Origin of the sequence: Streptomyces sp. NPDC007983 (assembly GCF_042958345.1) — a bacterium.
Classification (GTDB): Bacteria; Actinomycetota; Actinomycetes; order Streptomycetales; family Streptomycetaceae; genus Streptomyces.
This window is the reverse complement of sequence record NZ_JBIBJI010000014.1, coordinates 114254-171924: the sequence shown is the minus strand read 5'-3', so window position 1 is coordinate 171924 and position 57671 is coordinate 114254. Positions and strand designations below refer to the sequence as shown.

At 71.5% G+C, this 57671-nt stretch carries 46 protein-coding genes, 2 tRNA genes and 1 pseudogene (2 of these 49 running past the window's edge); 7 read left to right on the top strand and 42 right to left on the bottom strand.

Annotation, left to right across the window (positions count from 1 at the left end; translation table 11 throughout):
* The 3 genes from ACFZCY_RS33220 to lepA all read right to left on the bottom strand — a co-directional run.
* Positions 1 to 257 carry the start of a SpoIIE family protein phosphatase gene (locus tag ACFZCY_RS33220; protein WP_391181638.1) on the bottom strand. It extends 1690 nt beyond the left edge of the window, so only the first 257 of its 1947 coding nucleotides appear in the window; the start codon lies at positions 255 to 257; its stop codon lies beyond the left edge, outside the window.
* A 178-nt stretch (positions 258 to 435) separates the two neighbouring features.
* Positions 436 to 2325, bottom strand: a complete 1890-nt coding sequence (locus tag ACFZCY_RS33215; RefSeq protein WP_391181634.1) for an AMP-binding protein — start codon at positions 2323 to 2325, stop codon at positions 436 to 438.
* A 193-nt stretch (positions 2326 to 2518) separates the two neighbouring features.
* Positions 2519 to 4396 carry a translation elongation factor 4 gene (lepA, locus tag ACFZCY_RS33210; RefSeq protein ID WP_391181631.1) on the bottom strand — a complete coding sequence of 626 codons (1878 nt, stop codon included), beginning with the start codon at positions 4394 to 4396 and terminating at the stop codon, positions 2519 to 2521.
* A 194-nt stretch (positions 4397 to 4590) separates the two neighbouring features.
* Between lepA and rpsT the strand changes: the two genes are divergently transcribed.
* Positions 4591 to 4857, top strand: coding sequence for a 30S ribosomal protein S20 (gene rpsT, locus ACFZCY_RS33205; RefSeq protein ID WP_391181628.1), 267 nt, complete (start codon positions 4591 to 4593; stop codon positions 4855 to 4857).
* A 217-nt stretch (positions 4858 to 5074) separates the two neighbouring features.
* Entirely contained in the window at positions 5075 to 5977 is a 903-nt protein-coding gene (locus ACFZCY_RS33200) for a hypothetical protein (RefSeq protein ID WP_391181625.1), read from the top strand.
* 25 nt (positions 5978 to 6002) lie between these two features.
* On the opposite strand, the gene holA is transcribed toward ACFZCY_RS33200, so the two are convergent.
* The gene (gene holA / locus ACFZCY_RS33195) at positions 6003 to 6992 is read right to left on the bottom strand and encodes a DNA polymerase III subunit delta (RefSeq protein WP_391181622.1); all 990 of its coding nucleotides are present in this window, start codon (positions 6990 to 6992) and stop codon (positions 6003 to 6005) included.
* A 157-nt stretch (positions 6993 to 7149) separates the two neighbouring features.
* Between holA and ACFZCY_RS33190 the strand changes: the two genes are divergently transcribed.
* Positions 7150 to 7395, top strand: a complete 246-nt coding sequence (locus ACFZCY_RS33190; protein WP_391181782.1) for a hypothetical protein — start codon at positions 7150 to 7152, stop codon at positions 7393 to 7395.
* 35 nt (positions 7396 to 7430) lie between these two features.
* Here the strand turns inward: ACFZCY_RS33190 and ACFZCY_RS33185 are convergent, their stop codons facing one another.
* The 16 genes and pseudogenes from ACFZCY_RS33185 to ACFZCY_RS33110 form a co-directional block, all read right to left on the bottom strand.
* Positions 7431 to 8099 carry a class I SAM-dependent methyltransferase gene (locus tag ACFZCY_RS33185; RefSeq protein WP_391181779.1) on the bottom strand — a complete coding sequence of 223 codons (669 nt, stop codon included), beginning with the start codon at positions 8097 to 8099 and terminating at the stop codon, positions 7431 to 7433.
* A 74-nt stretch (positions 8100 to 8173) separates the two neighbouring features.
* Positions 8174 to 10675, bottom strand: a pseudogene (locus ACFZCY_RS33180) (ComEC/Rec2 family competence protein); the annotation flags it as partial.
* On the bottom strand, positions 10672 to 11508 hold the full coding sequence (locus tag ACFZCY_RS33175) for a helix-hairpin-helix domain-containing protein (RefSeq protein ID WP_391181619.1): 837 nt from the start codon (positions 11506 to 11508) through the stop codon (positions 10672 to 10674). The pseudogene ACFZCY_RS33180 and the gene ACFZCY_RS33175, both read right to left, overlap by 4 nt.
* A 550-nt stretch (positions 11509 to 12058) precedes the next feature.
* A complete protein-coding gene (locus tag ACFZCY_RS33170; protein ID WP_391181616.1) occupies positions 12059 to 12904 on the bottom strand; it encodes a DegV family protein in 846 nt (281 codons plus the stop codon).
* A gap of 81 nt (positions 12905 to 12985) precedes the next feature.
* Positions 12986 to 13723 (bottom strand): hypothetical protein, encoded by a 738-nt coding sequence (locus ACFZCY_RS33165; RefSeq protein WP_391181613.1) that lies wholly within the window; start codon positions 13721 to 13723, stop codon positions 12986 to 12988.
* 163 nt (positions 13724 to 13886) lie between these two features.
* Positions 13887 to 16763: a leucine--tRNA ligase gene (gene leuS / locus ACFZCY_RS33160; protein ID WP_391181610.1), complete on the bottom strand. Its 2877-nt coding sequence runs from the start codon at positions 16761 to 16763 to the stop codon at positions 13887 to 13889.
* A 279-nt stretch (positions 16764 to 17042) separates the two neighbouring features.
* A tRNA-Ala gene (locus tag ACFZCY_RS33155) sits at positions 17043 to 17115 on the bottom strand.
* Positions 17116 to 17227: 112 nt separating this feature from the next.
* The gene (locus tag ACFZCY_RS33150; protein WP_009717962.1) at positions 17228 to 17461 is read right to left on the bottom strand and encodes a hypothetical protein; all 234 of its coding nucleotides are present in this window, start codon (positions 17459 to 17461) and stop codon (positions 17228 to 17230) included.
* 5 nt (positions 17462 to 17466) lie between these two features.
* A complete protein-coding gene (locus tag ACFZCY_RS33145; RefSeq protein ID WP_179934253.1) occupies positions 17467 to 17625 on the bottom strand; it encodes a hypothetical protein in 159 nt (52 codons plus the stop codon).
* A 326-nt stretch (positions 17626 to 17951) separates the two neighbouring features.
* Positions 17952 to 18024 (bottom strand) — tRNA-Ala (locus ACFZCY_RS33140).
* Positions 18025 to 18151: 127 nt separating this feature from the next.
* Entirely contained in the window at positions 18152 to 18793 is a 642-nt protein-coding gene (locus ACFZCY_RS33135; RefSeq protein ID WP_391181606.1) for a histidine phosphatase family protein, read from the bottom strand.
* Positions 18794 to 18801: 8 nt separating this feature from the next.
* Positions 18802 to 19242 (bottom strand): ribosome silencing factor, encoded by a 441-nt coding sequence (gene rsfS / locus ACFZCY_RS33130; protein ID WP_391181603.1) that lies wholly within the window; start codon positions 19240 to 19242, stop codon positions 18802 to 18804.
* A 139-nt stretch (positions 19243 to 19381) separates the two neighbouring features.
* Positions 19382 to 21148, bottom strand: coding sequence for a LytR C-terminal domain-containing protein (locus tag ACFZCY_RS33125; RefSeq protein WP_391181599.1), 1767 nt, complete (start codon positions 21146 to 21148; stop codon positions 19382 to 19384).
* A 10-nt stretch (positions 21149 to 21158) separates the two neighbouring features.
* Positions 21159 to 21770 carry a nicotinate-nucleotide adenylyltransferase gene (gene nadD, locus ACFZCY_RS33120; RefSeq protein ID WP_391181596.1) on the bottom strand — a complete coding sequence of 204 codons (612 nt, stop codon included), beginning with the start codon at positions 21768 to 21770 and terminating at the stop codon, positions 21159 to 21161.
* Positions 21771 to 21829: 59 nt separating this feature from the next.
* Positions 21830 to 21997 carry a hypothetical protein gene (locus ACFZCY_RS33115; RefSeq protein WP_391181593.1) on the bottom strand — a complete coding sequence of 56 codons (168 nt, stop codon included), beginning with the start codon at positions 21995 to 21997 and terminating at the stop codon, positions 21830 to 21832.
* A 101-nt stretch (positions 21998 to 22098) separates the two neighbouring features.
* Positions 22099 to 22248, bottom strand: a complete 150-nt coding sequence (locus tag ACFZCY_RS33110; RefSeq protein WP_167542520.1) for a hypothetical protein — start codon at positions 22246 to 22248, stop codon at positions 22099 to 22101.
* A gap of 117 nt (positions 22249 to 22365) precedes the next feature.
* On the opposite strand from ACFZCY_RS33110, the gene ACFZCY_RS33105 reads away from it, so the two are divergent.
* Positions 22366 to 23538, top strand: coding sequence for a M48 family metalloprotease (locus ACFZCY_RS33105; protein ID WP_391181590.1), 1173 nt, complete (start codon positions 22366 to 22368; stop codon positions 23536 to 23538).
* Between the two features lie 44 nt (positions 23539 to 23582).
* Here ACFZCY_RS33105 and ACFZCY_RS33100 read toward each other — a convergent pair whose 3' ends face one another.
* The 5 genes from ACFZCY_RS33100 to proB form a co-directional block, all read right to left on the bottom strand.
* Positions 23583 to 24653, bottom strand: coding sequence for a hypothetical protein (locus ACFZCY_RS33100; RefSeq protein WP_391181587.1), 1071 nt, complete (start codon positions 24651 to 24653; stop codon positions 23583 to 23585).
* A gap of 149 nt (positions 24654 to 24802) precedes the next feature.
* Positions 24803 to 25432, bottom strand: coding sequence for a hypothetical protein (locus ACFZCY_RS33095; protein ID WP_391181585.1), 630 nt, complete (start codon positions 25430 to 25432; stop codon positions 24803 to 24805).
* 105 nt (positions 25433 to 25537) lie between these two features.
* Positions 25538 to 26842 carry a glutamate-5-semialdehyde dehydrogenase gene (locus ACFZCY_RS33090; RefSeq protein ID WP_391181582.1) on the bottom strand — a complete coding sequence of 435 codons (1305 nt, stop codon included), beginning with the start codon at positions 26840 to 26842 and terminating at the stop codon, positions 25538 to 25540.
* Positions 26843 to 26933: 91 nt separating this feature from the next.
* Positions 26934 to 27422, bottom strand: coding sequence for a hypothetical protein (locus ACFZCY_RS33085; RefSeq protein WP_361481247.1), 489 nt, complete (start codon positions 27420 to 27422; stop codon positions 26934 to 26936).
* 297 nt (positions 27423 to 27719) lie between these two features.
* Complete coding sequence (gene proB / locus ACFZCY_RS33080) at positions 27720 to 28886, bottom strand: glutamate 5-kinase (protein ID WP_391181775.1); 1167 nt, start codon at positions 28884 to 28886, stop codon at positions 27720 to 27722.
* Positions 28887 to 29224: 338 nt separating this feature from the next.
* Here proB and ACFZCY_RS33075 point away from each other — a divergent pair, with 338 nt between their 5' ends.
* Positions 29225 to 31312 carry a hypothetical protein gene (locus ACFZCY_RS33075; RefSeq protein ID WP_391181578.1) on the top strand — a complete coding sequence of 696 codons (2088 nt, stop codon included), beginning with the start codon at positions 29225 to 29227 and terminating at the stop codon, positions 31310 to 31312.
* Between the two features lie 130 nt (positions 31313 to 31442).
* On the opposite strand, the gene obgE is transcribed toward ACFZCY_RS33075, so the two are convergent.
* The 17 genes from obgE to ACFZCY_RS32990 form a co-directional block, all read right to left on the bottom strand.
* Positions 31443 to 32876 (bottom strand): GTPase ObgE, encoded by a 1434-nt coding sequence (obgE, locus tag ACFZCY_RS33070; RefSeq protein ID WP_391181575.1) that lies wholly within the window; start codon positions 32874 to 32876, stop codon positions 31443 to 31445.
* Positions 32877 to 33014: 138 nt separating this feature from the next.
* Positions 33015 to 33272 (bottom strand): 50S ribosomal protein L27, encoded by a 258-nt coding sequence (gene rpmA, locus ACFZCY_RS33065; protein ID WP_009717948.1) that lies wholly within the window; start codon positions 33270 to 33272, stop codon positions 33015 to 33017.
* Positions 33273 to 33286: 14 nt separating this feature from the next.
* Positions 33287 to 33607 carry a 50S ribosomal protein L21 gene (gene rplU, locus ACFZCY_RS33060; RefSeq protein WP_009717947.1) on the bottom strand — a complete coding sequence of 107 codons (321 nt, stop codon included), beginning with the start codon at positions 33605 to 33607 and terminating at the stop codon, positions 33287 to 33289.
* A gap of 251 nt (positions 33608 to 33858) precedes the next feature.
* A complete protein-coding gene (locus ACFZCY_RS33055) occupies positions 33859 to 37977 on the bottom strand; it encodes an Rne/Rng family ribonuclease (RefSeq protein ID WP_391181571.1) in 4119 nt (1372 codons plus the stop codon).
* A 223-nt stretch (positions 37978 to 38200) separates the two neighbouring features.
* Positions 38201 to 38980, bottom strand: coding sequence for a TIGR03936 family radical SAM-associated protein (locus ACFZCY_RS33050; RefSeq protein ID WP_391181568.1), 780 nt, complete (start codon positions 38978 to 38980; stop codon positions 38201 to 38203).
* Positions 38981 to 39130: 150 nt separating this feature from the next.
* The gene (locus tag ACFZCY_RS33045; RefSeq protein WP_391181566.1) at positions 39131 to 41059 is read right to left on the bottom strand and encodes a TIGR03960 family B12-binding radical SAM protein; all 1929 of its coding nucleotides are present in this window, start codon (positions 41057 to 41059) and stop codon (positions 39131 to 39133) included.
* Between the two features lie 195 nt (positions 41060 to 41254).
* A complete protein-coding gene (locus ACFZCY_RS33040; RefSeq protein ID WP_391181563.1) occupies positions 41255 to 42841 on the bottom strand; it encodes a CHAD domain-containing protein in 1587 nt (528 codons plus the stop codon).
* 51 nt (positions 42842 to 42892) lie between these two features.
* Positions 42893 to 44026 carry a rod shape-determining protein RodA gene (gene rodA / locus ACFZCY_RS33035; RefSeq protein ID WP_391181772.1) on the bottom strand — a complete coding sequence of 378 codons (1134 nt, stop codon included), beginning with the start codon at positions 44024 to 44026 and terminating at the stop codon, positions 42893 to 42895.
* 65 nt (positions 44027 to 44091) lie between these two features.
* Positions 44092 to 46239 (bottom strand): penicillin-binding protein 2, encoded by a 2148-nt coding sequence (gene mrdA, locus ACFZCY_RS33030; RefSeq protein ID WP_391181560.1) that lies wholly within the window; start codon positions 46237 to 46239, stop codon positions 44092 to 44094.
* Positions 46240 to 46321: 82 nt separating this feature from the next.
* Positions 46322 to 47068, bottom strand: a complete 747-nt coding sequence (gene mreD, locus ACFZCY_RS33025; RefSeq protein WP_391181769.1) for a rod shape-determining protein MreD — start codon at positions 47066 to 47068, stop codon at positions 46322 to 46324.
* Positions 47069 to 47074: 6 nt separating this feature from the next.
* A complete protein-coding gene (gene mreC / locus ACFZCY_RS33020; protein ID WP_391181558.1) occupies positions 47075 to 48016 on the bottom strand; it encodes a rod shape-determining protein MreC in 942 nt (313 codons plus the stop codon).
* A 153-nt stretch (positions 48017 to 48169) separates the two neighbouring features.
* Positions 48170 to 49189 carry a rod shape-determining protein gene (locus tag ACFZCY_RS33015; protein WP_039941926.1) on the bottom strand — a complete coding sequence of 340 codons (1020 nt, stop codon included), beginning with the start codon at positions 49187 to 49189 and terminating at the stop codon, positions 48170 to 48172.
* A gap of 310 nt (positions 49190 to 49499) precedes the next feature.
* Entirely contained in the window at positions 49500 to 49913 is a 414-nt protein-coding gene (ndk, locus tag ACFZCY_RS33010; protein WP_179934270.1) for a nucleoside-diphosphate kinase, read from the bottom strand.
* Between the two features lie 75 nt (positions 49914 to 49988).
* The gene (locus tag ACFZCY_RS33005; RefSeq protein WP_009717936.1) at positions 49989 to 50342 is read right to left on the bottom strand and encodes a DUF4233 domain-containing protein; all 354 of its coding nucleotides are present in this window, start codon (positions 50340 to 50342) and stop codon (positions 49989 to 49991) included.
* Position 50343: 1 nt separating this feature from the next.
* Positions 50344 to 51864: a glutamate ligase domain-containing protein gene (locus ACFZCY_RS33000; protein ID WP_391181554.1), complete on the bottom strand. Its 1521-nt coding sequence runs from the start codon at positions 51862 to 51864 to the stop codon at positions 50344 to 50346.
* A gap of 88 nt (positions 51865 to 51952) precedes the next feature.
* Positions 51953 to 53416, bottom strand: a complete 1464-nt coding sequence (locus ACFZCY_RS32995; protein ID WP_391181551.1) for a penicillin-binding transpeptidase domain-containing protein — start codon at positions 53414 to 53416, stop codon at positions 51953 to 51955.
* Between the two features lie 191 nt (positions 53417 to 53607).
* The gene (locus ACFZCY_RS32990; protein WP_391181549.1) at positions 53608 to 56241 is read right to left on the bottom strand and encodes a valine--tRNA ligase; all 2634 of its coding nucleotides are present in this window, start codon (positions 56239 to 56241) and stop codon (positions 53608 to 53610) included.
* Between the two features lie 120 nt (positions 56242 to 56361).
* Between ACFZCY_RS32990 and ACFZCY_RS32985 the strand changes: the two genes are divergently transcribed.
* Positions 56362 to 57309, top strand: coding sequence for a hypothetical protein (locus ACFZCY_RS32985; RefSeq protein ID WP_391181547.1), 948 nt, complete (start codon positions 56362 to 56364; stop codon positions 57307 to 57309).
* Between the two features lie 31 nt (positions 57310 to 57340).
* Positions 57341 to 57671: the 5' portion of a hypothetical protein gene (locus tag ACFZCY_RS32980; RefSeq protein ID WP_391181545.1), read on the top strand. 683 nt of this gene lie beyond the right edge of the window; 331 of the gene's 1014 nt are visible here — the first part of the coding sequence; it begins with the start codon at positions 57341 to 57343; its stop codon lies off the right edge, out of view.

Genomic DNA, 57671 nt, shown 5'->3' with positions numbered 1-57671 from the left:
AGGACGGCCTCGTCCGCGACCCGGTCGGTGATCCGGTCCGCGGCCGGTACGTCGAGCGCGATCCACTCGGCGAGCGCGGCACGCACGAACCGGCGTGCCGCGGAGGCCGCGAGCGGGCTGCAGGGCAGGCTCGCGCGGGCCGAGGCGCTGGTACGGACGGGGCCGAATCCCCCGACCGGCAGAGCCACCCCGCCTGCGGATGCAGACGGGGTGGAAGATGACGTCCCCACTGTGCGGCTCCTGAGAAGCTCCGTCATATGCGCCGTGTCCGGCACGGACAGAGTGACAGACGGACCGCACTTATATGCACCGAGTCACGCAAGTTAACTGTGTTGAGGGGAAAAATCGTGCGTACGCCAGGCCGGTTCCGGTAAGGGACTCCCGGGCCGGATTCGGGGTGGGACCTCCGTCAGAGGCTGCCGTCGGGGACGCTCATCAGGCCTCGCGGGTACCGGCGTACATGTCCTCGATCAGGGCCTTGTACTCCCGTTCCACCACCGGACGCTTCATCTTCAGACTCGGCGTCAGCTCGCCGTGCTCCACGTCCAGATCACGCGGCAGCAGCCGGAACTTCTTGATCGTCTGCCACCGTTGCAGCCCCTCGTTGAGCCGCCGCACATAGCCGTCGATCAACTCCCGCACCGCCTCGGTGTCCACGACCTCGGCGTAGGACTTCCCCGCCAGACCGTTCTCCTCCGCCCAGCCCATGATGGTCGGTTCGTCGAGGGCGATCAGCGCGGTGCAGTAGTTGCGGTCGGAGCCGTGCACCAGGATGTTGGAGACGAACGGGCACACCGCCTTGAACTGGCCCTCGACCTCCGCCGGGGCGACGTACTTCCCGCCCGAGGTCTTGATCAGGTCCTTCTTGCGGTCGGTGATCCGCAGATAGCCGTCGGGCGACAGCTCCCCGATGTCGCCGGTGTGGAACCAGCCGTCGGACTCCAGCACCTGCGCGGTCAGCTCGGGCAGCCCGTGGTAGCCCTGCATGATGCCGGGGCCGCGCAGCAGCACCTCGCCGTCGTCGGCGAACCGCACCTCCAGGCCGGGGAACGCCTTGCCGACCGTACCGGTGCGGTAGTCCGGCGGGTTGAGGAAGCTGGCGGCGCTGGACTCGGTGAGCCCGTACCCCTCCAGGATGTTGATCCCGGCGCCCGCGAAGAAGTAGCCGATGTCGGGGGCCAGCGCGGCCGACCCGGACACGGCGGCGCGCAGCCGCCCGCCGAACGCCTCGCGCAGCTTGGCGTAGACGAGCTTGTCGGCGGCGGCGTGCTGGGCCTTGAGGCCGAACGGCACGGACGGGGTGCCGGTGCGGCGGAAGTTGTCCTGGGAGATCTTGGCGTAGTCGCGGGCGACCCCGGCCGCCCACTGGAAGATCTTGTACTTGGCGGCGCCGCCCTCGCGGGCCTTCTGCGCCACCCCGTTGTAGACCTTCTCGAAGATCCGCGGCACCCCGCACATGTAGGTGGGCCGGACCACCGGAAGATTCTCGATGATCTTGTCGACCCGGCCGTCCACCGCGGTGGTGTGTCCGACGTAGATCTGCCCCGCCGTCAGCACCTTTCCGAAGACATGCGCGAGCGGCAGCCACAGGTACTGCATGTCGTCGGGGTAGAGCAGGCCCTCCTGGGTACCGATCGCGATGGCCATGTAGGACCAGGAGTCATGCGCCAGCCGTACGCCCTTGGGGCGGCCGGTCGTACCGGAGGTGTAGATGAGCGTCGCCAGCTGATCGGCGCGCAGTGCGTCGGTCCGCTCCCGTACGGCGTCGGGCCGCTCGTCCAGATGCGCCGCACCGCGCTTCTCCAGCTCGGCGAGGGACATCACCCAGCCCTCCGGGTCGTCCCCGGCGGGCGTCGCGTCCTCGGCCTCGATCACCACCACATGGGCGAGATCGGGCAGCTCGTCGCGCTTCTCGCGGACCTTGGCGAGCTGGGCGCCGTCCTCGGCGATCAGGACCCGGCTGCCGGAGTCGGCGAGGATGAAGGCGGTCTCCTCGGCGTTGGTGCTCGGGTAGACCGTGGTGGTCGCCGCGCCCGCGCACAGCACGCCGAGATCGCCGAGGATCCATTCGACGCGGGTCGAGGAGGCGAGCGCCACCCGCTCCTCGGGGCGGACGCCGAGGGCGATCAGTCCGGCGGCGATGGCGAAGACCCGGTCCGCGCTTTCGCGCCAGGTCAGCGGGCGCCACTCGTCGGGACCCCGGCCGGAGGCGGGCGGCACGGGATAGCGGTACGCCTCCCGGTCCGGTGTCGCCTCGACGCGCTGGAGGAAGTGCGTCGCCAGGGACGGCGGCCGGTTCTGGAGCAGATTCTGGGTGTCGGTCACGGCATCCTCCGGGGCCCGCCTCAGTGCTTGGTGACTCGCGAGTAACCTTCGCGTGGCGATCAGCGTAAGGGCCGAAACCGTACTGCGTAAGGGGTTCCGGGCCACGTAGTTCAAATGAGGGGCGCGTTCAGACATCGAGCGTCACACGACAACGGGCCCGGCGCCTCCTGCGCACCGGGCCCGCCGATCAAACTTACTTCTTCCCCTTGCTGTCGCCGCCCTCGTCGGAGGACAGCACCGCGATGAAGGCCTCCTGCGGCACCTCCACGCTGCCGACCATCTTCATCCGCTTCTTGCCCTCCTTCTGCTTCTCCAGCAGCTTCCGCTTACGGGAGATGTCACCGCCGTAGCACTTGGCGAGGACGTCCTTGCGGATGGCCCGGACGGTCTCGCGGGCGATGACCCGGGAGCCGATGGCGGCCTGGATCGGCACCTCGAAGCTCTGCCGCGGGATCAGCTCGCGCAGCTTGGCGACCAGCCGCACGCCGTACGCGTACGCCTTGTCCTTGTGGGTGATCGCGGAGAAGGCGTCGACCTTGTCGCCGTGCAGCAGGATGTCGACCTTGACCAGGTCGGAGGCCTGCTCGCCGGTGGGCTCGTAGTCGAGCGAGGCATAGCCGCGGGTCTTGGACTTCAGCTGGTCGAAGAAGTCGAAGACGACCTCGGCGAGCGGGAGCGTGTAGCGGATCTCGACCCGGTCCTCGGAGAGGTAGTCCATGCCGAGCAGCACGCCCCGGCGGTTCTGGCACAGCTCCATGATCGCGCCGATGAACTCGCTGGGGGCGAGGATCGTGCCCCGGACGACCGGCTCGTGCACCTTGTCGACCTTGCCCACGGGGAACTCGCTGGGGTTGGTCACCGTGTGCACGGCGCCGTCCTCCATGTCCACCCGGTAGATCACGTTGGGCGCGGTGGCGATCAGGTCGAGGTTGAACTCGCGCTCCAGGCGCTCACGGATGACCTCCAGGTGCAGCAGCCCGAGGAAGCCGACCCGGAAGCCGAAGCCGAGGGCGGCGGAGGTCTCCGGCTCGTAGACCAGCGCGGCGTCGTTGAGCTGGAGCTTGTCCAGGGCCTCGCGCAGCACCGGATAGTCCGAGCCGTCCAGCGGATACAGGCCCGAGAACACCATCGGCTTGGGGTCCTTGTAGCCGCCCAGCGGCTCCTCGGCACCCTTGGTGAACTGGGTGATCGTATCGCCGACCTTGGACTGGCGGACGTCCTTCACACCGGTGATCAGATAGCCCACCTCGCCCACGGACAGCCCGTCGCAGACCGTCATCTCGGGTGAGTTGGTGCCGATCTCCAGCAGCTCGTGGGCGGCGCCGGTGGACATCATCCTGATGCGCTCACGCTTGCTGAGCGTGCCGTCCACGACCTTCACGTACGTCACGACACCGCGGTACGCGTCATAGACGGAGTCGAAGATCATCGCGCGGGCGGGCGCGTCCTTGACCCCGACCGGCGGCGGGACCAGCCGCACCACCGTGTCCAGCAGCTCGTCCACGCCCTCGCCGGTCTTGGCGGAGACCTTGAGCACGTCGGAGGTGTCGCAGCCGATCAGATGCGCCAGCTCGGCGGCGTACTTCTCGGGCTGGGCGGCCGGGAGGTCGATCTTGTTGAGGACCGGGATGATCGTGAGGTCGTGCTCCATCGCCAGATAGAGGTTGGCGAGGGTCTGGGCCTCGATGCCCTGGGCCGCGTCGACCAGCAGGATGCATCCCTCGCAGGCCGCCAGCGACCGCGAGACCTCATAGGTGAAGTCCACGTGGCCAGGGGTGTCGATCATGTTGAGCACATGGGTGACCGGCTCCGGCTTCCCCTGCTCCTCGGTCAGCGCCCAGGGCAGCCGGACCGCCTGGGACTTGATCGTGATGCCGCGCTCACGCTCGATGTCCATGCGGTCGAGGTACTGCGCGCGCATCTGTCGCTGCTCGACCACACCGGTCAGCTGAAGCATGCGGTCGGCAAGCGTCGACTTGCCGTGGTCGATGTGCGCGATGATGCAGAAGTTACGGATCAGAGCCGGGTCGGTACGGCTCGGCTCCGGCACATTGGTAGGGGTCGCGGGCACGCAGCGTCCTGTGTCTAGGCGGGACTCGGTGTTCTCAGTTTCTCCATGGTCCCATGAACGGCGACCGCTTCCGGGTTTGGGAGGCCACCAGCGCTGCTGGTAATCTGGCGGACTGTGTCTTACGCGACCCTCTCGCGCGGGGCACGAACGCACGACAGACAGCGAAAACCAACGAACCTGCGAAGGCTCTTTACGTGGCGAACATCAAGTCCCAGATCAAGCGGAACAAGACGAACGAGAAGGCGCGCCAGCGCAACAAGGCCGTCAAGTCCGAGCTGAAGACCGCCATCCGCCGGACCCGCGAGGCCGTGGCCGCCGGTGACGCCGAGAAGGCCACCGCCGCCGCCCGGACCGCCGCGCGCAAGCTCGACAAGGCCGTCAGCAAGGGTGTGCTCCACAAGAACAACGCCGCCAACAAGAAGTCGGCGCTCGCGCAGCAGCTCGCCGCCCTCAAGGGCTGACGCTTCCGGGCCGCCCGTACGGGTGACCCACCGGGGCGATCCGTCGCCCCCACCCCACCGTGGGGAACATCCGAGCCCTCTACCTCGGATCACGGACAGCCTTCGTAGTACGCCACGCTACGTTCAATGCCCCCGGGCCCACTCCGGGGGCATTGCTGTATCCGGATCCCCCTGCGCAGCGGGGGGATTTCGGTGTTTCTTCGGGTATGTTCACGTCATGTCGATACCGGGGGAGACACCCAATCCGTACGGGCCGCCGCAGCCACCTCAGCCGCCGCTCCCGCCACAGCAGAACCCTCAGCCCCAGCCGCCGTCCGGCTCCTACGGGCAGCCGCCGCAGCCGCCGCCGCACGCCCCGGCGTACGCGCAGCCGACGATGCCGGGCGTACAGGTGGGCGGTGGTTACGGGGCGTACGGCGCGCCCGCTCCGGTACCGCCCGGCGGCGGTGGCGGGAACGGGAGCGGAGGCGGGAAGGGCTGGCTGTGGGCGCTCGGCGGGGCCGTGGCCGCCTCGGCGGTCTGGGCGGGCGTCGTGTTCGCGACCGGAGGGTTCGGCGGCGAGCCGAAGGCCGACCTCGCGGGCTACGGCTACACCGGCAATCTGTGCTCCTCGACCGATCTCAAGGCCATCGAGGACGCCGGGTACGAGCAGAAGGACTCCAGCGGATCGACGAATCCGCGGCACAGCTCCACCCGGGACCCGGCCCTGGACTCGATGACCTGCCAAATCGACTTCGAGCCGAGCGACGCGTCGAGCGGCGACTACTCCTCGGCGTGGCTCTCCACGACGGCCGGTCTGCACCGGAAGTCCGACCCGGAGCCCGAGTTCGAGGCCCAGTACCGGCAGTACGAGGACCAGAAGACCTCCAGCTACACCTACAAGGTGAGCGAGGTGGACGGCCTCGGCGACGAGGCGTACGTCGTCACCCAGCAGAGCACCAGCAGCAGCGACACCGGGGCGTATGTGATCCTCGGCGTGCGGGAGGGCTGGACGACCTACCAGTCGACGTGGTCGGAGTACGTATCCAGCTCATCGAGCGCCGACGCCATGTCGTCGTCGGAGGCCACCGAGATGCTCGAGAAGAGCGCCCGGGCGACCCTGGCGAAGTTGAAGGAGTAGGGCCGGGGACCGCTGGCCGGAAACGCTAGGAACGGCCCGCGCGGGCGGCACGGGCGATGGTGACGACGGCCTTCTCCAGGGCGTATTCCGGGTCGTCGCCGCCGCCCTTGACGCCCGCGTCGGCCTCGGCGACCGCGCGCAGCGCGATCGACACCCCGTCCGCCGACCAGCCGCGCATCTGCTGCCGCACCCGGTCGATCTTCCAGGGCGGCATGCCCAGCTCACGGGCCAGATCACCGGGGCGGGCTCCGCGCGGGGCGGAGGCGAGCTTGCCGATGGCGCGGACGCCCTGGGCCAGGGCGCTGGTGATCAGCACCGGAGCCACTCCGGTGGCCATGGCCCAGCGCAGCGCCTCCAGCGCCTCGGCCGCCCGCCCCTCGACGGCGCGGTCGGCGACGGTGAAGCTGGACGCCTCGGCGCGGCCCGTGTAGTAGCGGCCGACGACGGCCTCGTCGATCGTGCCCTCGACATCGGCGGCGAGCTGGGACACCGCGCTGGCGAGCTCGCGCAGATCGCTTCCGATGGCGTCCACCAGCGCCTGGCATGCCTCCGGCGTCGCGGACCGGCCGCTGGTGCGGAACTCCGACCGGACGAACGCCAGCCGGTCGGCGGGCTTGGTCATCTTCGGGCACGCCACCTCGCGCGCCCCGGCCTTGCGGGCGGCGTCCAGCAGCCCCTTGCCCTTGGCCTGACCGGCGTGCAGCAGGACCAGGGTGATCTCCTCGGCGGGGGCGCCGAGATAGCCCTTCACGTCCTTGATCGTGTCGGCCGACAGATCCTGTGCGCTGCGCACCACCACGACCTTGCGCTCCGCGAAGAGCGAGGGGCTGGTCAGCTCGGCGAGGGTGCCGGGCTGCAGCGCGTCGGGCGTGAGGTCGCGCACATCGGTGTCGGGGTCGGCCGCGCGCGCGGCCGCCACGACCTGCTGCACGGCGCGGTCGAGCAGCAGGTCCTCCTGGCCCACGGCGAGGGTCACCGGGGCGAGGGGGTCGTCGGTCGTCGTCTTCCTGGCCATCGCGGTCCAGCATCCCACGGACCGCCGACAACCCGGTCTCCCGACGGCCCGGCCTCCCGACGGCCCGGCCTCCCGACGGCCCGGCCTCCCGACGGCCCGGTCTCCCGACGGCCCGGCCTCGCGCATGGCCGACAATGTTCCGGTGATGGATGGAGGACTGAACGGCGTACGCCATGTGCTGGTGCTGCCCGACCGCGACGCGGCGGAGGAGGTCGCCGAGGCGCTTCCCGGGCGCTTCGGCGTCGCGGAGGAGCCCCAGCTGGTGCGGGACGCCCTGGCAGGTGAGGACGACGCCGAGGACGCCCAGTGGCTGGTGGTCGTGGAGGACCCGGCCGCGCGGCTGGACGGGGCCGCGCTGGACGCCTTCGCCGAGGAGTACGAGGGCTGGCTGGAGACCGACTGAAGCCGGCCGTGGCCGCACCCGTCCACCCCCGCCCGCTACCCGGTGACCAGCGCCAGCGCGAAGCCGTCGTACCCCTTCTCGCCGACCGTCTGCACCGCCGTCGCCGTCAGCCGCGGCTCCCGCGCGATCAGCTCCGTGAAGCGCCGTACGCCCTGGACGCGGGGATCCGTGCTGGCGGGGTCGGCCACCTCCCCGTCCCGCACCACGTTGTCCCCGATGATGAGGCTGCCGGGCCGGGTGAGCCGCAGCGCCCAGGCCAGGTAGTCGGGGTTGCCGGGCTTGTCGGCGTCGATGAAGACCACATCGAAGGGGCCGTGCCCCTCCTCGGACAGCCGGGGCAGCGACTCCAGCGCCTTGCCGGTGCGGATCTCGACGACGCCGCCCAGACCCGCCCGCTCCACATTGGCCCGCGCCACCTCCGCACACCGGGGGTCGGCCTCCAGGGAGACCAGCCGCCCGCCCTCGGGCAGCGCCCGGGCCAGCCAGATCGTGCTGTACCCACCGAGGGTGCCGATCTCCAGGACGGTGCGCGCGCCCTGGATCCGGGCCAGCAGATGCAGCAGCTTCCCCTGATTGGGCGCCACCTGATGCGGCGGCAGCCCGGCGGCCGCGCTGTGCTCCACGGCGGCGTCCAGGGCCGGATCCGACGGCGCCAGAAGGCCGTTGAAGTAGTCATCGACCTTGCTCCACTGTGCGAGCGACATGAGTGAGCTTCCCTTCGGAACCGACTGAGTGCGCCCCTGGAACCTACTGGCACTCGGCGCACCGGGCGTCTCCTCTTTCCACCGACCGCCGCCCCCAGCCGTGGGCCGGTCACCGCGATCGGCCCGTCCCGGTCGGTCCGCAGCACGGCGGCGCCCCGGGCCCTCAGGACCGCGACGGTGCGGGGTGACGGATGCCCGTACGGGTTGTCCGCGCCGCAGGAGATGAGGGCGAGACGCGGGTGCAGCCGGTGGATCAGCCGCGGGTCCTGGTAGGCCGAGCCATGGTGCGCGACCTTGAGCACATCCACCGGGGGCAGGGCCGGATGCGCCGTCAGCAGGGCCTGCTGGGCGGGCGGTTCGAGGTCGCCGAGGAGCAGCAGGGTCAGGCCCGCCGTACGGACCAGAAGGGTCACACTCGCGTCGTTCGGCCCCTCGTCGGGCGGGGTGGCGCCCGGGATGCCGGGCCCGGGCCACAGCACCTCCCAGGACAGCTGGCCCAACCGGCGCCGCTCCCCCGGCCAGGCCGTCACCACGGGCACCCGCGCCGCCGCGGCCCCGCGCCGCACGGCCGAGGCCTGGCCGGGCGGCTCCGCCAGGCCGGTCGTCTCGATCGCCCCCACCGAGCGGCCGCGCAGCACCCCGGGCAGCCCCGCCACATGGTCGGCGTGGAAGTGGGTCAGGACGAGCAGCGGGATGCGGACCACACCCAGCGTCCGAAGACAGCGGTCCACGGCCCGTGGCTCGGGCCCGGCGTCCACGACGACGGCCGTGCCGGGCCCGGCGGCCAGGACCAGGGCGTCTCCCTGGCCCACATCGCAGGCCACCATCCGCCAGCCGGGCGGGGGCCAGCCGGTGATGACCCGGGTCAGCGGCACCGGGCGGACCACCGCGAGCAGCAGGAGCAGCGCACAGACCACCCAGAGCCACCGGTGGCGCAGCAGGCGGCGCCCCAGGAGGACGGCGACCAGGGTGACCGCCGCCAGCAGCAGCCCGCCGGGCCAGCCGCCCGGCCAGCCCGCCTCCGCGCCGGGAAGCCCCGCGCCGGTCCGGGCCACCCCGGCGATCCACTCGGCAGGCCAGCCCGCGGGCCAGGCGATCCACCGGGCGACCGGAAGAGCGAGCGGGGCCACCGCGAGCGCTGCGGAGCCGAGGACCATGGCGGGTCCGACCGCCAGCTCGGCGAGCAGATTGCAGGGGGTGGCCACCAGGCTCACCCGCGCGGCCATCATCACCATCACCGGGGCGCACACCGCCTGCGCCGCCGCGGCGGCCGCCAGCATCTCCGCCGGACGGGGCGGCACCCCACGGCGCCGCAGGGCGGCGCTCCACCCCGGTGCGAAGGTGAGCAGCGCGCCGGTGGCCAGGACGGAGAGCAGGAACCCATAGCTCCGGGCCAGCCACGGGTCGTACAGCAGCAGCGCGAGGGCCGCGGCGGCCAGGGCCGGGAGCAGGGAGCGACGGCGCCCGGTGCCGATGGCCAGCAGCGTGATCAGCCCGCAGGCCGCCGCCCGGAGCACGCTGGGGTCGGGACGGCAGACGATCACGAAGGCGAGCGTGAGCCCGCCACCGAGCAGGGCCGTCGTGCGGAGCCGCATACCGAGCGCCGCGGCCAGCCCGCGCCGCTCGGCGCGCGCGGCGAGGTGCGGAGGGCCGGTCAGCAGCGCCAGCAGCAGGGTGAGGTTGCTGCCGGAGACGGCCAGCAGATGCGTCATGTCCGTGGCCCGGAACGCCTCGTCGAGGTCCGGCGGAACCCGTGAGGTGTCCCCCACGACCAGCCCCGGAAGCAGCGCCCGCGCGTCCGGGGACAGCCCGTCGGTCGCCGTACGGAGCCCGGCGCGCAACCGGCCCGCCAGCCGCTGGACGGAGCTGGGCGCCCCGATGACGCGCGGCGGCCCACCATCTCCGCGCACCACCGCCGCGACACGGTCCCCGTCGCGCAGCGGCGGCGCCAGACGGCCGTGCACCCGCAGCCGCGTGGACGGCAGCAGCCGCAGCCACGCCGCTCGCTGCCGGGCCTCCGGACGGACCGTCACCAGCACCGGGGCCCGGGTGTCCGTCGTCGTGCCGTCAGGCCCGGTGACCCGGGTGGCCTCCGCCTCGACCACCACCGACACGGGCGCGAGCGCGGCCCCGCGCACCCGGGGGCGGCTGAGCCTCGGGTCCCCCGTGACCGTCACCTCGACGGTCGCCTCGGCGAACTCCCCGGCCAGCGCCGGGACGGGGCCGCACCGCACATCCGCCGCGTGCAGCGCGGCGACCGCTCCCGCCGTGGCCCCGCACAGCAGAACCGCGGCCACGGCCCCCGCCGTCCGCCTCCTGGCCCGCCCCATGGCCGCCCGGCGCCGGCGGGTCAGGTACAGCAGAACGGCCGCCGCCAGGCAGGCTCCCGCGCAGACCACGGCCACCGTGCGGCCCGGTGCGCCCAGGGCGATCGCCGCCGCGGCCCAGGCGGCCAGCGCGGGTGGCACCAGGCGGAGGTCCGCCGGGCCCTCCTGGCGGGGGTCGGACGCCCCGCGCGGTGAGGCGGCGGACGCGTGCACCGCGGCGCGGGGGCGCGCTGTCCGTACGGGCGTCATGGCTGGACCAGCGGGCGGAGATCGGCGAACCGGCGGTCGCCGATGCCGTTGACCTCGCGGAGTTCATCGATGGAGCGGAAACCGCCGTGCTGGGTACGGTAGTCGAGGATGTGCCGGGCCAGGACCGGGCCGACCCCCGGCAGGGTGTCGAGCTGTTCCGCGGTCGCCGAGCTGAGGCTGATCACGCCGCCGGACGGTGCGCCCGGTGCGCCGGGGCCGGATGCGGGTGCGGCAGCCGGGGCGGTGGGGGCGGGTCCCGCGGGGGCCTGATGCGCCGGGGCGCCGACCACGATCTGCTCCCCGTCCACCAAGGGCCGGGCCCGGTTCAGTCCGCTCGTGTCCGCGCCCGGCCGCGCCCCGCCCGCCGCCTTGATCGCGTCGGCGACCCTCGCCCCGGCCGGCAGGTGACGCAGCCCCGGGCGGCGGACTTTGCCCGTCACATCGACCACGACCGAGCGGCCGGCCGCACCGGCGACCGGACGCGCCCCGGCCGTGGGTCCGGACATCGGCCCGGGGTTGGGGGCCGCCGCGCGCGCCGGTTCGGGTTCGGGCGCCCGTACGGTCTGCGGGCGGCCGCTCCAGAAGTGGTGGACCGCGAAGGCCATCGCGGCGACGAGGGCGACCGCCAGCGCGGCGACGGTCCGTAACTCCATGCCGCAGCGCAGTTGGATCCACAGCGGAAGGCGTTCGCGCAACGCCAGCCGCATCCGGTCGCGGCGGCGGAGCGCCTGGCCGCCGCCGGTGCCGGTCTTCTCCTCCCCGCCCCCTCCGTCTGCGGTCGCCTCCTCGTCCTCGGCCTCGGCCACGGCCACGGCCACGGTCGTACCGTCCACGTTTTCCGGCTCGGCCCACCGCGGCGCGCGTCGCCGCGCGCCACCGGCACCGCGCGCCGCGGGCTTGGGAGCCACCGCGAGCTTGGCCGCAGCCGCAGTCGGAGCCGGAGCCGGAGTCGGAGCCGCAGCCGGAGCCGGAGTGGGGGCGGCCGGGGTCGGGCTTCGAGGGGAGGGCGCTCCGGGGGCCGGGGCCCGGCTCCCGAGGGCGGTGGGGGCGGCGGGGGCGGTCGCCTCGCGTGGGAGGGGGAAGAGAGCGGCCGCGCGGGCATTGCGCGGAGGTGACGCGGGGCGGGCCTGACGGCAGGTGGCCCGGGGATGACCGCCCGGGCGGGGCGCGGCGAGGCGGTGGCGGCCGCGACCCGGCTGCTGGTTCGTAACGGTGCGTGATCGTGTCCTCATGCCACCCGACGGTAGGCACCTTCGCCCGACCCCGCTGATCAGTCCCGATTCCCGGGGATAACCCGCGGAATGTGGAAAACCCCGTCACCCGAACGAGTCAACCACCGAACGAGTCATCCACCGAGCGAGTCCGCTACCGAACGAGCGGCCGCTACCGCGGAGAGACCACCGCGCCCAACAGCCCCGGCCCGGTGTGTGCCCCGATCACCGCGCCCACCTCGCTCACGTACAGCTCCGCGAGCCCCGGCACCCGCTCCCGCAGCCGCTCGGCGAGGGCGGTCGCGCGCTCTCCCGCCGCGAGGTGCTGGACGGCGATGTCCACCGGGCTCCGGCCCGCCCGCTCCACCACGATCTCCTCGAGCCGGGCGATGGCCTTGGATGCCGTGCGAACCTTCTCCCGCAGCTCGATCCGGCCCTCGTCGAGCTGGAGCAGCGGTTTGACCGCGAGCGCGGAGCCGAGGAGGGCCTGGGCCGCACCGATGCGGCCGCCGCGGCGCAGGTAGTCGAGGGTGTCGACGTAGAAGTAGGCGGAGGTGCCGTCGGCCCGCTTCTGGGCCGCCGCGACGGCCTCGTCCAGCGTGCCGCCGCCCTCCGCGGTCTCGGCCGCCGCCAGTGCGCAGAAGCCGAGCGCCATCGCGACCATGCCGCTGTCCACCACCCGTACCGGTACGGGCGCGTCCTGTGCGGCGAGCACGGCCGCGTCGTAGGTGCCGGAGATCTCGGCGGACAGATGCAGCGAGACGATGCCGCTCGCGCCCTCCGCCGCGGCCGCGCGGTAGGCGTCCGCGAAGGTCTCGGGGCTGGGCCGGGACGTGGTCACGGGCTTGCGCTTCTGCAGGGCCTCCGCGAGCGACAGGGCCGAGATCTCGGTCCCCTCCTCCAGCGCCCGGTCTCCGAGCACCACCGTCAGCGGCACGGCGGTGATGCGATGCCGCTCCATCGCCTCCTGCGGCAGGTAAGCCGTTGAATCGGTCACGATCGCGACATGGCGGGACATGACAGGGAGATTATCCGGGGAAGCCCCGGGCCGACAGCGCGACCCCACCGGTGATCACCGACCCTACTGGTAAGCCCGTGTTCAGGCGGTGTTCTCGGGGCGGGGGGACTCCTGCCAGGACTTCTGCCAGGAGTACGGCCGCGGTCGGGGCGCGCTCTCCAGAGAGGGCGGTTCCGGCCGGGGCGCGGACTCGCCCACGGGCGGCGACTTCGGCTCCGGCTTCCGTTCCGGCTCCGGCGCCGATGAGGGCCGCGGGCTCGCCTCGGGCCGCGGCTCTTCCACCGTCCAGTGCCGCAGCGCCCCCGCCTCCATCTCGATCTCGCGCCCCAGCGCGTCCAGCTCGTCGTGGGCGAACCGCTGCGCCCGCTCCCGCACCGCCCAGCGCAGCGAGTCCGCGGAGTGCGTGATCCGCTCCGTACGCTCCCGCAGCTCGGGGAGCAGGGCGGCGAGGCGGGTCTTGTCGGGCTCCCGCTCCAGCCGCCTCAGATCGTCGTCCAGCTCCTGGCCGTGCGCGCTGAGCCGCTGGAACAGGTTCAACGACTCCGCCACGGAGCGGTCTTGGCCCGCCACCGCGCGCAGGGCCTGCTCGGTGGCGGACATCGACGTACGCAGCGACAGCCGCAGCTCGGCCAGCTCACCGGACGCGCCCGGCCGGGCGAGCTGGCGGGCCCGGAGCCGGGTGTCCTCGACCGTGCGACGGGCCTGCTCCACGGTGCGGTCGAGGCCGCGCTTGGCCGTCCGCACCACCCGCACCGTGACATAGGCGCCGGTCACGATGAACATGACGAAAAGCAGCAACAGGATCCAGATGGCTTCCATGTGCGCTCCTTCGGGCGGCGGTCACCGCGGTGGCTGCTGTCCTCCCAGCGTAAACGGACCGGGCGGGCCGGAGGTTCCTGACGAACCCCCAGCCCGCCCACGCGGCAGCCCTCAGCGGTCAGCCCTATAAGACCAATCAGCCCGATAAGGCCGGCCAGGCCGGTCAGGCCGGGACGATGTTCACCAGCTTCGGCGCCCGCACGATCACCTTGCGGATGCCCGCGCCGTTCAGCGCCGCGACCACCGCCGGGTCGCCCAGGGCCTGCGCCTCCAGCTCCTCGTCGGAGACCGACGGGGAGACCTCCAGCCGGGCCTTGACCTTGCCCTTGACCTGGACCACACAGGTCACCGTCTCGTCCACGACGTACGCCGGGTCGGCGACCGGGAAGGGCTCGTGGACGACCGACGCGTCGTGGCCCAGCTTGCGCCACAGCTCCTCGGCGATGTGCGGGGCCAGCGGCGCGATCAGCAGCACCAGTCCCTCGGCGACCGAGCGCGGCACCTCGCGCACCTTGGTGACGTGGTTGTTCAGCTCGGTGATCTTGGCGATGGCGGTGTTGAAGCGCAGGCCCACCATGTCCTGCCGGACCCCGTCGATCGCCTTGTGCAGGGCGCGCAGCGTGTCCTCGTCGGGCTCCGCGTCGACGACGGTGACCTCGCCGGTGGCCTCGTCCACGACGTTGCGCCACAGCCGCTGCAGCAGCCGGTACTGGCCGACGACCGCGCGGGTGTCCCAGGGGCGCGAGACGTCCAGCGGGCCCATGGCCATCTCGTACAGGCGCAGCGTGTCGGCCCCGTACTCGGCGCAGATCTCGTCCGGGGTGACGGCGTTCTTCAGGGACTTGCCCATCTTGCCCAGCAGCCGGGTGACCTTCTCGCCCTGGTACCAGTACGCCCCGTCGCGCTCCTCGACCTCGGCGGCCGGGACGGCGATGCCGCGGCTGTCCCGGTAGACGTACGCCTGGATCATGCCCTGGTTGTAGAGCTTGTGGAACGGCTCGACCGACGAGACATGGCCCAGGTCGAACAGCACCTTGGACCAGAAGCGGGCGTACAGCAGGTGCAGCACGGCGTGCTCGGCGCCGCCGACGTACAGGTCGACGCCGCCGTGCGGCTGACCGTCGCGCGGGCCCATCCAGTAGCGCTCGGTGCCGGGGTCGACCAGCCGCTCGCCGTTGTGCGGGTCCAGGTAGCGCAGCTCGTACCAGCAGGAGCCGGCCCAGTTGGGCATGGTGTTGGTCTCGCGGCGGAACGGGCGCGGGCCGCGTCCGTCGCCCAGGTCCAGCACCACGTTGACCCACTCCTCGTTCCGGGACAGCGGGGTCTCCGGGGAGGTGTCGGCGTCTTCGGGGTCGAAGGTACGCGGCGAGTAGTCCTCGACCTCGGGCAGCTCCAGCGGCAGCATCGACTCGGGGAGCGCGTGCGCCACGCCGTCCTCGTCGTAGACGATCGGGAAGGGCTCGCCCCAGTAGCGCTGACGGCTGAACAGCCAGTCGCGCAGCCGGAAGTTGACGGTGCCCTCGCCGATGGAGCGGGCCTCCAGCCATTCGGTGATCCGGGCCTTGGCCTCGGTCACACCCAGGCCGTCCAGGGAGACGCCCTCACCGGCCGAATTGACGATCTTGGCGTCGTACGAGCTGAACGCGTCGTCCCAGGTCGACGGGTCGGTGCCGCGGTCGTCGGAGGGCTCGACGACGCAGCGCATGGGCAGCTCGAAGGCGCGGGCGAAGGCGAAGTCACGGTTGTCGTGCGCCGGAACGGCCATGATCGCGCCGGTGCCGTAGCCCATCAGGACGTAGTCGGCGATGAAGACCGGCACCCGGTCGCCGCTGACCGGGTTGACCGCGTACGCACCGGTGAAGACGCCGGTCTTGTCCTTGGCCTCGGCCTGCCGCTCGACGTCCGACTTGGCCGCGGCCTGCTTGCGGTACGCGGCGACGGCCTCGGCCGGGGTGGCGTGCCCGCCGGTCCACACGTCGTGGGCGCCCTCGGGCCAGGCGGCCGGGACGATGGAGTCGACCAGGTCGTGCTCGGGCGCCAGCACCATGTAGGTCGCGCCGAACAGGGTGTCCTGGCGGGTGGTGAAGACCGTGATCTTCGCGTCGGGGTGATCCTGTACCGGGAAGTCGACCCGGGCGCCCTCGCTGCGGCCGATCCAGTTGCGCTGCTGCAGCTTGATGGCCTCGGGCCAGTCCAGCGCGTCCAGGTCCTCCAGCAGCCGGTCCGCGTAGGCGGTGATCCGCATGTTCCACTGGCGCAGCTTGGCCTTGAAGACCGGGAAGTTGCCGCGCTCGGAGCGGCCGTCGGCGGTGACCTCCTCGTTGGCCAGCACGGTGCCCAGGCCGGGGCACCAGTTGACGGGCGCGTCCGAGGCGTACGCCAGGCGGTAGCCGCCCAGGACGTCCGCCCGCTCGGGCTCGGTCAGCCCGTCCCAGGGGCGCCCGTCGGGGGTGGCTCGCTCACCGGAGGCGAACTGCTCGACCAGGGTGTCGATCGGGCGCGCCTTGTTCGCCTCCGGGTCGTACCAGGAGTTGAAGATCTGCAGGAAGATCCACTGGGTCCACTTGTAGTAGTCCGGGTCGATCGTCGCGAAGGAGCGGCGCGGGTCGTGGCCCAGGCCCAGGCGGCGCAGCTGGCGCCGCATGTTGTCGATGTTCGCCTCGGTGCTGACCCGGGGGTGGGTGCCGGTCTGCACCGCGTATTGCTCGGCGGGCAGGCCGAAGGCGTCGAAGCCCAGGGTGTGCAGGACGTTGTGGCCCGTCATGCGGTGGTAGCGGGCGTACACATCGGTGGCGATGTAGCCCAGCGGATGGCCCACGTGCAGTCCCGCCCCCGAGGGGTACGGGAACATGTCCATGACGAACTTCTTCGGCCGGGCGACGACCTCGGCGTCACCGGTCAGGTCGCCACCCGGGTTGGGCGCGTCATACGTGCCGTTCGCGTCCCAGAAATCCTGCCAGCGGGCCTCGATGTCAGCGGCCAGCGCGGCCGTGTAGCGGTGCGGCGCGGCCACCTCGGCCGCGGCATTGGTCTCGCTCATGATCCTCAAAGCTCCATTGGTCGTCTCTGCCCGCGGTACAGGCCGATTCCCTCTTGTCCGGTGAAACAAAAAGGCCCCTCGCACAGGAGGGGACGCCGCGCCGATGCCGACCGGAGATGATCGCGGTCGGTACTGATCAGCGCGGCCCGCTAAGCAGAAGGCGTACGGCACGCATGGGGTCAGGTTACCGCAGGGCACCGACGAGCCGCATCGAGGTGACTCGGGAGCGAGGAAACGAGAAGCGGGCCGTCCGCATCGGACGACCCGCTCCCGCGATTGTGGAGCTAAGGAGAATTGAACTCCTGACCTCCTGCATGCCATGCAGGCGCTCTACCAACTGAGCTATAGCCCCAGGTCTTGCTCCGCCCGGTTCCCCTCGGCGGCATCGCCTACATTACACGGACGCCCCGGGCTTTAGCCAAATCGATTGCCGCGCCCCCGTGACCGGCCCGCCCCGCGCCGCCTCACGCCGTCGCGAACGAATAAAAACGCTTCAGCGTGCAGTGCTCTTCGAGGAGCCGACCGTAGATCGGCTCACCCTCCAGCTCCCGGTACGTCTCGATCGGATCGCCCTTGATGATCAGCGCCTGGGCGCACTCCGCGCACCAGTACTGATAGTCGGAGTTGAGCGGCTCCATGTCGCGGACGATGGGCGTGCCACCGCCGCACCAGTCACATTTCCGGCTGTGTGCTCCCATGTCACTCAGCTCCAGCTGTGGCCGCAGGCCGTACACACGTAGGAAACACCGCCGTTGTCGCCGAGTACCTGAGCCACATTGCCGGAACCGCAGGACGGGCATTCGATGCCCTCCCGAGCCGTCTCGGAAAGGTCCTCGAACGCGTCGAGGATGCTGGTCGGCATCCCACCCGTCCCTCCCCATCGGACTATCGGCCCTGCGCCCCCGCCGGCTGTCCGATTCTGCCACGGGGCGACGCCCAGGTCAGCGGAGATGCAACAGACGCCTCACCAGACTCACAAGCGCCCCGCGCGCACCGCCACTTCCGCCGAGGCTCGCGCGCTCGGTGCGGTGTCGTCCAACCTACCCAGGAAGATCGCACCGAACCCAGCCGCCCCGGGGACGGGCCGAGTTGAGCCGACGTCAACAGGGGGCGGGCCACCGGAGGTTCCGCCCGCGCAAAAGCGGCGATCCCGCCTCCCGGTGAGGGAGACGGGATCGCCGCCATCTGTGGAGCTAAGGAGAATTGAACTCCTGACCTCCTGCATGCCATGCAGGCGCTCTACCAACTGAGCTATAGCCCCGCTGCTCTCCGCGCCGCTGCGCTTCGAACAAGTAGGAGCTTAGCCGGTGACCAGCCGGAAAAGGAAATCGAGCCGGGAGGTGACCGCAGGCCGGGCCGGAAGGCCTTCCCCGGCCGTCCTGATCGCCCTAGTCGTCGTCGCCGAGGACGGGCTCGGGGAGGGATCCGGCGTTGTGCTCCAGCAGCCGCCAGCCGCGCGCGCCTTCGCCCAGCACCGACCAGCAGCAGTTCGAGAGGCCGCCGAGGGCCTCCCAGGTGTGCGACTCCAGGCCGAGCAGCCGCCCGATGGTGGTGCGGATCGTGCCGCCGTGGCTGACCACCACGAGCGTGCCGCCGTCGGGCAGCTTCTCGGCGGCGTCCAGCACGACCGGCGCCGCCCGGTCGGCGACCTCGGACTCCAGCTCGCCACCGCCGCGCCGCACCGGCTCGCCGCGCTTCCACGCCGCGTACTGCTCGCCGAACCGCTCGATGATCTCTTCGTGCGTGAGCCCCTGCCACTCACCGGCGTAGGTCTCCCGCAACCCGGCGTAGTGGTCGACCGTGATCCCGGTCACGGTCGCCAGCTCGGCGGCGGTCGCCATGACCCGCTTGAGGTCGGAGGCGATGATCGCGTCCGGCCGGAGCCCGGCCAGCAGCCGGGCCGCGCGGTGGGCCTGCGCGAGACCGGTGTCGGTCAGCTCGATGTCCAGGGAGCCCTGGAAGCGGCGCTCGATGTTCCAGGCCGTCTGGCCGTGCCGCCACAGGACTATGCGGCGGCCGCGGCCGCTCATGGTGCCGTTCAGCTCAGCTCACCACCCGCACCGCCGTCCGGGCCCTGCGCCTGCGCGTACTCCTCCGCCTTGCCGCGGGTGGCCTTGGCGTCGGCCGGCAGCTCCAGCTGCGGGCAGTCCTTCCACAGCCGCTCCAGGGCGTAGAAGACCCGCTCCTCGCTGTGCTGGACGTGCACCACGATGTCCACGTAGTCCAGCAGCACCCAGCGGGCCTCTCGGTCGCCCTCGCGGCGCACCGGCTTGGCGCCGAGGTCCTTGTTCAGCCTCTCCTCGATCTCGTCGACGATCGACTTGACCTGGCGGTCGTTGGGCGCCGAGGCCAGCAGGAAGGCGTCGGTGATCGAGAGCACATCGCTGACGTCGTACGCGATGATGTCGTGCGCGAGCTTGTCGGCGGCCGCCTGGGCGGCGGCGTTGATGAGCTCGATGGAGCGGTCCGTGGCGGTCACAGGCGAGGCTTTCCGGTCGGTGGGGACCCTCAGGGTCTGGGCAACCCCAAGGGTCTCACGCCCCACCGTCACGGCTCCCGGCCATTCCCCCCCCCAAGGCCACAGTGACTCTCCCGCGGCCGCGCTGCGGCGGCCGCGGTCAGCCCTGAGGGTCGTAGTCCGCGCCGAGGACCACCGTCACATCCGCGTTGGCGGCGCCCTTGCCCTTCGTGACCGAGGTCGCGGGCAGTCCGAGGGTCTTGGCGACCTCCTTGGCCTGCCCGGCCTGCCCGGCGTCCGCGTACGTCACCCGCGAGGTCTGCCGCGCGGAGCCGCCCTCGGTGGCGGCGACGACCGTGAAACCGCCGTTCACGAGCGCGACCCGGGCGGCACCCGAGGCGTCCTTGCCCCCGCCGGCGCTGGTCACGCTCACCCGTGCCGCGGAGCCCGGGTCGGTGTTCTTGACCGTGCCGCCGAGGACGTCCTTGACCACCCGGTCCGTCGCCCGGGCGCTGAGCGTGCCGTCGCCCTGGACCGGCAGCATCATTGTGTCGTAGTCGCCGCCCTTGGCCTGCCCTGCGAGCCGCGCCAGCGAGGCGCCGAGCTGCTGCTCGGACAGCGACGGGTCGGGGATCTGCGCCAGCTGCTCGACGGTCTTGGTGGCGCCGCCCGTATCGCTGGAGACCTTCTTCAGGGTGGCGTCCATGACCTGGCCGAACCGCGCGAGCTGCTTGGTCTGCGCCTCGCCCGGGGCCCGGTAGGTGGCGTACGCCACGGCCGCCTGACCGCTCAGGACCTGCTCCTTGCCCCGCTTGACCAGAGGGTCCTCGCCCTTCCGGGTGGCCGGCACCGTGGTGTCGGTGTCCAGGGTGACGCTGCCGACCAGCTCGACGAGGTTCTCCAGATAGGGCGTGTCCAGCCGCCAGGTGCCCTGGATCTTCGAGCCCAGCAGCGTGGACAGGGAGTCCCGGGTGGCGTCGGAGCCCTCGTCGGTCACCGACTTGCCGAGCGTGGTGGAGCCGCCGTCCTCGGTGGAGACGGACAGCGCGTTCGGCAGCAGGACGGTGGTGCCCTTCTTGGTGGTCTCGTTGTCCACCAGCAGCGCGGTGGAGGTACGGCCGCCCTTCAGCTCGCGCAGATGGACGACGATCACGTCGCGCTTCTGCGGACCCGCCGCCGTCTGTGCGTCACCGTCGGCGGAGAGCCCGGGCAGCATGCCCGCGTACCAGAGGTAGCCCACCCCGCCCACGGCGGCGAGGACCAGCACCACGATGAGCGCGACGAACCGGTTGCGGCCCTTGCGGCGGCGCTCGTCACGCCGCTCGGAGCGGGTCTCGGCGAACTTCAGCCAGTCGATGACGTCTTCGGAGTCCTCGTCGGGCTCCTCCACGAAGGAGAACTGCTCGGTGCGGTACTCCTCGCCCTCCGGATCCGGGCCGGGCTTGCCCTTGCCGGGCCCGGGCGCCTCCGAGGTGGCACCGGCCGGGGCGCCATGGGACGGCTCCTCCCGGCCCAGCTCGGCCAGCTCCTCGTACGGGTTCGGCTCATCCTCCTGAGCCGGAGCGGCAGGCGCGGCCGGGGCGACGGGCGCGGCCGGGGCGGCGTAGTCGTAGCCCTGCTGCCCGTACTGCTCCTGCTGCGGATAGTGCTGCTGCTGCCCGTAGTACGGGTCGTACTGCTGCGTGTGCGGATACTGCGTCTGGGCCTGCTGCGCCTGCTGGACCTGGCCGTACGGGTCGTAGCCGTAGCCGTACCCGTCCTGCTGCTGTCCCTGCTGCTGTCCGTAGTACGACGACGGGTCGTAACCCTGCTGCGCCCCCTGGGACTGGTACACCGGCTGCCCATAGGCGTCGTAGCCGACGATCTGCGGCTCCTGGGCGTACGGATCCCGCGCGTACGGGTCGTACGGGTCCTGTCCGTCGTTCACCGGTACCCCTTCAGCAGTCGTGCCGGTACAGCTCTCGCTTGTCGATGTACCGCACCACACCGTCGGGCACCAGGTACCAGACGGGCTCGCCGTGTGCGACACGCGCGCGGCAGTCCGACGACGAGATCGCCAGCGCCGGAACCTCGACCAGCGACACCCCGCCCTCCGGCAGCCCCGGGTCGGCCAGTATGTGCCCGGGCCTGGTCACCCCGATGAAGTGGGCGAGCGAGAACAGCACTTCGGCATCGCGCCAGGTGAGGATCTGGGCGAGCGCGTCCGCTCCGGTGATGAAGAACAGGTCCGCGTCACCGTTGAGCGCGCGCAGATCCCGGAGCGTATCGGTCGTGTACGTCGCACCGCCGCGGTCGATGTCGATGCGGCTGACCGAGAACTGCGGGTTCGACGCGGTCGCGATGACCGTCATCAGATAGCGGTCCTCGGCCGGGGAAACCTTTTTGTGGCTCTTCTGCCACGGCTCCCCGGTCGGTACGAACACGACCTCGTCCAGGTGGAACTGCGACGCCACCTCGCTCGCCGCGACCAAGTGACCGTGGTGGATCGGGTCGAACGTCCCGCCCATCACACCGAGCCGCCGCTTGGCCGGCGCCTTCTCCTCTTCCATGCGTGCAGACCCTACTGGGCCCGGCTCGAAACCGGGGCCCGAAGAGGCAACGGCCCCGGTCAGCGGTCCCGGTTGAAGCGGGTGGTGATCCACAGCAGCAGGAACAGGATGACGAGAGCCCCGCCGCCGGTCATGAAGGGGCTGATGCTCGGGTGGGTGTCGACATGCTCACCGCCCTCGGCCGCGAGGGTGGTGAGGGCAGCATGTGCGGTGCTGAAAGCGCTCATCGCAGGCGTTACCTATCCGGGTCTCGGCGTCACGTCACGTCCGCCACATCGTATGCGAGCCGGATTCCGGGCCTGCTCCCAGTCCGCCCTTGGGCCCGCCGTCAGTCCTGTTTGTACCCGCGCAGCAGGAACCACGCGACCAGGACGGATCCCACGACGCCGACGACGATGACGGTGCGCAGCAGCGCCCCCGGTCCCTGGTCCTTGGAAGTGGCGGCGAGCACAGCGGTGAGGCCAGTCATATCGGGCATGTCTCCACGCTAGCCCCTCGCCGGGCAGGGCCTAAGGTGGGGTCCGCCAAGGGGGGACGGGCACGACTGGGGCAGTACCGGGTCAGTTCGGGGAAACAGTCCGTACGAGGGGGACAGATGAGCGACAGCCATACGCATGGGACCGGTGGCGACGGAAGCGGCGCCGGAGAGGGACGTGAGCATGTGCCCAGCCGCGAGAGGCGGCGGTTTCCGGGCATTTCCTCGCGCGCGTACGAACATCCGGCCGACCGCTCGGCGCTGGTCGCGCTGCGCAAGCTGACCGGCTTCGACACCGTCTTCAAGGCGCTGAGCGGGCTGCTGCCCGAGCGCAGTCTGCGGCTGCTGTACCTGTCCGATTCGGTGCGGGTGAGCGACCGGCAGTTCGCGCACCTCCACGACATGCTGCGGGACGCCTGCTACATCCTGGACCTGGAGCGGGTCCCGGCGATGTACGTCACCCAGGACCCGAAGCCGAACGCGATGTGCATCGGCATGGACGCGCCGATCATCGTGCTGACCACCGGGCTGGTCGAGCTGCTCGACGAGGAGGAGATGCGGGCGGTCATCGGCCATGAGGTGGGCCACGCGCTGTCGGGGCACTCCGTCTACCGGACCATACTGCTGTTCCTGACCAACCTCGCGCTGAAGGTCGCCTGGATCCCGCTCGGCAATGTGGCGGTATTGGCCCTGGTGACGGCGCTGCGCGAGTGGTTCCGCAAGTCGGAGCTGTCGGCGGACCGGGCGGGGCTGCTGGTCGGGCAGGATCTGCGGGCCTCGATGCGCGGGCTGATGAAGCTCGCGGGCGGCCACCATCTGCACGAGATGAACGTGGACGCCTTCCTGGAGCAGGCCGAGGAGTACGAGAACAGCGGTGACCTGCGGGACTCCGTCCTCAAGATCCTGAACATGCTGCCGCGCAGCCACCCGTTCACCACCGTGCGCGCCGCCGAGCTGAAGAAGTGGGCCGCGAGCCGGGACTTCCAGCGGCTCATGGACGGCCACTACCCGCGCCGCGACGAGGACAAGGACACCTCGGTCGGCGACTCCTTCCGGGAGTCCGCGGACCACTACGCGGAGTCGATCCGCACCAGCAAGGACCCGCTGATCGCGTTCGTACGGGACGTGGCGGGCGGCGCCGGGGACCTGGGCAGCAAGCTGCGCGACCGGTTCAGCGGCGGCGGCAAGCCAGGCGGGAACACCACCGAGGGCACGCCCCCGCAGGACGCCCAGGAGGGCCCCGAAGGGGGGTCGGACGAGGATTCCCGGGGGGACGGACCGCCCCGGGCCTGACGCGGGGCGCCTTGGGCCTGACGCGCGCAGGCACTGGAAGCGCGCTAAGGGATGGTGTGCGTGCCCGGGGAGAGCACGCCGCAGAGGGAGACCGGGGTGCGGCCCGGGGCGTACGGGTCGGTGCCGGCCGGGGCGTCGTTCCGGACGCTCTGCCCGGCCGGCAGCGGCCGCAGATAGCCGGAGGCGTTCGCGGAGCACGCCTGCGGGCCCGCCAGCACCGAGCTGTGCACCAGCTCCACCCGGTGGTCGCGCAGATCCCCGCGGTCGAAGCGGAACCGGGTCTCACGGCGGACCGTGTACAGCGAGGCGTGGTCCGGGGCCCGCTCGTGGGCCCGCTGGATCGCGTAGACGAAGACGTGGTCGGCGCTGACCTCCAGGGTCGAGGGGGTGCGCTCGACGACCGTCAGCGTGCCGCGCACCCTCACCGGCGCGTCGGCCAGGGTCACCTCGGCCGGGTTGAAGCGGGTCAGCCAGCCGGTGGCCGCATGGCGGCCGTCGTCCACCGGGTGTTCGAAGCTCTGGTCGAACTGGATCTGCTGGGCGGGATCGAGCAGCAGCCGCACCGTCTGCACCGGTCCGCCGGTGAGCACGCCCGGGTCGAGGGCGGACTTCACCACGTAGTCCTTGGCCGTGGTGAGCGCCGTCATCACCTGGCTCTCGGAGAAGCCCTGGGTGCGGCGGACGGCGGGCAGGGTGACCCCCTCGGCGCCGGTGCGGAACTCGGCGGCCGGGCTCTTCCGGAACAGCTCCGCGGGCCGCCCGCCGGGCACCTCACCGCGCGGCGAGAGCGGCACCACGCTGCTGCGCAGCGGCTCGACGGCCTGCGGCTCGGGGGGCTGGTAGGGGTGGCGTACGCCCATGTAGACGGCCGCCGCGAAGGCGAAGGCGATCAGCAGGACGAGGACGACGGCCTGCCGCGACGCCCCGGCGCGCGTCCAGGCGTGGCGGCTGCGCACCGCGCGCGAGTGATCGTCCATGCGCTCCTGGGCGGAGAGCTCCTGGAGCCGGGCAGCACGAACGAAGGACTCGTCGAATACGACGGAGCGGTACTCGTCCTCACCACCTCCCGGGACGCCCTCGGGTGTCCCCTCGGGAGGGTCTCCACGCCCGGTCATACCTCAAGAGTAGGTCGCCGGGGGCAGCGGTAAACGCGGTGGTACTCCACAACTGCACGCACAGTACGGAGGAAACGCCGCATACGGCGCGACGTGCTACGGGTACGCGACCGGGGATGTACTGGACGTGGATATGAGGGACGGCGACGTCACGGGGAGCGCGGCACGGCGGAGGCGGGCGGCACCTCGCGCTCGGCCGCCGTGGACGGCACACTGCCCGGCCGCCCCGCGGGCGTGCCGTCGACGCCGCTGGTGGCGGGCGGCGGGGCCGGGTCCTGGCGGTTGCCCGAGGTGCCCCGGTAGACCGCCGTGAAGGCCAGCGCGACCACCCCGATGCCCATCAGGACGGCCAGCAGCCAGGCCACCGGGCGGTGCCAGCGGGCATGGCCCCGATAGGGCCGCCCGGCGCTCCCGTAGCGCCCGTACGGGCCGTAGGCGCCGTCCAGCTCCCGGCGCGGGCCGAAGCGGCCGTCCGGGTCGGCATAGTCGTCGTACGGGCCGTCCCCGAACTCGCCGTCGCCCTCCGGACCGTACGCGTCGTCGAACAGCTCGTCCTCGGGGGACATCCCCGCCCTGCCGCGCCGGGACGCCTCGGCCTCCGCACGGGCCTGCGCGGCGGCCAGCATCCGTTCGATGGCGGTGGGCTCATGGATGACGGCGGACCGCACGAAGTCCTCGTCGAAGACCACGGTGGCGAACTCGTCGTTCGCCTCTCCGTGGCTGCGCTCGTCGGGCTCGTCGCCGTCCGGGAACGGCTTGCCCCCCACGTCGTCCGGCACCCGTTCAGAGTAGACCGGACGGGTCAATTTGGGCAGGGTGAAATGGTATTCGAGGGAAGATCCGCCCGTTGACCTCCGGGTTCGCCCATCCCCCGAACGGGTGGCTCAGCGGGTGTGTCCGTCGCCGGTGACGATGTACTTGGTCGACGTCAGCTCGGGCAGCCCCATCGGCCCCCGGGCGTGGAGCTTCTGGGTGGAGATGCCGATCTCGGCGCCGAAGCCGAACTGGCTGCCGTCGGTGAAGCGGGTGGAGGCGTTCACCGCGACCGTGGTGGAGTCCACCAATTGGGTGAAGCGACGGGCGGCCGCCTGTGACGTCGTGACGATGGCCTCGGTGTGACCGGAGGACCACAGACCGATGTGCGCCACCGCGGCCTCCAGGGAGTCCACGACCGCCGCGGCGATGTCGTACGACAGGTACTCGGTCTCCCAGTCCTCCATCGCCGCCGGGACGACCGTGGCCTTCGTCCCCTCGGCCTCGGCCAGCGCCAGCACCCGCTCGTCGGCGTGCACCGTGACCCCGGCCGCCGCCAGCGCGTCCAGCGCCCGCGGCAGGAACTCCGCGGCGATGTCCTGGTGCACCAGCAGCGTCTCCGCCGCGTTGCACACGCTCGGGCGCTGGGCCTTGGAGTTCACCAGGATGTCCACGGCCATGTCCAGGTCGGCCTGGGCGTCCACGTAGACATGGCAGTTGCCGGTACCGGTCTCGATGACCGGAACCGTCGATTCCTCGACCACCGTACGGATGAGCGAGGCGCCGCCGCGCGGAATCAGCACGTCCACCAGGCCGCGGGCGCGCATCAGCTCGCGCACCGACTCCCGGCTCTCCCCCGGCACCAGCTGAATGGCGTCCGCGGGCAGCCCGGCGCCGCCGACGGCGTCACGCACCACCTTCACCAGCGCGCTGTTCGAGTGGTACGCCGACGAAGAGCCGCGCAGCAGGACGGCGTTGCCCGACTTCAGGCACAGCGCCGCGGCGTCCACGGTGACGTTCGGACGGGCCTCGTAGATGATGCCGACGACGCCCAGCGGGACGCGCACCTGGCGCAGGTCGATGCCATTGGGCAGCGTCGAACCGCGCACCACCTCGCCGACCGGATCGGGCAGCGCGACCACGTCGCGGACATCGGACGCGATGGCCCGCACCCGCTCCGGGGTGAGGGTCAGCCGGTCGACGATCGCCTCGCTCGTGCCCGCCTCCCGGGCCCGCTCCACGTCGACGGCGTTGGCCTCGACGATCTCCTTCGTCCGCACCTCCAGCGCGTCGGCCATCGCCAGCAGCGCGTCGTCCTTCAGGGCGCGCGGCAGCGGGGCGAGGTCGACGGCCGCGGCGCGCGCCCGATAGGCGGTCTGGAGGACCGGGGACTTCGGCCAGGGGTCGGTGAGCGGCGACGTGGGTGCGCTGGTCATGCAGGCAGCCTACTGAGCCGAGCGCCGCGATCCCTCCGGTATTCCGCTCTTCGAGATGGCCTTCTCACATCTCGGCGACTCACCCGCCCCTTCAGAACGGGTGCACACCCACCGGGGAGGCCGGTGGCGGCCCGTATCCCTCGGCGATGCGCTGGTGATACGTATCACGGTCGATGACCTCGAGCCCGACGATCTCCCATGGCGGCAGCTTGGCCGTCGAACGGTGCTCACCCCATAGCCGCAGCGCCACCGCCGCCGCATCGTGCAGATCACGCGCCTCCTCCCAGTAACGGATCTCGGCGTGATCGTTGGCGTAGCGACTGGTCAGCAGGAAGGGGTGGTCGTGGGCCAGCTGCTCCAGAGCCCGGCGGACCTCCCGCAGCGGCGCCTCGGCACCCGAGACGCTCAGCGTGATGTGCCACAGCCGGGACACCTCGACTCGCTTGCCCTGCGCCGTCGCGTCCTCCGTCCCGGCATCGCCCGTCCCGGCGCCGGTCGCGCCGGCACCGTTCAACCCGACACTGGTCAGGGTGCGCTCCGCCGCCCCTCGGGGCGGCGCCCCCGGGCGCCCTCGTCTCACCGGCGGCCTCCTGTAGCTCGCTGCTCCGCTCACGCGCGGGCGGAGCACTGTGGTGCGGTGGTGCCGTGGACGGCGGTGCCGATCCGGACCCGCCGCGTTCTCACCGCGGGCCCGCTGCCCGCGCGACCCCGTTGAACAAAGTTGACCAGTCCTCGCGCGGCCGCGGGGCGTTTTTGCGGAAGGTAAGCCCCCTTTTTTTGGGGGCCCGGTTCGCCTGTCAGGCGGGGTTGCCGGAGCGCCGACCGCGCCCCAGCCGGTCAGGCGGGGTGGACCGAACGCCATAGGCACCCCAGCCGGTCATCCGTGGCGGTGCAGCACCACCAGATCGTCCCGGTGCACGACCTCGCGCTCGTACGCGGGGCCCAGCTCACGCGCGAGGTCGCGGGTCGAGCGGCCGATCAGCCGCGGGATCTCCTTGGCGTCGAAGTTCACCAGTCCGCGGGCCACCGCGCGGCCCTCGGTGTCGCGCAGCTCGACCGGGTCCCCGGCGGTGAACTCGCCCTCCACCGCCGCGATCCCCGCGGGCAGCAGCGACGTGCGGCGCTCCACGACGGCCCGCACCGCCCCGTCGTCCAGGGTGAGCGCGCCGCGGGGTTCCGAGGCGTGGGCGAGCCACAGCAGCCGGTCGGCCGAGCGGCGGCCGGTGCGGTGGAAGTACGTACCGGTGGGGCGGCCCAGCAGGGCGTCCCCGGCCTGGCTGGCGGAGGTGAGCACCACCGGGACCCCGGCCGCGGCGGCGATCCGGGCCGCCTCGACCTTGGTGACCATGCCGCCCGTACCGACTCCGGAGCGGCCCGCGCTGCCGATCGAGACCCCGGCGAGGTCCTGAGGGCCCTTGACCTCGTCGATCCGCGAGGTGCCGGGGGTCCTGGGGTCGCCGTCGTAGAGCCCGTCCACATCGGAGAGCAGCACCAGCAGATCGGCCCGTACGAGATGGGCGACCAGGGCCGCGAGGCGGTCGTTGTCCCCGAACCGGATCTCGTCCGTGGCCACGGTGTCGTTCTCGTTGACGATCGGCAGGGCGCCCATGGCCAGCAGCTGGTCCAGGGTCCGAGTGGCGTTGCGGTAGTGGGCGCGGCGGCTGGTGTCGTCCGTGGTGAGCAGCACCTGGCCGACCCGGCGCCCGTAGCGTGCGAAGGAGGCGGTGTAGCGGGCCACCAGCAGGCCCTGTCCGACGCTCGCGGCGGCCTGCTGCCGGGCGAGGTCGCGGGGGCGCCGGTCCAGGCCCAGGGGGGCGAGTCCGGCGGCGATGGCCCCGGAGGAGACCAGGACTATTTCCTTGCCGCCCGCGCCGGCACCGCCACCCGCACCGCCATTCGCACCGCCGTCCCCGCCCGCGTCCTGGCCGAGCACCTTCGCGAGCACGTCGACCAGCGCGTCAACCCGGTCCGCGTCCAGCCCCCCTGCCGCGGTGGTGAGGGAAGACGAACCGATCTTGACCACGATCCTGCGGGCCGCGGCCACCTCGTCCCGTACCGCCGACCCGTCCTGCTTCGCCACGCCTCTCCCCTGCTCGTCCCGGGCTCGTCCCCGGCTCTCACGCGCACCTCGCAGAAAGCGGAAACGCGTGTCCTGCACACTCACATCATGACAAGGGGGCAATCTACGTGAGCCGGTCCCATGGCCGCCCGGCCATTTCACCGCCGCTTCACCGCCGCGACGGCCGCCCGGACCGCTCCGCGGATCGTTTGGGCCCGTTTCGGGGCGGTTGGCACCTGCGCGGATTGTCACCGGGCCAGACGGCGGCATACGGTCAGGGGTCCCCCCACTCGTCCACCGCCCTCCCGCCAGGAGCCCAACCCGTGCCCTCTGCCGGATTCGCCCCACGCCGGGTCGTACAGCTCACGGCGCTGCTCGCCATGGTGGTGTTCTTCACCACACAGCTCGTCGGCGCCGTGCTCCCGAACGTACCGCTCTTCATCGCCTCCTCGGCGTGCGGCCTCGCCCTCGATCTTTTCCTGCAGCACAAGCAGCCCGGTCTGCTGTCGCTGCTGGGCAAGGTCCGCTTCGACATCACGGTGCGCCAGCTGTTCCGCGACATGCTCATCATGGTCGGGCTGCTGCGGATCGAGGGAATCAATCCGCTGCACGAACAGGCACCGCTGACCGTCGGGCTGCTGCTCTTCTACGTCGTGCACTTCGCCTGCCAGGCGGCCGCCATAATGGTGCGCCGCACGCGGCAGCTGCCCTTCGTCACGCGCAACATCGACGCCTCCGCGCTGCGGCTGAGCGAGGCCCCGCCGCGGCTGTTCGCCCGCCAGCACGGCCGCCGGATGCTGCGGCTCGCCGCCCCGGCCACCGCCGGACTGCTGCTGACCGCCGGCACCAAGAACGGTGTCTGGGGAGCCGTCGGTCTCTCGATCGCCCTGCTGATCGGCATCGCCGGAACCGTCCACCTGGCCACCTGGCTGCTGCCGCGCAAGCGGGCGGCGAGCGAGGCGAAGGCCCTGGAGTGGCTCGACACCTGGCTGGCCGAGTACCAGCCGACCGTCGGCATGTACTTCTCCGGCGGCACCAGCTCCGCGTACCAGGCGAACATGTGGCTCTCCACCCTCGCCGCGCTCGACGGCAACCCCATCATCGTGCTGCGCGAGCGGTTCATGGTGCAGAAGATCGAGGCGACGGACGTCCCGATCGTCTGCCTCCCCAAGGTCGCCCATCTGATGCGGCTCGAGCACTCGACGCTCAAGGTGCTGCTGCACCCGGCCAACTCGGGCAAGACCTCGCAGGTGCTGCGCATCCCCTCGATCAAGCACGCGTTCATCAACCACGGCGAGAGCGACAAGCTCTCCAGCTGCAACCCCTACGCCAAGGCGTACGACGAGGTGTGGGTCGCGGGCCCGGCCGCACGCGACCGCTACCAGCTCGCCGACATCGGCGTCGAGGACAAGGACGTCGTGGAGGTCGGCCGCCCGCAGCTGGCGCCGATCCGCCCCTACGCGGGCGCCCCGACCGGTGAGTACACCACCGTGCTGTACGCGCCGACCTGGGAGGGCTGGGACGGCAACCCCGGCAACACCTCGGTCATCCTGGCCGGCGAGAACATCGTCCGTGAGCTGCTCGCCGACCCCAAGGTGCGGCTGCTGTACAAGCCGCACCCGATGACCGGCTCCGTCGACCGGCGGGCCGGCCAGGCCAACGACCGCATCAAGGCGATGATCGCCGAGGCGAACGCCAAGCGCAGCGGGGCCCGCCCGCCCGCCGAGGCCGCGACCGAGCTGAACCGGCGCGCCGAGGAGCTGAACCAGCTCACCAGCACGTCGTTCCGCCGCAGCGCGGACGAGATCGAGCGCATGAAGCTCCAGGGCACCCCGGACGACAACCGCGCCGCGGGTGTGGCGGCGGCCACCGCCGCCTGGGAGAGCGCCTACTGGACGTCGCTGCCGGACTGGGAGCACCAGGTCATCACCGGGCCGCGGCCGGCCATCTTCACCTGCTTCAACCAGGCCGACGTGCTGATCAGCGACGTGTCGAGCGTCGTCTCGGACTACCTGACGAGCGAGAAGCCCTACGCGGTGGCGAACACCAGCGGGCTGAGCGAGGAGGAGTTCCGGGCGAACTTCCCGACCGTGCGCGCCGCCACGATCCTCACGCCCGAGGCGACCGAGGTCCCGGAGCTGCTGGAGGCCGTCCGCGACCCCGAGAAGGACACCCTCGCGGCCGCCCGCGCCGAGCTGAAGGTGCACCTGCTCGGGCCGTCCGACCCGCCGTCCCTGGTGCGCTTCGACCAGGCCGCGCAGACGCTGTGCCGGAAGGCCGACGAGCGCCGGGCGCGGATGGCCACGCGGCTGGCCGATGAGATCCCCGCGCAGCGGGAGGCCCGGGACGCGGCCGAGGAGACGGAGCTGGAGGCCGGATCGTCGGAGCCGGAGGAGACGGCGACGGTCTGAGACCGCCGCCGGCCACGCGTAAGGGCCCGGGAGCGTCGCTCCCGGGCCCTTTGCCGTGTCACCGTCCTTCGCGGCCGAGAGCCGCTGTCAGGGCTCCTGGCGGGGGCCGCTCACCCCCGCCCCGGCCCGCCTAGAACGGCTTGAACGACTCGTACTCCTCCTCCGCGTCGTCCCGCTCCGCGTCCCGGTCTCGGCGCCGCTGCGCCGCCGGGCGGGGGGCCTCGAAGCGGTGGTCCTCACCGCGGCGGCCCAGCATCTCGGCACCGGCCGCGAGCGTCGGCTCCCAGTCGAAGACGACCGCGTTGTCCTCGGGGCCGATGACGACCTCGTCGCCCGCGTGGGCGCCCGCCTTCACCAGCTCCTCCTCGACGCCGAGGCGGTTCAGCCGGTCGGCGAGATAGCCGACGGCCTCGTCGTTGTTGAAGTCGGTCTGGCGGACCCAGCGCTCCGGCTTCTCGCCCACGACGCGGTAGAAACCGTCCTCGACGACGACCTTGAAGCCCGCGTCGTCCACGGCCTTCGGGCGGATGACGATCCGGGTCGCCTCCTCCTTCGGCTTGGCCGCGCGCGCTTGTCCGACGATGTCCGCGAGGGCGAACGACAGCTCCTTGAGGCCGAGATGGGCGATGGCCGAGGCCTCGAAGACCTGGTAGTCGCGGGCCTCCAGGTCCGGGCGGATGATGTCGGCGAGGTCCTTGCCGTCGGGGATGTCGACCTTGTTGAGGACGACGAGCCGGGGCCGGTCCTCCAGGCCGCCGTACTCGGCGAGTTCGGCCTCGATGACATCGAGATCGGTCAGCGGGTCGCGCTCGGACTCCAGGGCCGCGGTATCCAGGACGTGCACCAGCACCGAGCAGCGCTCCACATGGCGCAGGAACTCCAGGCCGAGGCCCTTGCCCTGGCTTGCGCCCGGGATCAGACCGGGCACGTCCGCGATGGTGTAGACGGTCGAACCGGCCGTCACCACGCCGAGGTTGGGGACCAGGGTGGTGAAGGGGTAGTCGGCGATCTTCGGCTTGGCGGCCGAGAGCACCGAGATCAGGGAGGACTTGCCGGCGCTCGGGTAGCCGACGAGGGCCACGTCCGCGACGGTCTTCAGCTCCAGGACGACGTCCCCGGCGTGGCCCGGCTCGCCCAGCAGCGCGAAGCCGGGGGCCTTGCGGCGGGCCGAGGCGAGGGCCGCGTTGCCGAGGCCGCCGCGGCCGCCCTGGGCGGCGATGTAGGTGGTGCCCTCGCCGATCAGGTCGGCGAGCACGTTGCCCTTCTTGTCGAGGACGACGGTGCCGTCCGGGACCGGCAGGACCAGGTCGCTGCCGTCCTTGCCGGAGCGGTGGCCGCCCTCGCCGGGCTTGCCGTTGGTGGCCTTGCGGTGCGGGCTGTGGTGGTACTCGAGCAGCGTGGTGACCGACTGGTCGACGACCAGGATCACATCGCCGCCCCGGCCACCGTTGCCGCCGTCCGGGCCGCCGAGCGGCTTGAACTTCTCGCGGTGCACGGAGGCGCAGCCGTGGCCTCCGTTACCCGCGGCGACGTGCAGCTCGACGCGGTCCACGAAGGTGGTCATGACGGGTGCCTCCAGTTGCGTACGGGGTCGGTGTGTCGTCGTTACCTGGGTAACGCGCCGAGGGCGGACCCGCTTCCCCGTCACGGGAAAGAGCGGTCCGCCCTCGGAAAGGTGTGTGGCGTCGTGCCGGGGCCGGAATTACTCGGCGACCGGAACGATGTTCACGACCTTGCGGCCACGGTGGGTGCCGAACTGCACCGCACCGGCGGCCAGCGCGAACAGCGTGTCGTCGCCGCCGCGGCCGACGCCCGTGCCCGGGTGGAAGTGCGTGCCGCGCTGGCGGACGAGGATCTCACCCGCGTTGACGGCCTGGCCGCCGAAGCGCTTGACCCCGAGCCGCTGGGCGTTGGAGTCGCGACCGTTCCGAGTGGACGATGCGCCCTTCTTGTGTGCCATGTCTCCTCAGTCCCTTACTTCGCAGCCGAGTCGATGCCGGTGATCTTCAGCGCGGTGTGCAGCTGGCGGTGGCCGATCCGCTTCCGGTAACCGGTCTTGTTCTTGTACTTCAGGATGTCGATCTTGGCACCCTTGTGGTGGTCAACGACCTCGGCGTGAACCTTCACACCGGCCAGGACCCACGGGTCGCTGGTGACGGCATCGCCGTCGACAACGAGCAGAGTCGAGAGCTCGACGGTGTCGCCGACCTTGCTGGTTCCAATGCGGTCGACCTCGATGACATCGCCCACGGCTACCTTCTGCTGGCGGCCGCCGGTGCGCACGATTGCGTACACGCGGTTCTCACTCTCTCGCTAGTAAACGGGACCTCTGATGCCAGCCGCTCCACATGACCCCACGAAGGTCATGACAACCGAGTGATTCCTCGCGGTTCAGCGCGGTTCAGCATCGGCCGAGCGGCCTCTCCCGCGGAGCGGGAGGGATGTGCTCAGGGGCTTGGCGTAAGACGCCGAGGGTCAAGGTTACCAGAGCCCGGAGGGCACCTGCGCACGTGCGCAGGTGCCCTCCGGGCTCATGACCGTCCTGCTCAGTCGTCGGCGGCGGCCGAGACCGACTGCGGCGTCTGCTGCTCCGCCGCCGCGGTCTTCTTCGACGCCGTCTTCTTGGCGGTCGTCTTCTTCGTCGTCGTCTTCTTCGCGGTCGTCTTCTTGGCCGCGGTCGTCTTCGACGCGGTCTTCTTCGCGGCGGTCTTCTTGGCGGCCGTCTTCTTCGCCGGCGCCTTCTTGGCCGTCTTACGGGCCGTCTTCTTCGCCGGTGCCCTGGCCTCGCCGTCCGCCGCCTCGCCGTCGGCCCCAGCCTCGCCGTCGGCCGCCTTCTCGCCGTCCGCCGCGGCCCCGCCCTCGACGGGCGCCGCCGCCGGCTCGCCGGCCTCCGGCTTCGACTCGGTGGCGGGAGCGGTGACGACCACCACGGCGGTGTCCTCGGAGCCCGTCGGCGAGCCCGCCGGAGCGGACACCTTACGGGTCGCCCGGCGGCGCGCACGCGGCGCGGGAGCGGCCTCCTCGGCGGCCTCCGGCCCGGCCGTCTCCGGCTCGGGGGCGGGAGCGGCGGCCTCGGGCGCCTCGGCGGGCACCTCCGGCTTCGGCTCGTCCGCGACGACGACCACGGCCTCCGGCTGCTCGGCGCTCTTCGGGGCGCCCGCCGGAGCGGACACCTTGCGCGTCGCCCGGCGCCGGGTACGCCCGCGGCCCGCGGCGGCCTCGGCCTCGGCGGCGCTGTTGTACAGCTCCTCGTCGGCCGCGAAGACCGGCTCCGGCAGCGCCTTCGGCTCGGCGATCTCCGCCGCGATCTCCTCGGCGGCCTCGGCGACCGTCTCGGCGTCGGCCACGGAGGTCTCCTCCGGCGCGGGCGCCTGCTGGCCGCCCTTCTTCTTCTTGCGCTTGCCGCCGCCACCGCCGCCGGCCACCGTCGGCTGATCCATGTGGACGATCACGCCGCGGCCGTTGCAGTGGACACAGGACTCGGAGAACGACTCCAGCAGGCCCTGGCCGACCCGCTTACGGGTCATCTGGACCAGGCCGAGCGAGGTGACCTCCGCCACCTGGTGCTTCGTACGGTCGCGGCCCAGACACTCCAGCAGCCGCCGCAGCACCAGATCGCGGTTGGACTCCAGCACCATGTCGATGAAGTCGATCACGATGATGCCGCCGAGGTCGCGCAGCCGCAGCTGGCGCACGATCTCCTCGGCCGCCTCCAGGTTGTTCCTGGTGACCGTCTCCTCCAGGTTGCCGCCCTGGCCGGTGAACTTGCCGGTGTTGACGTCGACCACGACCATCGCCTCGGTCCGGTCGATCACCAGCGAGCCGCCGCTGGGCAGCCAGACCTTGCGGTCCAGCGCCTTCATCAGCTGCTCGTCGATCCGGTACGTGGCGAAGACGTCGACGTCCGAGTTCCACTTCTGCAGCCGGTCGGCGAGGTCGGGCGCGACGTGCGAGACATAGCCGTGGATGGTCTGCCAGGCGTCGTCACCGCTCACGATGACCTTGGAGAAGTCCTCGTTGAAGATGTCTCGGACGACCCGGACGGTCATGTCCGGCTCCCCGTAGAGGAGCGTCGGCGCGTTACCGCTCTTCGCCTTCTTCTTGATCTCCTCCCACTGCGCCTGCAGCCGCTGGACGTCGCGGGCCAGCTCGTCCTCGCTCGCGCCCTCCGCGGCGGTGCGGACGATCACGCCCGCGTCCTCGGGGACGATCTTCTTGAGGATCTGCTTCAGCCGGGCGCGCTCGGTGTCGGGCAGCTTGCGGCTGATGCCCGTCATGGAGCCCTCGGGGACGTACACCAGGTAGCGGCCGGGCAGGGAGACCTGGCTGGTGAGCCGGGCGCCCTTGTGACCGATCGGGTCCTTGGTGACCTGCACGAGCACGGACTGCCCGGACTTCAGCGCGGTCTCGATGCGGCGCGGCCCGTTGGACAGCCCCAGCGCCTCGAAGTTGACCTCGCCCGCGTACAGCACGGCGTTGCGGCCCTTGCCGATGTCGACGAAGGCGGCCTCCATCGAGGGCAGCACGTTCTGGACCTTGCCCAGGTAGACGTTGCCGACGTAGCTGGTGGCCTGCTCCTTGTTGACGAAGTGCTCGACGAGGACGTTGTCCTCCAGCACGCCGATCTGGGTGCGCTCGCCGTTCTGCCGGACGACCATCACCCGCTCGACCGCCTCACGGCGGGCCAGGAACTCGGCCTCGGTGATGATCGGCACCCGGCGGCGGCCCTGCTCGCGGCCCTCGCGGCGGCGCTGCTTCTTGGCCTCCAGACGCGTCGACCCCTTGATCGACTGCACCTCGTCGGAGCTGGTCTCTTCCTTCTTGCGGGGCTCCCGGACCTTGACGACCGTACGCTCCGGGTCGTCACCGCCCGACTCCGCCTCGGCGGCGTCCCCGCTGCGACGGCGGCGACGGCGGCGGCGACGGCTGCTGCTGGAGCCGCCACCGGCGGACTCACCGGCCTCGGCGCCCTCTTCGTCGGCGCCCTGCTCCTCGCCGGTCTCGCCCTCGGCCTGCGCCTCGTCCTCGAAAGCCTCGCCGTCATCGCCCTCGGAACGGCCCTCGGCGCCCTCGGCGTCGGCGGCGTCGCCCCGGCGACGGCGACGGCCGCCCCGGCGACGGCGGCGGGCCGGGCGGTCGCCCGACTCCTCGTCGCCCTGCTCACGGTCGGCCGCGCGGCCGTCCTGCTCGGCGTCCTCGGCGGCGGCGGGCTCCTCGGCCTCCGCCGGGCGCTGCTCCTCGGCGGGCTCGCCCCGGCGGCGACGGCGGCGACGGCCCGCGGCGGGGGCCACCGGCTCGGCGGCCACCGGCTTGTCCTGCGCCGCGGTCTCGTCGGCCTCGTCGACCTCGTCGGTCTCCTCCAGGGCGGACGCGGCGGCCTCGGCGGCGGCGCTCTCCGGGGTCTGGAAGACCGGCTCGGTGAAGACCGGTGCCTGGAAGACCGCTGTCGGCGGGCGCACGGCGCGGCGGCGGCCACCGCGCGGCGCGGGCTCCGGCTCGGCCTCGGGCTCGGCCGCCTCGGCGGCCCGCGGCTCGGGCTGCTCCTCGGCGGCGGCCGTCTTGCGCGTGGCACGGCGGCGGGTACGGGCGCGCGGCTCCTCGGCGCTCTCCTCCGCGGCGGGGGCCTCGGGGGTCGCCGCATCGGCCTCGGCGGGGGCCTCGGGGGTCGCCGCATCGGCCTCGGCGGGCTGTTCGGCGGCCTCGGCCGCGGCGGCGGTCGCCTTACGGGCGGCCCGGCGGCGGGTACGCGGCGCCGGAGCGGCCTCCGCGGAGGCCTCGGCCTCGACGGCCGCGGGCTCGGCCGCAGCGGTCTCCTCGGCGCTCGGCTCGTCGTCGGCGGCCTGCGGCCCACCGGCCGGGCCGGTCGCCTTACGGGCGGCCCGGCGGCGCGTACGGCCACGGGGCGCCTCGTCGGCCGGGGCGTCGGCTGCGACTGCCGCTGGGGCGGTGTCCTCGTCGCCACTGCCACCAGCGGCCGCCGCAGACGACGCGTCCACGTCGGCGGGCTCCGCCTGCGGGGCACCCTCCGGAGCGGCGGCCTTGCGCGTCGCCCGGCGGCGGGTACGGGGTGCCGGGGCGGGCTCGGCGGCGGCCTCGACGGGCGCGGCGGCCTCGGCCGGTGCGGCGGCGACGGGCTCCTCCACCGGTACCACCGTCTCGGCGGCCTCCGGCGCTCCGGCCGGGGCGGTCGCCTTACGGGTGGCCCGGCGGCGCGTACGGGCGGGCGGAGCGGGCTCGGCGGCGGGCTCCGGATCGGCGGCCGGGGCCCCGGCGGGCTCGGCGGCCCGGGGGGCGTCCGCCGGAACCACGGTCTCCGCGGCCTCCGGCGCACTCACCGGTGCGGCCGTCTTGCGCGTCGCACGGCGGCGCGAACGGGCGGGCGGAGCGGCGGAACCGGTGTCACCGTCGGAGACGGCGGACGCCTCCCCGGCGACCATGGCGGCGCCGGCGGCGATCGACTCGGCCGGTATGGCCGGTACGGCGGGTGTGGTCACCTCGGCGTCACCCACGGTGCCCACCGGCGGACCGGCGGGCCGGGAGGCCGCACGGCGGCGGCGCGGCGGCAGGGTGTCACTGGGTGAGGTCGGATCCCCGGAGGCGGCGGCGCGCGGCGCGGCTTGTCCCTGGGGCTGGATAGGTTCGGTCGGCTCAATGGGCTCGAGCATGCGGGCGGTTCTCCCGTCACGCTCCCGGGCGCCGCGCCTGTTTCCGGCCGGGCCCCGCGCGCTGCGCGGTTTCCGCCGTCCGGGGCGCGGGCGCCGCACGGGAGCTGTCGTATCGCTCGCCGGGCCGGTTTTCAGGGCCGGGACCGGCGAAAGTCTCCTGGTCAGTGCGCCTGCCGGACCCGGGTGGCTCCCAAGTGCCTGGGCGGCGCATCGACGGCGGTCCTTACGCGGAACCTTCCGGCGCCGCCATCGCGGCGGTCAGCTCGGCGGCCGTGGGTGGGGCGGCCGGAACTGCCTCGCGATCGGGCGCGAGCGGGTCGGTCACCGTGCCGGACTCCTCATCGAGCAGCCCCTGCGCCAGCCTGGTCACCGCTGCGGGGACCGGCGGCGCCAGGTCGGCCGTAGCGCGGAGACCGGACAGGACGTCGTCGGGTCGCACGGCAGGTGTCAGATGCCGTACTACCAGCCGCAGTATCGCACAGCCATCGTCGCCTGGCCTATCGCCCCGACCTGCGACCGCTTCCAGGCGGGCCACCGCGGCGCGGGCGTCGAAGGTGCGCATGCCGTTTTTCGTCCGGCGCTCGACCTCGACTGTCTCGGCCTCCAGGAAGGCGGCCACGGCCCGTTCGGCCTCCGCCGGGGCGACCCGGTCGAGCCGGATCTCCCATACGGACGCCTGGAGCCGGTCGGCGAGCCCGGAGGTGCGGGCCTCGACGGCGTCGATGATGTCGAGCCCGGAGGGCATCGACTCGTCGAGCAGCCTGCGCAGCGTCTCGGGGTCCCGCGCCTCGGTGAGCTGGATCTCCAGGTACTCGGCCTCACTGCCGGTGCCGGTGGGAGCGGCATTGGCGTACGACACCTTGGGGTGCGGGGTGAAGCCCGCCGAGTACGCCATGGGCACCTCGGCGCGGCGCAGCGCCCGCTCGAAGGCGCGCTGGAAGTCGCGGTGGCTGGTGAACCGGAGGCGGCCGCGCTTGGTGTAACGCAAACGGATGCGCTGCACCGCGGGTGCGGGCGGCGGGCCTTCGGGCTGTCGCTTGCCCAGGGGACTGCTCCTTGTTGCTTCTTCTGGTGTCTCTTCGCTTGTCGCGCACGGGCCTGTGCGGCCCGTGCGCCTTCCAGCGTACTTTGTGACCGGCCAGATGCCGGAGGACTACTGGTTCACGACCGACAGCGGCAGCAGCTTGCGGCCGGTGGGGCCGATCTGGATGGACGTGTCCATCTGCGGGCAGACGCCGCAGTCGAAGCACGGGGTCCAGCGGCAGTCCTCGACCTCGGTCTCGTCGAGCGAGTCCTGCCAGTCCTCCCACAGCCAGTCCTTGTCGAGACCGGAGTCGAGGTGGTCCCAGGGCAGGACCTCTTCGTAGGTGCGCTCGCGGGTGGTGTACCAGTCGACGTCGAGACCGAAGTCGGGCAGGGTGCGCTCGGCGCACTCCATCCAGCGGTCGTAGGAGAAGTGCTCGCGCCAGCCGTCGAAGCGGCCACCGTCCTCGTAGACGGCGCGGATGACCGCGCCCACCCGGCGGTCGCCGCGCGAGAGCAGGCCCTCGACGATGCCGGGCTTGCCGTCGTGGTAGCGGAAGCCGATCGAGCGGCCGTACTTCTTGTCGCCGCGGATCTTCTCGCGCAGCTTCTCCAGCCGGGCGTCCGTGTCCTCGGCGCTGAGCTGCGGCGCCCACTGGAACGGGGTGTGCGGCTTGGGGACGAATCCGCCGATCGAGACGGTGCAGCGGATGTCGTTCTTGCCGGACACCTCACGGCCCTTGGCGATCACCTTGGTCGCCATGTCGGCGATCTGGAGCACGTCGTCGTCGGTCTCGGTCGGCAGGCCGCACATGAAGTACAGCTTCACCTGCCGCCAGCCGTTGCCGTACGCGGTGGACACCGTACGGATGAGGTCCTCTTCCGAGACCATCTTGTTGATGACCTTGCGGATGCGCTCGGAGCCGCCCTCGGGGGCGAAGGTGAGGCCCGAACGGCGGCCGTTGCGGGTCAGCTCGTTGGCCAGGTCGATGTTGAAGGCGTCCACCCGGGTCGACGGCAGGGACAGCCCGATCTTGTCTTCCTCGTACCGGTCGGCGAGGCCCTTGGCGATGTCGCCGATCTCGGTGTGGTCGGCGGAGGAGAGCGACAGCAGGCCGACCTCCTCGAAACCGGTGTTCTTGAGGCCGCGGTCGACCATCTCGCCGATGCCGGTGATGGAGCGCTCGCGCACCGGGCGGGTGATCATGCCCGCCTGGCAGAAGCGGCAGCCGCGGGTGCAGCCGCGGAAGATCTCCACCGACATCCGCTCGTGCACGGTCTCGGCGAGCGGCACCAGCGGCTGCTTCGGGTACGGCCACTCGTCGAGGTCCATGACGGTGTGCTTGGAGACGCGCCACGGCACGCCCGAGCGGTTCGGCACGACGCGGGAGATCCGGCCGTCGGCCAGGTACTCCACGTCGTAGAACTTCGGCACGTAGATGCTGCCGGTGCGGGCGAGGCGGAAGAGCAGCTCGTCGCGGCCGCCCGGACGGCCCTCGGCCTTCCAGGCGCGGATGATCTCGGTCATCTCCAGGACGGCCTGCTCACCGTCGCCGATCACCGCGCAGTCGATGAAGTCCGCGATCGGCTCCGGGTTGAACGCGGCGTGGCCGCCCGCGACCACGACCGGGTGGTCGACGGTGCGGTCGGCGGCGTCCAGCGGGATACCGGCGAGGTCCAGCGCGGTGAGCAGGTTGGTGTAGCCCAGCTCGGTCGAGAAGGAGACGCCGAAGACGTCGAAGGCGGAGACGGGCCGGTGCGCGTCCACGGTGAACTGCGGCACCTTGTGCTCGCGCATCAGCTCTTCGAGGTCCGGCCACACGCTGTACGTGCGCTCGGCGAGCACGCCCTCGCGCTCGTTGAGCACCTCGTAGAGGATCATGACGCCCTGGTTGGGCAGCCCGACCTCGTAGGCGTCGGGGTACATGAGCGCCCAGCGGACGTCGCACTCCTCCCAAGGCTTGACCGTGGAGTTCAGCTCGCCGCCGACGTACTGGATCGGCTTCTGCACATGGGGGAGAAGGGCCTCAAGCTGTGGGAAGACCGACTCGACAGACATCAGTAACCTTCGTGCGCGGACAGGGGTGACCCTCAAGCCTAACGTGGCCCGGGGCCACCCCTTACACGGCAGCAGGACCCCGGCATCTGCGGGGCGCAACCCACTTCGTCGAAGCCGGTCTTCTTGAGGCCCGGACCACCCCCGCGCGAGCGGGGAAAGCCGTGCACCCGAACCAACGATCGTCCGTCCGTTCGGTTACGGCTCCAGCGCCGCCCGGTGCTCCTTGCGGGAGACCTCGGCCCACAGACCGGGCAGTTCGCGCTCGCGGGCGGCCGCGCGGGCCTCCTCGCGGCCGTAGAGCAGGCCGACGGTGAAGGTCGACTCCCCCGCCGCGTGCGCCTGGATCGCGAGTTCGCGCAGCGCCTCGCGCGCGACCACGCTGTCCTGGTGGTCGCCGAGCAGTTCCTGCACCTCGGTCATGAGCCCCGCGAACGCCTTCGCGGGCGGGCCGAGCGCCGGGCGGGCGGCCTCGGCGGCGTAGCGGGCCCGCTTGGCGTCCTTGCGGGCCTCGTGCAGGACGATGTCGCGGTCGGGCCCGGAAGGGGCGTCCAGGGCCGGGCCGAGACGGTCCGCGAGCCGTTCGTAGTCGCGCAGCACGGCCTTGCGGATCACCTCGGCGGCCGGGCGGGCGGCGGCGGGGCACAGCGGCGGGTCGGCCAGGAGCGCGTCGAGGGTGTCGAGGAGGGCGAGGTAGCGTTCGCCGTCCAGGACGCCGATCAGCCGGTCGCGGGAACCGGTGCGGCGGGCGTGCGACCAGATCTCCAGCCGGGCGGCGACGGGTCCGAGCCGCAGTTCTACGGGCACCTCGGCGAGCCGTTCGGCGATGCGCGCGGTGAGCACTTCGCGGTCCCGGTCGATGCCCAGCTCGGCGGCCAGCCACTTCAGCTCGGCGCCGATGGGGTCGGTGACGGTGCGGTCCAGGACCTTGCGGTACGAGCGGAAGGCGCTGCGCAGCCGGCGGGTGGCGACGCGCATGCGGTGCACGGAGTCGGGGGTGTCCAGGCGTGCGGCGGGGTCGAGGGTGACGATCGCGGTGATCTGGCGGCGTACGTAGTCCAGGATGGCGTCACCGGCGGTGGCCTTGGCCGCGGCTTTCTTCCCTGACTTCTTCTGGCCGGGCTTCTTGCCGGGCTTGCCGGGCTTTCCGGGCTTTCGGCCTCCCCCGCGCGGATCGGTTTCGGCCAGGGCGCGGGCGAGCTTGGAGGGGAGGTCGGCGCGGCGCAGCCCGGCGTCGATCAGATGCGGTTCGAGGGTGTCGAGGAGCGCGGGGTCGCCGCCCTCGGCCAGCTCCACCTCGACCTCGGTCCAGCTCAACGGGTCGCCGGGGGCCGGGGCCAGGCGGCGGGCGGTGACCCGGTCGGCGGACAGCTCGGCGAGCAGCGTGCCGTCGTCGTCCAGGAGGTGCCGGACGTTCCGCTCCGACAGCAGGTGGACGAGGGGGACGAGGCCGTGGCCGCGGACGCGGGAGCGTACGAGGCCCGCGAGGTGGGCGGGCAGGGCGTCCGCGAGCGGGGCGCGGATCTCGTCCCGTACGTCCGGGCCCACCGGCAGCTTGAGGTGCCAGCCCGCGTCGTCGCCCCCGGTGCGGCGGCGCAGGGTGATGCCGTCGGCGGCGAGCCGCTGCCCGGGGGTGTCGTAGTACGTGGCGTCGAGCGTGACGACGCCCTCGTCCCTGACCTGCGCGATTCCGGCGACCCCGGCCAGTTCGGGGAGGCCGCCGGATGGGGCGCCGTCATCGGTGGTCTCGTACTTGCGTTCGATCTCCCGCATCATGTCCACCATGGCGTGAATGTAGTCGCCCGGGACGCTCGGCGGGAGTCCCCCGCGTCCGGGTCAGGCCGATACGGGCCGTTGCACCCGGATGGACTGGAGCAGCCCGATTCCGATCCATACGGCGAACATCGACGAGCCGCCGTAGGAGACGAACGGCAGCGGCAGACCGGCCACCGGCATGATGCCCAGCGTCATGCCGATGTTCTCGAACGACTGGAACGCGAACCAGGCGATGATTCCGGCCGCGACGACCGTCCCGTACAGCTCGGTCGTGCCCCGGGCGATCCGGCAGGCGCGCCACAGGACGACGCCCAGCAGCACGATGATCAGGCCCGCGCCGAGGAAGCCCAGCTCCTCCCCCGCGACCGAGAAGACGAAGTCCGTCTGCTGCTCGGGCACGAACTGGCCGGTGGTCTGGGTGCCGTGGAAGAGCCCCTTGCCGGTGAGGCCGCCCGAACCGATCGCGATGCGCGCCTGGTTGGTGTTGTAGCCGACGCCCGCCGGGTCCAGGGCGGGGTTGGCGAAGGCGGCGAAGCGGTCGATCTGGTACTGGTCGAGGATGTGCAGCTGCCAGATCAGCAGCGCGCCGACCACCGCGGTGGCGATCAGCCCGGCGATCCAGCGGTTGGACGCGCCGGAGGCGAGGAGCACCGCGAGCACGATCACCGCCATGACCATCACCGAACCGAGGTCCGGCATCCCCATCACGATCGCGATGGGCAGCGCGGCCAGGCCGAGCGCCTGGACGACGGTGCGGTGGTCGGGGGTGAGCCGGTCGCCCGCGTCCACCCGCGCGGCCAGCAGCATCGACATGCCGAGGATGATCGTGATCTTGGCGAACTCGCCGGGCTGGAGGGAGAAGCCGGCGCCGATCACGATCCAGGCGTGCGCGCCGTTGATGGTCGAGCCCAGCGGGGTGAGGACGGCGAGGACGAGGATGACGGACAGGCCGTACAGCACCGGCACCGCGCCGCGCAGGGTGCGGTGGCCGAGCCAGATGGTGCCGATCGCGAGCAGCAGCCCGATGCCGGTGTTCAGGGCGTGCCGGACCAGGAAGTAGTACGGATCGCCCTGGTTCAGCTCGGTGCGGTTGCGGGTCGCCGAGTAGACCAGCAGGGTGCCGATCGCGGACAGCGCGAGGCAGCTGAGCAGCAGCACCCAGTCCAGGCGGCGCACGAGCGAGTCGCGCGCCATGAGCTTGCGCCAGGTGCCGCGTTCGGGGGTGAAGCGGGGGACGGAGTAGCCATGGGTCGACGCGCTCACTGCTGCGCACCTCCCCGCCGCCTGGTGTCGCCCAGCAGGGAGAGCGGCTTGCCCACCGGCTGGGCCTCGATCGAGCCGTCGGAGGAGATCTTGGGGAGGTCGGCCTGCGGCTTGGGCAGCAGCGCCTTCTTCTCGTCGATCTTGCCCTTGCCGTCGACCCCGTACAGCGCGTTGTAGATCTTGCGGACGGCCGGACCGGAGGCGCCGGAACCGGTGCCGCCCTGCGAGATCGTCATGACGACCGAGTAGTCCTTGGTGTAGGTCGCGAACCACGAGGTGGTCTGCTTGCCGTAGACCTCGGCGGTACCGGTCTTGGCGTGCATCGGGATCTTGTCCTGCGGCCAGCCCTGGAACCGCCAGGCGGCGGTGCCCCGGGTGGCGACGCCCGCGAGCGCCTGGTCGATCTGTTCGCGCGTCTGCCCCTTCATCGGGAGCTTGCCGTGCGACTTGGGCTTGATCTCCTGGATGTGCTTGCCGTCCGGGCTGACGATCGCCTTGCCGACGGTCGGGTCGTAGAGCGTGCCGCCGTTGCTGATCGCCGCGTAGATGGTGGCCATCTGGATCGGTGTGACGAGCGTGTCGCCCTGGCCGATCGAGTAGTTGACGGAGTCACCCGCGCGCATCTTCATGCCTTCGAGGCAGTTCTCGTAGGAGAGCCGCTGGGTGTAGTTCCCGTCCTTCTTGCCGTTCTTGCACCAGGCGTCCTTGTTGGCCTTCCAGAAGTCCTTCTTCCACTGGCGGTCCGGGATCCGGCCGCTGACCTCGTTGGGGAGGTCGACGCCGGTCTCCTTGCCGAGGCCGAACTGGTGGGCGGTCTTGTAGAACCAGTCCCCCGGGTGCTTCTTGGGCTTGTTGCCGCCGTCCTTCTTCCACTCGTCGTAGGCGAGCCGGTAGAAGACCGTGTCGCAGGAGACCTCCAGCGCGCGGCCGAGGCTGATCCCGCCGTAGTTCTCGGACTCGAAGTTCTTGAAGACCTGGCCGCCGATGTTGAACGAGCTGGTGCAGGGGTAGGGCCCGCTGAAGCCGTATCCGGCGTTGACCGCGGCGGTCGTCGGGATCACCTTGAAGATCGAGCCGGGGGCCGCCTGGCCCTGGATGGCCCGGTTCAGCAGCGGGTAGTTGCTGTCCTTGCCGGTGAGCTTCTTGTAGTCCTTGCCGGAGATGCCGCCGACCCAGGCGTTGGGGTCGTACGCCGGGTTGGACGCCATCGCCACCACCCGGCCGGTCTTGGCCTCCATGACCACGACCGAGCCCGAGTCCGCCTTGTACTTCCGGCCGGTGTTCCGGTCGTACTGCTTGCGGGCGTCCTTCATCGCCTGGTCCAGCTCCTTCTCCGCGACCGCTTGGACGCGTGAGTCGAGGCTGGTGACGACGTTGTCCCCGGGCCGGGCCCGCTGGCTCTCCCGCTGGCCGATGACGCGGCCGAGGTTGTCGACCTCGTAGCGGGTCACCCCGGCCTTGCCGCGCAGCTTGCTGTCGTACTCGCTCTCCAGCCCGTTGGAGCCGACCTGGTCGGAGCGGAGCAGCGGCGACTTGGTGTGCTCGGCCTTCTTGATCTGCTCGTCGGTCACCGGCGAGAGGTAGCCGAGCACCTGGGCGGCGTTGGAGCCGGCCGGGGCGGCGTAGCGCCGCACGGCGGTGGGCTCGGCGCTGATCCCCGGGAAGTCCTCTTCGCGCTCGCGGATCTGGAGCGCCTGCTTGGCGCTGGCCTCGTCGGTGATCGGGATGGGCTGGTACGGGGAGCCGTTCCAGCAGGGCTGCGGGGTCTCGGCGTCGCACAGCCGGACCTTGTCCTTGACGTCCTTGGGCTTCATGTGGAGGACGCCCGCGAGCCGGGTGAGGACGGCCTCGCCGTCGTCGGGCTCCTTCATCAGCGCGGTGCGGCTGGCTGAGACGACGAGCCGGGTCTCGTTGTCGGCGAGGGGCACGCCGCGGGCGTCCAGTATCGAGCCGCGGACGGCCGGGTGGACGACCTGCTGGACGTGGTTGTTGGCGGCCTTCTCGGTGTATTCGTCGCCGTTGCGGATCTGCAGGTACCAGAGCCGTCCGCCGAGGGTGAGCAGGAGCGAGAAGACAATGATCTGGATGGCGACGAGGCGGACGGTGACCCGGGGAGTCCGTCCGGTCTCCGGGATATTGCTCATGGCGCTCCGTCGAGGGTGGAGGCGGGAGACGGGAGGGCTGCGGGCGACCGGCGGGCGGCGGCGGTCGGCGGGGCGGCGGTGCTCACAGGCGCTTGACCCCCTTGAGCTTGACGCGGCCGTCCTTGACGCGGCCGGTCCGCTTCGTCGCCTTCGCCAGCAGGCCACCGCCCCGACCGCCGCCCTGACCGCCGCCCAGGCCGCCGAGCCGGGCGGCCCGGCCGGAACGGCGGAAGCGGCTCATCCGGCCGACCCGGACGCTGCCCGCCGAGGTGATCCAGCGGGCGCCGCTCTCGGTGCCGGTGCCGCCGGAGCTGTCGGCCATCCGGTCGTTCTCCCCGCGTCTGGCCAGCCCCATGATCAGCGGCACCGTGAAGGGCGCCAGCAGCAGGTCGTAGAGGGCAGCCGTGAACAGCAGCTCGCCCAGGCCCACGTGGCGGGCCGCGTCGTCGCCGACGAGGATGCCGACCCCCGCGTACAGCAGGGTGGCGCCGATGGCCGCCGCGACGACCACCACCATCGGCCCGGTGGCCGTCCGGAGCTGGCCGCTCTCGGGCTTGGCGAGCCCCGCCAGATAGCCGATGACGCACAGCACCAGGGCATAGCGCCCGGCGGCGTGATCGGCGGGCGGGGCGAGGTCGGCGAGCAGACCGGCGCCGAACCCGACCAGGGCGCCGCCGGTGTGGCCGTAGACCAGCGCGAGGCCGAGGACGACGAGCAGCAGCAGATCGGGGACGGCGCCGGGCAGTTGCAGCCGGGCGAGGACGCAGATCTGGACGACGAGGGCGACGACGACGAGGACGGTGGACAGGAGGACACGGTTGAGGCGCAGCATCGGTCAGCTCCTGTTGGCCGGGCTCGTTGCGGTGGCTGAGGGGGTGGCCGTGACGGTGACCGTGGGCGCCGGCTTGGGTTTCGCGGGCTTGGGCGGCAGCACGGTGTCGCGCGGGTTGGAGCGCGGCGGCTGGACGACCACGCCGACGATGTCCAGCCTGCTGAACCGGACGTAGGGGCGCACCTGGAGGGTGCGGGTGAGGTCGCCGCCGGTGGGGTCGACGCGGACCACCTTGCCGACCGGGACGCCGGGCACGAACGGCTTGTCGGCCTGCGAGCCGAAGGTGACGAGCCGGTCCCCCTTCTTGATCTTGGCCTTGCCGTTGAGGAGCTGGACGTGCAGGGAGCGGTCGCCGCGTCCGGTGGCGAAGCCCAGCTCGCTGGACTTCTCCATCCGGGTGCCGACGGTGAAGTCGGGGTCGATGGCGAGCAGCACGGTGGAGGTGGAGGGGCCGACCGTGGTGACCCGGCCGACGAGTCCGTCGCCGTTGATGACGGTCTGGTCGCGCTGGATCCCGTCGTCGCTGCCGACGTCGAGGGTGACGGTCCAGGAGAATCCCTGGGCGGCGCCGATGCCGATGACCTCGGCGCCCTTGATGCCGTATTGGCCGGCGCCGGCGACCTTGCGCAGCTTGTCGAGTTCGACGGTACGGGCGCGATTGCGGTCGTCGCTGCCGAGCCGCTGCTTGAGTCTGGTGTTCTCCTGCTCCAGTTGACTGATGCGGTCGTGCCGCTCGTCGGAGTCCCGGATCGCGGCGACGGCGTTGCCGACCGGATCGACGGCGCTCGCGACACCGTTCTCCACCGGGCCGAAGGCGGAAGCGGCGGCCTGACGGGCGCCGTCGAGGGGCGAGTCCTCGCCGCCGCGGATATCCACCGTGATCAGCGCGAACGCGATGGCGATCAGCAGCACCAGGAGCAGCCGGCTCTCTCGTGTGTCCCTCACGTGCGGCGACGTGCCTTCCTCGTCGAAGTCGGACCGGTCCCGATCTCGTTGTGGCCGTCCGGTCCTTAAGGAGCCTTATGCCTGTATATCAGCCGGATCCGCCGATGCGCCGTACGGGCGACACACCGCCCGCACGGCCGATCCGCCTGGTTGTCATCTGCGCGGCTGGGCGTCCAGCACCTGCTGGAGCGCCTCGAACTCCTCCACGCACTTGCCGGAACCGAGCGCGACCGAGTCGAGCGGGTCCTCGGCGATGTGGATGGGCATGCCGGTCTCGCGGCGCAGCCGCTCGTCGAGGCCGCGGAGCAGCGCGCCGCCGCCGGTGAGCACGATGCCGCGGTCCATGACGTCGCCGGACAGCTCCGGCGGGCACTTGTCGAGCGTGGTCTTGACCGCGTCGACGATGGAGTTGACCGGCTCCTCCATGGCCTTGCGGACCTCGGCGGCGGAGATCACGACGGTCTTGGGGAGCCCGCTGACCAGGTCGCGGCCGCGGATCTCGGTGTGCTCCTCTTCCTCGCTCTCGAACGCCGAGCCGATCGTGATCTTGATGTTCTCGGCGGTGCGCTCGCCAAGGAGGAGGCTGTACTCCTTCTTGATGTGCTGGATGATCGCGTTGTCCAGCTCGTCGCCGGCCACCCGGATGGACTGGGCGGTGACGATGCCGCCGAGCGAGATGACGGCGACCTCGGTGGTGCCGCCGCCGATGTCCACCACCATGTTGCCGGTGGCCTCGTGGACCGGGAGGCCGGAACCGATGGCCGCGGCCATCGGTTCTTCGATGATGTGGACCTGGCGGGCGCCCGCCTGGGTGGACGCCTCGATGACCGCGCGGCGCTCGACTCCGGTGATTCCGGACGGAACGCACACCACCACCCGGGGACGGGCCAGATAGCGGCGCTTATGGATCTTCAGAATGAAGTACCGCAGCATCCGCTCGGTGATCTCGAAGTCGGCGATAACGCCGTCCTTGAGCGGACGCACGGCGACGATGTTGCCAGGGGTGCGGCCGATCATCTTCTTTGCCTCGGCGCCCACGGCGAGAATTCCGCCGGTGTTGGTGTTGATGGCGACGACGGATGGCTCGTTGAGGACGATCCCGCGGCCCCTGACGTACACCAGCGTGTTGGCGGTCCCGAGGTCGACAGCCATGTCACGGCCGATGAACGACATGTTGTTCCCCATGAGGATACGTCAGGCCTTCCCTGCTGGAGCGATTGCTTGCTTGAGGTCGGCAGGATGTGTGGTGCGCTGCGAGGCGCGGAAGCTTCATCGTAGTCACGCCCGCGCGAACACGCTGCGGGGGTCCTCCGCCATTGTCAGCAGAACACGAGCCCGCCCCCTCTAATGGTGACGTCGTGTCGCGGAGATGCGTTCCCCCGATCGGCTCGCATATGCCAAGGGGCGGCCGATAATTTCGACCGCCCCCAGGTCAGCAGGGGTGTGACCAGCTGATGATCGATCAGAGCGAGATCAGGTGAGATCAGGCGAGACCGGGAAAGAAAATCTTGATTTCACGCTCGGCCGACTCTTCGGAGTCGGACGCATGGATCAGATTTTCCCGAACGATGGTGCCGAAATCGCCACGGATGGAACCGGGCGCCGCGGCGATCGGGTCGGTCGGCCCGGCCAGCGCCCGGACGCCTTCGATCACACGCTCGCCCTCGACGACCAGTGCCACGGCCGGCCCGGAGGACATGAACTCGACCAAGGGCTCGTAAAAGGGCTTGCCGACGTGCTCGGCGTAGTGCTGCTCCAGCAGCTCACGGCCCAGCCGGCGCAGCTCCAGGGCGGAGATCGTCCACCCCGCCTTCTGCTCGATCCGGCCGAGAATCTCGCCCACCAGTCCGCGTCGTACGGCGTCGGGCTTGAGAAGGACGAGCGTGCGCTGGCTCACGGTGCGGGCTCCTTTGGGAAGTGGCATGCGGGTGAAGCTGTGCGGCTGAGGCTACATGGGTGATCGCCGGCCACGTCACGCAGCGTCAGGCGAGGCGGCGGAGGCCGCGGCGAACCGCTCCTTCGCCTGGTCGACCTTGCGGCCGAAGTGGACCGAGGCCCACCACAGCGCGGCGAAGACCACGCCGAGGAAGAACATGGTGGTCACCACAAAACCGCTCAGCACCAGCCCGATCTGCAGGGCCCAGCCGATCTGCACCGCCCCGGGGCGGCTCAGCATGCCGCACAGCAGTACACACAGTGCCATGGCGATACCGCAGACCGTCCAGACGGTGCCCATCGACAGGCCGGAGACCTTCATCGCGACCAGCCCGGCGAAGCCGATCACGAAGAACTCGCCGATCAGAGTGGAGGCGCACAGCGTCCGCATTTCAGCCCTTTCCCAGAAGCAGCCGGGCCTCGCCGACCGTGATGACCGACCCGGTGACCAGCACCCCCGCACCAGCGTATTCGCCCTCCTCCTCCGCGAGAGTGATCGCGGCCTCCAGGGCGTCGTCCAGCCGGGGCTCGACCTGCACGCGGTCGGAGCCGAACACCTCGACGGCGAGCCCGGCCAACTCATCCGCGTCCATCGCGCGATGGCTGGAATTACGGGTCACCACGATTTCGGCGAAAATCGGCTCAAAAGCTTCCAATAGCCCACGAACGTCCTTGCCGTCGCTGGCTCCGACCACGCCGATGAGGCGGCTGAAGTCGAACGCCTCGGTGACCGCCTCGGCCGCCGCCCGGGCGCCCCCGGGGTTGTGCGCGGCGTCCAGCACCACGGTCGGGCTGCGGCGCACCACCTCCATCCGGCCCGGGGAGCTGACGGAGGCGAAGGCGGAGCGGATGGTGTCCAGGTCCAGCGGCCGGGCGTGCTGGGAGCCGACGCCGAAGAACGCCTCGACGGCGGCCAGCGCCACCGCCGCGTTGTGCGCCTGGTGGGCGCCGTGCAGCGGGAGGAAGATCTCGGGGTACTCACCGCCGAGGCCGCGCAGCGTCACCAGCTGGCCGCCGACCGCCACCTCGCGGGAGACCACCCCGAACTCCATGCCCTCGCGGGCCACCGTGGCGTCCACCTCGACGGCGCGCTTGAGCACCACGGACGCGGCCTCCACGGGCTGCTGCGCGAGCACCACCGTGGCGTCCTGCTTGACTATCCCGGACTTCTCGGCCGCGATCTCCTCCGGAGTCTCGCCGAGCCGGTCGGTGTGGTCCAGCGAGATCGGCATGATCACCGCGACGTCCGAGTCGATCACATTGGTGGCGTCCCAGGAGCCGCCCATGCCGACCTCGACGACCGCGATGTCCACCGGCGCGTCCGCGAAGGCCGCGTACGCCATGCCGGTGAGCACCTCGAAGAACGACAGCCGGTACTGCTGCCGCTCGTCGACCATCTCGATGTACGGCGCGATGTCCTGGTACGTCTCGATGAAGCGCTCGGCGGAGATCGGCGCCCCGTCCAGGCTGATCCGCTCGGTGACGGACTGCACGTGCGGGCTCGTGTAGCGGCCGGTGCGCAGCTCGAAGGAGCCCAGCAGCGCTTCGACCATGCGGGCGGTGCTGGTCTTGCCGTTCGTCCCGGTGATGTGGATCGAGGGGTAGGCGCGGTGGGGCGAGCCGAGGATGTCCAGCAGCGCCTCCATGCGCACCAGCGAGGGGTCGAGCTTGGTCTCCTCCCACCGCGTGGCCAGCTCCGCCTCCACCTCGCGCAGCGCGCGGTCCACCTCGGGGTCGGAGGGGCGAGCCGGAATGCCGTCGCCCTGCGGCGGGCCCGACTGCGCGCGCAGCGTCCGGCTGCCCGCCTCGATCACCGCCAGATCGGGGTCGCGGTCGGTCTCGGCTCCGACGATGTCGTCGAATTCATCCGGTTCGTTCTGTTCGTCCGGTTGGTTCTGGGGGCGCTCGCTCACACGGACCAGTCTACGAGTGACCCCCGACAGCCCGTGGAAGCGCCCATGCGGTCCCGGAGCAGCCCTGGAACAGCCCCGGCACAGCGCCTCAGGAGGCGGCCCCGCCTCCCAGGGCGGCGGACATCATCGACTTGGCGATCGGCCCGGCCAGGCCGCCGCCGGAGATGTCCGCGCGGGGTGCGTCGCTGTCCTCGACCACCACCGCGACCGCGATCTTGTGGCCGCTGGCGTCATCCGCGTAACTCACGAACCACGCGAACGGATTACCGCTGTTGTTCTCGCCGTGCTGCGCGGTGCCGGTCTTGCCGCCGACCTGTATCCCGGGGATCTTCGCGTTGGTGCCCGTGCCCTTCTGCACGACGGTCCGCATCGCCGACCGCAGTTCCTGCGCGGTGGACTTCGACATCGCCTGGGTGAAGGCCTTCGGCTCGGTGCGGTCCAGCGCGGTCGCGTTCCCGTCCGTCGTGCGCTCCACCTCGTACGGCTTCATCAGCTTGCCGTCGTCCGCGATGGCCGAGGAGACCATGGCCATCTGCAGCGGGGTCGCGGTCACGTCGAACTGGCCCATGCCGGTCAGCGCGGTCTGCGAGTGGTCCATACCGCTCGGGTACACGCTCTTGGCGGCGCGCACCGGGATGTCCAGCTTGGAGTCGTCGAAGCCCAGCTTCTTGGCCTCGGCGCCCAGCTTGGACTCGCCCAGGTCCACGGCCATCTTCGCGAAGACCGTATTGCACGAGTACTGCAAGGCCGTGCGGATCGTCGCGTTCTCACAGGGCGCCGACGCGTTCTCGTTCTTCATGTCGGTGACCGTGCCCGGCAGCCGGTACGGGTTGGGGCTCTTGGTCGGCTCGTCCACCGACGAGTACAGCCCGTCATCCAGGGCGGCCGCCGCGACCACCAGCTTGAACGCCGACCCCGGCGGATACGTCTGGCGCAGCGCCCGGTTCAGCATCGGCTGGTCCTTGTCCTTCGTCAGCTTCAGCCACGCCTTCTGGTCGGAGGTGTCGGACCCGGCGAAGGCGCTCGGGTTGTACGAGGGCGTACTGGCCAGGGCGCGCACCGCGCCCGTCTTCGGGTCGATCGCCACGGCCGCGCCCGTGTTGTTCCCCAGCCCCTTGTACGCGGCCTTCTGCACGGCCGGGTCGATCGTGGTCATCACGTCCCCCGGCTTGGACGGCTCCCGGATCAGCGCCTGGAGCGGGTTCTTCAGCCGGGTGTCGGAACCGTCCAGCACGGACCGGTCCAGGGCCTCCAGCTGGTTGCTGCCGTACGACTGCGAGGCATAGCCGGTGACCGGCGCGTAGAGCTTCCCGTCGCGGTACGTCCGCTTGTACTTCAGATCGCCGCTGGTGGCGGTGGAGCCGGTGATGGGCTTGCCACCGGCCAGGATGTTGCCCAGCGGGTTGGCGTACTGGCTGATGGCGTTACGTTCGTTGTGGGAGTTGTCCCGGAAACCGGCGCCCTCCACCACCTGGACATAGGTGACCCAGCCGAGCAGGGCCAGCACGAGCAGCAGGGAGAAGACGGAGGCGCGGCGCAGCGGTTTGTTCATGGGAGGGGGGAGCTCCTTCCGGGACGTACTGGTGGATAACTCCCGGAAGACAGTTATGGGTTCCCGACTCACCGTACGGATCACCTTCCCCCGCGGCCACTGTGGGACATCGCACACCGGCCCGGGGGCGGGCGAGGGAAGCACGGAGCGCCCCCGCCGGAAGGGGCGGGGGCGCTCGGTACGGGTCGGGGTCAGCCCTGGGGCAGGGACGCCAACTGCGCGGTGATCCGGGCGATGTCGGCCTCGGCGGTCGCCTGCCGGACGCGGATCTTCTCCACCACGTGGTCGGGGGCCTTGGCCAGGAACCCTTCGTTGGACAGCTTGGCCGTGGTCTGCGCCTTGTCCTTCTCGGCCGCGGCGAGGTCCTTGGCCAGCCGCTTGCGCTCGGCCTCGACGTCGATCGCGCCGGACAGGTCCAGCGCCACGGTCGCGCCCGCCACCGGCAGCGAGGCGGTGGCGGTGAAGCCCTCCCCGGACGGCTGGAGGCGCAGCAGGGAGCGCATCGCGTCCTCGTGCGCGGCGAGCGAGGTGCCGGACAGCTCGAGCCGGGCCGGGACCTTCTGGCCGGGCTGGAGACCCTGGTCGGCGCGGAACCGGCGGACCTCGGTGACCACCTGCTGCAGGTTCTCGATCTCCCGCTCGGCGGCCTCGTCGCGGAAGCCGCTGTCGGTCGGCCAGTCGGCGATGACGACCGATTCCTGGCCGGTGAGCGCGGTCCACAGCTTCTCGGTGACGAACGGGACCACCGGGTGCAGCAGCCGCAGCGTGACGTCGAGGACCTCACCGAGGACGCGCCGCGAGGCGTCGGCCTCCGGGCCGCCCTTCTGGAAGGTGGTCTTGGACAGCTCGACGTACCAGTCGAAGACCTCGTCCCACGCGAAGTGGAAGAGCGTGTCCGAGAGCTTCGCGAACTGGTAGTCGTCGTAGAACGCGTCGACGTCGGCGACGACCTCGTTCAGCCGGGACAGGATCCAGCGGTCGGTGGCCGACAGCCGCTCGGGGGCGGGCAGTTCGCCCTCGACCGTCGCGCCGTTCATCAGCGCGAAGCGGGTCGCGTTCCAGATCTTGTTGGCGAAGTTACGGGACGCCTGGACCCAGTCCTCGCCGATCGGCACGTCCACCCCGGGGTTGGCGCCGCGGGCGAGGGTGAAGCGGACGGCGTCGGAGCCATAGGTGTCCATCCAGTCCAGCGGATTGACCGCGTTCCCGAAGGACTTGGACATCTTCTTGCCGAACTGGTCGCGGACCATCCCGTGCAGGGCGATGGTGCGGAACGGCGGGGTGCCGTCCATCGCGTACAGGCCGAACATCATCATCCGGGCGACCCAGAAGAAGAGGATGTCGTAGCCGGTGACGAGCACCGAGTTCGGATAGAACTTCGCCAGGCTGTCGGTCTGCTCGGGCCAGCCGAGCGTGGAGAACGGCCAGAGGCCGGAGGAGAACCAGGTGTCCAGGACGTCACTGTCCTGACGCCACCCCTCGCCACTCGGCGGCTCCTCGTCGGGTCCGACGCAGACGACCTCGCCGTCCGGCCCGTACCAGACCGGGATCCGGTGGCCCCACCACAGCTGGCGCGAGATGCACCAGTCGTGCAGGTTGTCGACCCAGTCGAAGTAGCGCTTCGACATGTCCTCCGGGTGGATGCTGACCCGGCCGTCGCGGACGGCGTCGCCCGCCTCCTTGGCCAGCGGGCCGACCTTGACCCACCACTGCATGGACAGCCGCGGCTCGATCGTGGTCTTGCAGCGCGAGCAGTGGCCCACGGAGTGGGTGTACGGGCGCTTCTCCGCCACGATCCGGCCCTCGGCGCGCAGCGCGCCGACGATGGCGCTGCGCGCCTCCAGCCGGTCCAGGCCCTGGAAGGGACCGTGCGCGGTGATCACCGCGTGCTCGTCCATGACGCTGAGGTTCGGCAGGCCGTGGCGCTGGCCGATCTCGAAGTCGTTCGGGTCGTGGGCCGGGGTGACCTTGACCGCGCCGGTGCCGAACTCCGGGTCGACGTGGCTGTCGGCGACGACCGGGATGCGGCGGCCGGTGAGCGGCAGCTCGATCTCGGTGCCGACCATGTGCCGGTAGCGGTCGTCGTCGGGGTGGACGGCGACCGCGGTGTCGCCCAGCATCGTCTCGGCGCGGGTCGTGGCGACGACGATCGAGGTGTCGCCCTCGCCGTACCGGATCGACACCAGTTCGCCGTCGTCGTCCTGGTACTCCACCTCGATGTCGGAGATGGCCGTGAGGCAGCGGGGGCACCAGTTGATGATGCGCTCGGCGCGGTAGATCAGCTCATCGTCGTAGAGCTTCTTGAAGATGGTCTGGACGGACTTGGACAGCCCCTCGTCCATGGTGAACCGCTCGCGGTTCCACGCGACGCCGTCGCCCAGCCGCCGCATCTGGCCGGAAATCTGCCCGCCGGACTCGTTCTTCCACTGCCACACGCGCTCGATGAACGCCTCACGGCCCAGGTCGTGCCGGGAGACGCCCTCCTTGGCCAGCTCGCGCTCGACCACGTTCTGGGTGGCGATACCGGCATGGTCCATGCCCGGCTGCCACAGCGTCTCGTAGCCCTGCATCCGCTTGCGGCGGGTGAGGGCGTCGATGATCGTGTGCTCGAAGGCGTGGCCCAGGTGGAGCGATCCGGTCACGTTGGGCGGCGGGATGACGATCGTGTACGGCTCCTTGCCGCTCTTGGCGTCCGCCTCGAAGTAACCGCGCTCTACCCAGCGCTCGTACAGCTGCCCCTCTACATCGGCCGGCGCGTACTGGGTCGGCAGTTCAGGGTCGCTGTTCGGCCCGCTGTCGGGGCGCTGCTGAGAGTTCTCGGTCACCCCCGCAGTCTAAAGGGCCGCCGGACTCCGTTACGAACCCGTTGCGGCCCCGCCGCAACGCCGCCGGGGCGCGTCGGGAAGGATGTTCAGGACCTGTCATGCGCTTCTAGGAGAGGCACGATGAGCTATCAGCAGCCGCCGCCGCAGCCCGGTCCCTACGGGGCGCAGCCGGGCCCTCAGGGCGCCGGCCAGCCACCTGTGCCGAATCCGTATGCCCAGCCCACCGGCTACGGCCATCCGCAGCCGGCCCAGCCCGGGCAGCCCGGGGGCTACGCGGCGCCCCCTCCGTACAGCGGCGGCGGCCCGTACGGCGCCCCGGCGAACCCTTATGGCCAGCAGGCCCCGCGGCCGGGTCAGCCGGGACAGCCGGGCCGGCCGGGACAGCCCGGGCAGGGCTTCTACGGTGGCCCGCCCGCGCCGCCCGCCGCGCCCGGTGGCCGCCGCAAGGGCCGGACCGCCGGCCTGGCGGTGGGTGCGCTGGTGGTCGTGGGAGCGCTGACGGCGGGCGGGTTCCTGCTGTTCGGCGGTGACAGCGGTCCGTACAAGCTCACGACTCCGAAGACGGTCGCGGAGGAGTACCAGCGCCAGGGCAACGGCACGGACGACGGCGATCTGTCGGCGGCGGGCAAGAAGGACCTGCAGCAGGTCCCGGTGGTCAAGGATCCGCACCTGGTGGCGGCCGACTACCAGACCGACGGCAAGGAGATGCTGAAGTTCACCGGTGTCTGGGGCGAGGTGACCGACCCGAAGCGGGGCGCGGACCTCGCCCTGGCGGTCATCGTCAAGGCGCTGCAGGACAACGGCACCGCGCAAGCGAAGGGCGCTCCCCAGGAGTTCTCGCCGGACGGCTTCGACGGGGACGTCATGAAGTGCCAGTCCCTGAAGTTCACGTCGGATCAGGGATCCATGGAGGCGCCCGCGTGCGTCTGGGGCGACAAGAGCACCCTGGGCGTCGCGGTGATGGCGGACCCGGCGGGGGCCGTTCTCGGCGGCAGCATGTCGCTGGAGGACGCCGCGGGGCTGACCGCCAAGGTGCGTGAGGACGCACGCGTCGAGATCGACAAATAGCTCCAACAGCACAACCTAACGAGGGAAGAACATGAGTCACAACCAGCCGGGCCCCTACGGTCAGCAGCCCCAGCAGCCGGGTCCGTACGGACAAGGCGGTGCCGCCGGCCAGCCCGGCTACGGCTACCCGCAGCAGCCGCCCCAGCAGCCCGGTCCGTACGGACAGCCCCCGCAGTCCGGCTACGGCCACCCGCAGCAGCCCGGTCAGCCCGGTCAGCCCCCGAACCCGTACGGCCAGCCGCAGCAGCCGTACGGCCAGCAGCCGTATGGTCAGCAGCCCTACGGCCAGCAGCCGTACGGCCAGCCGGGCATGCCGGGGCCGTACCAGCCGGGCCCGGGCCAGGGCGGCGGCAAGAAGAAGG

What these genes read in the sequence shown, in the direction of transcription:
- ACFZCY_RS33170 (WP_391181616.1), bottom strand. Translation starts at nt 12,904, where the DNA reads ATGTCCCGCCATGTCGCGATCGTGACCGATTCAACGGCTTACCTGCCG.
- ACFZCY_RS33185 (WP_391181779.1), bottom strand. Translation starts at nt 8,099, where the DNA reads ATGTCGCTCGCACAGTGGAGCAAGGTCGATGACTACTTCAACGGCCTT.
- ACFZCY_RS33110 (WP_167542520.1), bottom strand. Translation starts at nt 22,248, where the DNA reads ATGCCCGATATGACTGGCCTCACCGCTGTGCTCGCCGCCACTTCCAAG.
- ACFZCY_RS33150 (WP_009717962.1), bottom strand. Translation starts at nt 17,461, where the DNA reads ATGGGAGCACACAGCCGGAAATGTGACTGGTGCGGCGGTGGCACGCCC.
- ACFZCY_RS33105 (WP_391181590.1), top strand. Translation starts at nt 22,366, where the DNA reads ATGAGCGACAGCCATACGCATGGGACCGGTGGCGACGGAAGCGGCGCC.
- ACFZCY_RS33115 (WP_391181593.1), bottom strand. Translation starts at nt 21,997, where the DNA reads ATGAGCGCTTTCAGCACCGCACATGCTGCCCTCACCACCCTCGCGGCC.
- ACFZCY_RS33015 (WP_039941926.1), bottom strand. Translation starts at nt 49,189, where the DNA reads ATGTCGTTCATCGGCCGTGACATGGCTGTCGACCTCGGGACCGCCAAC.
- mrdA (WP_391181560.1), bottom strand. Translation starts at nt 46,239, where the DNA reads ATGAGCAATATCCCGGAGACCGGACGGACTCCCCGGGTCACCGTCCGC.
- ACFZCY_RS32995 (WP_391181551.1), bottom strand. Translation starts at nt 53,416, where the DNA reads ATGAACAAACCGCTGCGCCGCGCCTCCGTCTTCTCCCTGCTGCTCGTG.
- leuS (WP_391181610.1), bottom strand. Translation starts at nt 16,763, where the DNA reads ATGAGCGAGACCAATGCCGCGGCCGAGGTGGCCGCGCCGCACCGCTAC.
- holA (WP_391181622.1), bottom strand. Translation starts at nt 6,992, where the DNA reads ATGGCCAGGAAGACGACGACCGACGACCCCCTCGCCCCGGTGACCCTC.
- ACFZCY_RS33055 (WP_391181571.1), bottom strand. Translation starts at nt 37,977, where the DNA reads ATGCTCGAGCCCATTGAGCCGACCGAACCTATCCAGCCCCAGGGACAA.
- ACFZCY_RS33090 (WP_391181582.1), bottom strand. Translation starts at nt 26,842, where the DNA reads ATGACCAGCGCACCCACGTCGCCGCTCACCGACCCCTGGCCGAAGTCC.
- nadD (WP_391181596.1), bottom strand. Translation starts at nt 21,770, where the DNA reads ATGGAAGAGGAGAAGGCGCCGGCCAAGCGGCGGCTCGGTGTGATGGGC.
- obgE (WP_391181575.1), bottom strand. Translation starts at nt 32,876, where the DNA reads ATGACCACCTTCGTGGACCGCGTCGAGCTGCACGTCGCCGCGGGTAAC.
- ACFZCY_RS33200 (WP_391181625.1), top strand. Translation starts at nt 5,075, where the DNA reads ATGTCGATACCGGGGGAGACACCCAATCCGTACGGGCCGCCGCAGCCA.
- ACFZCY_RS33165 (WP_391181613.1), bottom strand. Translation starts at nt 13,723, where the DNA reads ATGGAAGCCATCTGGATCCTGTTGCTGCTTTTCGTCATGTTCATCGTG.
- rodA (WP_391181772.1), bottom strand. Translation starts at nt 44,026, where the DNA reads ATGGCGCGCGACTCGCTCGTGCGCCGCCTGGACTGGGTGCTGCTGCTC.
- rpmA (WP_009717948.1), bottom strand. Translation starts at nt 33,272, where the DNA reads ATGGCACACAAGAAGGGCGCATCGTCCACTCGGAACGGTCGCGACTCC.
- ACFZCY_RS33040 (WP_391181563.1), bottom strand. Translation starts at nt 42,841, where the DNA reads ATGGTGGACATGATGCGGGAGATCGAACGCAAGTACGAGACCACCGAT.
- ACFZCY_RS33100 (WP_391181587.1), bottom strand. Translation starts at nt 24,653, where the DNA reads ATGACCGGGCGTGGAGACCCTCCCGAGGGGACACCCGAGGGCGTCCCG.
- ACFZCY_RS33005 (WP_009717936.1), bottom strand. Translation starts at nt 50,342, where the DNA reads ATGCGGACGCTGTGCGCCTCCACTCTGATCGGCGAGTTCTTCGTGATC.
- ACFZCY_RS32985 (WP_391181547.1), top strand. Translation starts at nt 56,362, where the DNA reads ATGAGCTATCAGCAGCCGCCGCCGCAGCCCGGTCCCTACGGGGCGCAG.
- ACFZCY_RS33045 (WP_391181566.1), bottom strand. Translation starts at nt 41,059, where the DNA reads ATGTCTGTCGAGTCGGTCTTCCCACAGCTTGAGGCCCTTCTCCCCCAT.
- ACFZCY_RS33135 (WP_391181606.1), bottom strand. Translation starts at nt 18,793, where the DNA reads ATGAGCGGCCGCGGCCGCCGCATAGTCCTGTGGCGGCACGGCCAGACG.
- ACFZCY_RS33145 (WP_179934253.1), bottom strand. Translation starts at nt 17,625, where the DNA reads ATGCCGACCAGCATCCTCGACGCGTTCGAGGACCTTTCCGAGACGGCT.